The 57,671-nt window shown below is 41.7% G+C and carries 44 protein-coding genes and 1 riboswitch (1 of these 45 running past the window's edge); of the genes, 16 read left to right on the top strand and 28 right to left on the bottom strand.

The window, feature by feature from the left end:
• Nucleotides 1–579: 579 nt before the first annotated feature.
• The 8 genes from fusA to ylqF all read right to left on the bottom strand — a co-directional run bounded on the left by fusA (nt 580) and on the right by ylqF (nt 10,999).
• Nucleotides 580–2,664, bottom strand: a complete 2,085-nt coding sequence (gene fusA, locus CWC17_RS10865; RefSeq protein ID WP_138541451.1) for an elongation factor G — start codon at nt 2,662–2,664, stop codon at nt 580–582.
• A gap of 204 nt (nt 2,665–2,868) precedes the next feature.
• Complete coding sequence (locus CWC17_RS10870) at nt 2,869–3,594, bottom strand: response regulator (RefSeq protein ID WP_138612871.1); 726 nt, start codon at nt 3,592–3,594, stop codon at nt 2,869–2,871.
• A gap of 15 nt (nt 3,595–3,609) precedes the next feature.
• Nucleotides 3,610–5,232, bottom strand: a complete 1,623-nt coding sequence (locus CWC17_RS10875) for an ATP-binding protein (protein ID WP_138612872.1) — start codon at nt 5,230–5,232, stop codon at nt 3,610–3,612.
• 8 nt (nt 5,233–5,240) lie between these two features.
• A complete protein-coding gene (locus tag CWC17_RS10880; protein WP_138612873.1) occupies nt 5,241–6,785 on the bottom strand; it encodes a tripartite tricarboxylate transporter permease in 1,545 nt (514 codons plus the stop codon).
• Nucleotides 6,786–6,788: 3 nt separating this feature from the next.
• Entirely contained in the window at nt 6,789–7,256 is a 468-nt protein-coding gene (locus CWC17_RS10885; protein WP_089348972.1) for a tripartite tricarboxylate transporter TctB family protein, read from the bottom strand.
• A gap of 11 nt (nt 7,257–7,267) precedes the next feature.
• The gene (locus CWC17_RS10890; RefSeq protein ID WP_138541455.1) at nt 7,268–8,239 is read right to left on the bottom strand and encodes a Bug family tripartite tricarboxylate transporter substrate binding protein; all 972 of its coding nucleotides are present in this window, start codon (nt 8,237–8,239) and stop codon (nt 7,268–7,270) included.
• A gap of 11 nt (nt 8,240–8,250) precedes the next feature.
• Nucleotides 8,251–9,492 (bottom strand): OprO/OprP family phosphate-selective porin, encoded by a 1,242-nt coding sequence (locus tag CWC17_RS10895; RefSeq protein ID WP_138612874.1) that lies wholly within the window; start codon nt 9,490–9,492, stop codon nt 8,251–8,253.
• A gap of 562 nt (nt 9,493–10,054) precedes the next feature.
• Entirely contained in the window at nt 10,055–10,999 is a 945-nt protein-coding gene (ylqF, locus tag CWC17_RS10900; RefSeq protein ID WP_138612875.1) for a ribosome biogenesis GTPase YlqF, read from the bottom strand.
• A gap of 91 nt (nt 11,000–11,090) precedes the next feature.
• Between ylqF and CWC17_RS10905 the strand changes: the two genes are divergently transcribed.
• Nucleotides 11,091–11,627 carry a YaeQ family protein gene (locus CWC17_RS10905; protein WP_024033976.1) on the top strand — a complete coding sequence of 179 codons (537 nt, stop codon included), beginning with the start codon at nt 11,091–11,093 and terminating at the stop codon, nt 11,625–11,627.
• Between the two features lie 17 nt (nt 11,628–11,644).
• Nucleotides 11,645–12,250 (top strand): PGAP1-like alpha/beta domain-containing protein, encoded by a 606-nt coding sequence (locus CWC17_RS10910; protein ID WP_138612876.1) that lies wholly within the window; start codon nt 11,645–11,647, stop codon nt 12,248–12,250.
• Here CWC17_RS10910 and CWC17_RS10915 read toward each other — a convergent pair.
• Nucleotides 12,247–12,456 carry a hypothetical protein gene (locus CWC17_RS10915; RefSeq protein ID WP_055015542.1) on the bottom strand — a complete coding sequence of 70 codons (210 nt, stop codon included), beginning with the start codon at nt 12,454–12,456 and terminating at the stop codon, nt 12,247–12,249. The two genes, CWC17_RS10910 and CWC17_RS10915, sit on opposite strands and share 4 nt — an antisense overlap.
• Nucleotides 12,457–12,802: 346 nt before the next feature.
• On the opposite strand from CWC17_RS10915, the gene CWC17_RS10920 reads away from it, so the two are divergent.
• A complete protein-coding gene (locus tag CWC17_RS10920; protein WP_004585992.1) occupies nt 12,803–13,276 on the top strand; it encodes a Dps family protein in 474 nt (157 codons plus the stop codon).
• Between the two features lie 236 nt (nt 13,277–13,512).
• Here the strand turns inward: CWC17_RS10920 and CWC17_RS10925 are convergent, their stop codons facing one another.
• Nucleotides 13,513–16,455, bottom strand: a complete 2,943-nt coding sequence (locus tag CWC17_RS10925) for a TonB-dependent receptor domain-containing protein (protein WP_055015541.1) — start codon at nt 16,453–16,455, stop codon at nt 13,513–13,515.
• Between the two features lie 242 nt (nt 16,456–16,697).
• On the opposite strand from CWC17_RS10925, the gene CWC17_RS10930 reads away from it, so the two are divergent.
• Nucleotides 16,698–17,453 carry a LytR/AlgR family response regulator transcription factor gene (locus CWC17_RS10930; protein WP_055015540.1) on the top strand — a complete coding sequence of 252 codons (756 nt, stop codon included), beginning with the start codon at nt 16,698–16,700 and terminating at the stop codon, nt 17,451–17,453.
• A 16-nt stretch (nt 17,454–17,469) separates the two neighbouring features.
• On the opposite strand, the gene CWC17_RS10935 is transcribed toward CWC17_RS10930, so the two are convergent.
• The 5 genes from CWC17_RS10935 to CWC17_RS10955 form a co-directional block, all read right to left on the bottom strand.
• Nucleotides 17,470–17,868 (bottom strand): hypothetical protein, encoded by a 399-nt coding sequence (locus tag CWC17_RS10935; protein WP_055015539.1) that lies wholly within the window; start codon nt 17,866–17,868, stop codon nt 17,470–17,472.
• Between the two features lie 60 nt (nt 17,869–17,928).
• Entirely contained in the window at nt 17,929–20,046 is a 2,118-nt protein-coding gene (locus CWC17_RS10940; RefSeq protein WP_502704912.1) for a S9 family peptidase, read from the bottom strand.
• A 119-nt stretch (nt 20,047–20,165) separates the two neighbouring features.
• A complete protein-coding gene (locus CWC17_RS10945; protein WP_138612878.1) occupies nt 20,166–20,732 on the bottom strand; it encodes a chitin-binding protein in 567 nt (188 codons plus the stop codon).
• Between the two features lie 94 nt (nt 20,733–20,826).
• Nucleotides 20,827–20,909: riboswitch (cyclic di-GMP riboswitch) on the bottom strand.
• Between the two features lie 109 nt (nt 20,910–21,018).
• Nucleotides 21,019–24,159 (bottom strand): efflux RND transporter permease subunit, encoded by a 3,141-nt coding sequence (locus CWC17_RS10950; RefSeq protein WP_138612879.1) that lies wholly within the window; start codon nt 24,157–24,159, stop codon nt 21,019–21,021.
• Between the two features lie 11 nt (nt 24,160–24,170).
• Entirely contained in the window at nt 24,171–25,355 is a 1,185-nt protein-coding gene (locus CWC17_RS10955) for an efflux RND transporter periplasmic adaptor subunit (RefSeq protein ID WP_138612880.1), read from the bottom strand.
• Between the two features lie 290 nt (nt 25,356–25,645).
• Here CWC17_RS10955 and CWC17_RS10960 point away from each other — a divergent pair, with 290 nt between their 5' ends.
• Nucleotides 25,646–28,156 (top strand): zinc-dependent metalloprotease, encoded by a 2,511-nt coding sequence (locus CWC17_RS10960; RefSeq protein WP_138612881.1) that lies wholly within the window; start codon nt 25,646–25,648, stop codon nt 28,154–28,156.
• A 49-nt stretch (nt 28,157–28,205) separates the two neighbouring features.
• On the opposite strand, the gene CWC17_RS10965 is transcribed toward CWC17_RS10960, so the two are convergent.
• From CWC17_RS10965 to CWC17_RS10980, 4 genes are all read right to left on the bottom strand, one after another.
• Entirely contained in the window at nt 28,206–28,994 is a 789-nt protein-coding gene (locus CWC17_RS10965; protein ID WP_138540464.1) for a PhzF family phenazine biosynthesis protein, read from the bottom strand.
• A gap of 19 nt (nt 28,995–29,013) precedes the next feature.
• The gene (locus CWC17_RS10970; RefSeq protein ID WP_138612882.1) at nt 29,014–29,487 is read right to left on the bottom strand and encodes a pilin; all 474 of its coding nucleotides are present in this window, start codon (nt 29,485–29,487) and stop codon (nt 29,014–29,016) included.
• The gene (locus CWC17_RS10975) at nt 29,484–30,308 is read right to left on the bottom strand and encodes a hypothetical protein (protein ID WP_138612883.1); all 825 of its coding nucleotides are present in this window, start codon (nt 30,306–30,308) and stop codon (nt 29,484–29,486) included. The genes CWC17_RS10970 and CWC17_RS10975 overlap by 4 nt, the downstream gene beginning before the upstream one ends.
• A gap of 71 nt (nt 30,309–30,379) precedes the next feature.
• A complete protein-coding gene (locus tag CWC17_RS10980; RefSeq protein ID WP_138540465.1) occupies nt 30,380–30,994 on the bottom strand; it encodes a PQ-loop domain-containing transporter in 615 nt (204 codons plus the stop codon).
• A 330-nt stretch (nt 30,995–31,324) separates the two neighbouring features.
• On the opposite strand from CWC17_RS10980, the gene CWC17_RS10985 reads away from it, so the two are divergent.
• Nucleotides 31,325–32,458, top strand: coding sequence for a PepSY-associated TM helix domain-containing protein (locus CWC17_RS10985; protein ID WP_138612884.1), 1,134 nt, complete (start codon nt 31,325–31,327; stop codon nt 32,456–32,458).
• 48 nt (nt 32,459–32,506) lie between these two features.
• Complete coding sequence (locus CWC17_RS10990; protein ID WP_138612885.1) at nt 32,507–33,652, top strand: tetratricopeptide repeat protein; 1,146 nt, start codon at nt 32,507–32,509, stop codon at nt 33,650–33,652.
• Nucleotides 33,653–33,736: 84 nt separating this feature from the next.
• On the opposite strand, the gene CWC17_RS10995 is transcribed toward CWC17_RS10990, so the two are convergent.
• The 4 genes from CWC17_RS10995 to CWC17_RS11010 all read right to left on the bottom strand — a co-directional run bounded on the left by CWC17_RS10995 (nt 33,737) and on the right by CWC17_RS11010 (nt 39,731).
• Entirely contained in the window at nt 33,737–36,556 is a 2,820-nt protein-coding gene (locus CWC17_RS10995) for a TolB family protein (RefSeq protein WP_138612886.1), read from the bottom strand.
• Nucleotides 36,557–36,779: 223 nt separating this feature from the next.
• Nucleotides 36,780–38,324, bottom strand: a complete 1,545-nt coding sequence (locus CWC17_RS11000) for a PH domain-containing protein (protein ID WP_138612887.1) — start codon at nt 38,322–38,324, stop codon at nt 36,780–36,782.
• The gene (locus CWC17_RS11005) at nt 38,317–38,850 is read right to left on the bottom strand and encodes a PH domain-containing protein (protein WP_055015529.1); all 534 of its coding nucleotides are present in this window, start codon (nt 38,848–38,850) and stop codon (nt 38,317–38,319) included. The genes CWC17_RS11000 and CWC17_RS11005 overlap by 8 nt, the downstream gene beginning before the upstream one ends.
• 29 nt (nt 38,851–38,879) lie before the next feature.
• Nucleotides 38,880–39,731 (bottom strand): D-hexose-6-phosphate mutarotase, encoded by an 852-nt coding sequence (locus CWC17_RS11010; protein WP_138612888.1) that lies wholly within the window; start codon nt 39,729–39,731, stop codon nt 38,880–38,882.
• Nucleotides 39,732–40,168: 437 nt separating this feature from the next.
• On the opposite strand from CWC17_RS11010, the gene CWC17_RS11015 reads away from it, so the two are divergent.
• The 9 genes from CWC17_RS11015 (at nt 40,169) to CWC17_RS11055 (ending at nt 50,635) form a co-directional block, all read left to right on the top strand.
• Nucleotides 40,169–40,651 carry a MarR family winged helix-turn-helix transcriptional regulator gene (locus CWC17_RS11015; protein ID WP_004586011.1) on the top strand — a complete coding sequence of 161 codons (483 nt, stop codon included), beginning with the start codon at nt 40,169–40,171 and terminating at the stop codon, nt 40,649–40,651.
• Nucleotides 40,652–40,752: 101 nt separating this feature from the next.
• On the top strand, nt 40,753–42,072 hold the full coding sequence (locus tag CWC17_RS11020; RefSeq protein ID WP_138612889.1) for a porin family protein: 1,320 nt from the start codon (nt 40,753–40,755) through the stop codon (nt 42,070–42,072).
• Nucleotides 42,073–42,200: 128 nt separating this feature from the next.
• Complete coding sequence (locus tag CWC17_RS11025; protein WP_138612890.1) at nt 42,201–42,599, top strand: YbaN family protein; 399 nt, start codon at nt 42,201–42,203, stop codon at nt 42,597–42,599.
• Nucleotides 42,600–42,720: 121 nt separating this feature from the next.
• The gene (locus CWC17_RS11030) at nt 42,721–43,353 is read left to right on the top strand and encodes a PepSY-associated TM helix domain-containing protein (RefSeq protein ID WP_138540474.1); all 633 of its coding nucleotides are present in this window, start codon (nt 42,721–42,723) and stop codon (nt 43,351–43,353) included.
• Nucleotides 43,353–43,862, top strand: a complete 510-nt coding sequence (locus CWC17_RS11035) for a DUF2271 domain-containing protein (protein ID WP_055015524.1) — start codon at nt 43,353–43,355, stop codon at nt 43,860–43,862. The genes CWC17_RS11030 and CWC17_RS11035 overlap by 1 nt, the downstream gene beginning before the upstream one ends.
• A 34-nt stretch (nt 43,863–43,896) precedes the next feature.
• The gene (locus tag CWC17_RS11040; RefSeq protein WP_138612891.1) at nt 43,897–44,742 is read left to right on the top strand and encodes a DUF4198 domain-containing protein; all 846 of its coding nucleotides are present in this window, start codon (nt 43,897–43,899) and stop codon (nt 44,740–44,742) included.
• A gap of 281 nt (nt 44,743–45,023) precedes the next feature.
• Nucleotides 45,024–47,552 carry a TonB-dependent receptor plug domain-containing protein gene (locus tag CWC17_RS11045; RefSeq protein WP_502704913.1) on the top strand — a complete coding sequence of 843 codons (2,529 nt, stop codon included), beginning with the start codon at nt 45,024–45,026 and terminating at the stop codon, nt 47,550–47,552.
• 204 nt (nt 47,553–47,756) lie between these two features.
• Nucleotides 47,757–48,650 carry a DUF4097 family beta strand repeat-containing protein gene (locus tag CWC17_RS11050; protein WP_138612893.1) on the top strand — a complete coding sequence of 298 codons (894 nt, stop codon included), beginning with the start codon at nt 47,757–47,759 and terminating at the stop codon, nt 48,648–48,650.
• Nucleotides 48,651–48,745: 95 nt separating this feature from the next.
• Nucleotides 48,746–50,635: a monovalent cation:proton antiporter-2 (CPA2) family protein gene (locus CWC17_RS11055; protein WP_138612894.1), complete on the top strand. Its 1,890-nt coding sequence runs from the start codon at nt 48,746–48,748 to the stop codon at nt 50,633–50,635.
• Between the two features lie 125 nt (nt 50,636–50,760).
• Here CWC17_RS11055 and CWC17_RS11060 read toward each other — a convergent pair whose 3' ends face one another.
• The 5 genes from CWC17_RS11060 to CWC17_RS11080 form a co-directional block, all read right to left on the bottom strand.
• Nucleotides 50,761–51,042 carry a hypothetical protein gene (locus CWC17_RS11060; RefSeq protein ID WP_138612918.1) on the bottom strand — a complete coding sequence of 94 codons (282 nt, stop codon included), beginning with the start codon at nt 51,040–51,042 and terminating at the stop codon, nt 50,761–50,763.
• A 266-nt stretch (nt 51,043–51,308) separates the two neighbouring features.
• Nucleotides 51,309–52,022, bottom strand: coding sequence for a hypothetical protein (locus CWC17_RS11065; protein ID WP_138612895.1), 714 nt, complete (start codon nt 52,020–52,022; stop codon nt 51,309–51,311).
• A gap of 162 nt (nt 52,023–52,184) precedes the next feature.
• Nucleotides 52,185–53,972 carry an alkaline phosphatase gene (locus tag CWC17_RS11070; RefSeq protein WP_138612896.1) on the bottom strand — a complete coding sequence of 596 codons (1,788 nt, stop codon included), beginning with the start codon at nt 53,970–53,972 and terminating at the stop codon, nt 52,185–52,187.
• Nucleotides 53,973–53,983: 11 nt separating this feature from the next.
• The gene (locus CWC17_RS11075) at nt 53,984–55,567 is read right to left on the bottom strand and encodes an alkaline phosphatase (RefSeq protein WP_138612897.1); all 1,584 of its coding nucleotides are present in this window, start codon (nt 55,565–55,567) and stop codon (nt 53,984–53,986) included.
• A 211-nt stretch (nt 55,568–55,778) separates the two neighbouring features.
• On the bottom strand, nt 55,779–57,671 hold the 3' portion of the coding sequence (locus CWC17_RS11080) for a TonB-dependent receptor (RefSeq protein WP_055017899.1). 534 nt of this gene lie beyond the right edge of the window; 1,893 of the gene's 2,427 nt are visible here — the last part of the coding sequence; the start codon falls outside the window, past its right edge; the stop codon is at nt 55,779–55,781.

The following is a 57,671-nucleotide window of genomic DNA, read 5'->3' on the forward strand; positions in this document are numbered from 1 at the left end:
ATACCAACCCGCATAAGTAAGTGATCTCTTTTGAGGATGGAAAAACGTTTTGATAGTAAGGCAAAAAATTCGCTATTTAGTTGTTCTAAATGAGAATTTTTTAACGCAGATAGCGACACGTTTAGCCCCGCAAAATGATTATATATTATTGCGAATTGGTATTATAACTGCGCATAACTAATCCACGTATAATTTACTGCATCAAGTAGCCGCTCTTGCGCACTCTTTGCGAAACTAAGCCGCTAGCACTGCAGCTTTAATTAGGCCATTTAAAGCGCATTATTTTAAACAACCCTTTATTTAAACTGTCATTATAAATATTACTGCTATAGAAATCGCCAACACCAGCCCGCTTAATTAAGTGATCTATTTTGAAGATAGATAAATGAGTGGATAGCTAGGCAAAAAACCCGCTATTTAGTTGTTCTAAAGGAGAATGTTCTAACGCAGGTAGCGACACTTTTAGTCCCTAAATGATTAAATATTATTGCAGATTGGTATAACTCAGTGAGTAATTAAATCGCAGGCAATAAAAAACCCGCAACATGTGCGGGTTTTTTTAAAGAGTTACAGAACTAATTACTTAGCTGCTTTTTTCTCTTTTTCTGCAGCGATTACAGTGTCAGCAACGTTTTGTGGACAAGCTGCGTAGTGTGAGAACTCCATAGAGAACTGACCACGACCAGATGTCATTGTACGTAGTGAACCGATGTAACCGAACATTTCTGATAACGGAACGTCTGCTTTAATACGAACGCCTGTTAAACCAGCTTCTTGGTCGCTTAGCATACCACGACGACGGTTAAGGTCACCGATTACGTCACCAACGTGATCTTCCGGAGTGAACACGTCAACTTTCATGATTGGCTCAAGAAGTTGTGCGCCGGCTTTAGGGATCGATTGACGGAAAGCGCCTTTAGCAGCGATTTCGAATGCGATTGCAGATGAATCCACCGCGTGGAAGCCACCGTCGAAAAGCTCAACTTCAACGTCAAGTACTGGGAAGCCAGCTAGAACACCTTCGTCCATCATTGACTTAAAGCCTTTCTCAACTGCAGGCCAGAATTCTTTAGGTACGTTACCACCAACAACTGATGAAGTGAACGTGAAGCCTGAATTCGCTTCGCCTGGCTTGATGCGGTAATCAATTTTACCGAACTGACCAGAACCACCAGATTGTTTCTTATGCGTGTAGCTATCTTCGATTTCACGAGTGATAGTTTCACGGTAAGCAACCTGTGGTTGACCAACAACAAGGTCTACGCCGTAAGTACGCTTAAGGATATCTACTTTGATATCTAAGTGAAGCTCACCCATACCTTTAAGGATAGTTTCGCCTGAATCTTCATCAGTCTCAACTTGGAAAGACGGATCTTCTGCAACCATTTTACCGATAGCAATACCCATTTTCTCATTACCGCCTTTATCTTTAGGCTGTACAGCAATCGAGATTACTGGCGTTGGGAATACCATTGGCTCTAGTGTTACTTTGTCTTTCGGATCACATAGCGTATGACCAGTTTGTACGTTTTTCATGCCTACGATTGCAATGATGTCACCAGCTTGCGCTGAAGTTAACTCTTTACGCTCATCTGCTTGCATCTCAACCATACGGCCAACACGCTCTGTTTTACCAGTAAACGAGTTAAGGATAGTGTCACCCTTGTTAAGTTTACCTGAGTAAATACGTACGAATGTTAATGCACCAAAACGGTCATCCATAATCTTAAATGCTAACGCTTTAAACGTTTCATCAGCAGATACGATTGCGTGATTACCTGTTTCTACGCCTTCTTCATCCATAAGAGGTTGAGGATCAACTTCTGTAGGAGACGGTAAGTAATCAACAACAGCGTCAAGTACTAGTTGCATACCTTTGTTTTTGAATGCAGAACCACAGAATGTAGGGAAGAAAGCAAGGTCACGAGTACCTTTACGGATACAACGTTTGATATCTTCTAAAGAAGGTACTTCACCTTCCATGTACGCTTCCATTAGATCATCGTCTTGCTCTACAGCAGTTTCGATAAGCATTTCATGGTATTCATCTGTTTTTTCTACCATGTCTGCAGGAACGTCTGTGATTTCGTAGTTTTCAGGAAGACCAGTCTCATCCCAGATGTATGCTTTTTTAGTAAGCACGTCTACAACACCCACGAAATCGTCTTCAATACCGATTGGTAAAGTCATGATTAGTGGTACAGCACCAAGTACTTTACGTACTTGCTCAGTTACACGGTAAAAATCAGCGCCCATACGGTCTAATTTGTTTACGAAGATAATACGTGCAACTTCTGATTCGTTAGCGTAACGCCAGTTAGTTTCTGATTGTGGCTCAACACCACCAGAACCACAGAATACACCAACACCGCCGTCTAATACTTTAAGTGAACGGTAAACTTCAACGGTGAAGTCAACGTGTCCAGGAGTATCGATAACGTTGAAACGGTGATCTTTCCAGAAACAGCTTACTGCCGCAGACTGGATAGTAATACCGCGCTCAGCTTCTTGATCCATGAAGTCAGTAGTAGATTCACCATCATGAACCTCACCTGTTTTATGGATAGTACCTGTAAGCTTCAGGATACGCTCAGTAGTAGTGGTTTTACCCGCATCAACGTGCGCGAAAATACCAATGTTTCTGTACTTCGATAAATCTGCCATTATTTTACTCTTAATAAAGTCGATAAATTATTCGGCGGGAGTATAGCATTACTTAAAGCGAACATCACCATACAAGTCGCTTAAAATGCAATCAATTCAATAAAATTTTTCTAGATTTACATTCAGCACTGGTTAAATAGCACTGATTATTAAATAAACCACTAAAACTATTATGTTTTATTCCTGTAATCTTGATTTAGAAAGTTACTTAATTATTTTGTAGCAACGCTCCGGTCGACCAATACTGCCGTAGCTTTGATCAGCACTTAGCTTATCAGACTCTAGTAAAAACTCTAAATAGCGCCTAGCAGTTGAACGACTCACCCCAACTAAATCGCCCATTTGTTGAGCAGTAAAGGCACTGGCGTCATGTTGTACAAATGCATCATGAATTTTCTGTAAGGTAAGCTGATCAACCCCTTTTGGTAACCTAACTGTTGGTTTATTTTGCTCTTTAGAGCCAAACAAAGAGTCGACCATAGACTGGGTTACTTCGTTCGCATCAGAAAAACATTGCTGGCGCGTTTCAAAACGCGCTAACGCTTGATCTAAGCGGTTTAACATTAACGGTTTAACTAAAAAGTCGCAGGCACCTAGCTGCATTGCTTTTTCAAGCGTTTCGACTTCTTTAGCCGCCGTTAGCAGCATTACTTCACTTTTAATTTCACGGCGGCGTAAATCCGATAGTAAATCCAGTCCGTTACCATCAGGCAGGTGTATGTCGAGCAAAATAAGATCAGCCTCTATGGCTTGTAACAAGGCTGTTGCAGTACTTAAATTACCTGCAATACCAACCACCTGATACTGTGCTTGGCGCAAGCTCTGCTTTGCAATTTGACTTCCCGCAGCACCGCCTGGCAGCAATAAATACTGCGCAATAAGCTGCGCTACTTCAACTTCGTCTTCAATTATAATTACAGAATAGGTCATGCTTATTTACTCTTATTATTTTGGAATATAAACACTTAAGCGCGCCCCTAGTAAATCAGACTCACCTATTTCTAAACTACCACGGCACGAGTCTAAATTGGTTTTAACCAAATACAAACCAATACCATGTTGCGCCCCAGATTTAGAGCTAAATTGTGGCGTAAAAATAACCTCATGGTCTGAACCTAAGCCAAACCCGGTATCTTCTACATCAAACAATAAAGTCTGACTGGTTTCATCCACGGTCACTCTTACCACCGGGTCGCGAGTATCTGAAGCTCTAATCGCTGCTTCAATGGCGTTATCTATTAAGTTGCCTAAAATGGAGACTACCCTTTCGAGCATATCTTTGCGCGCTATAACGCCTAGCAGGCTATCAGGGTTTAGCGCTAATGTAACATTAAGCTCTCGTGCTTTATGGTATTTACCTACTAGCAAACCGGCTAGTACAGGGTCTTGAATTCGTTCAAGTAAGTTATGAATTTGCGCTTGAGAGCCTTGGCTCTCTTGGCCTATAAGTTCAATTGCTTGCTCATTTTTACCCATTTGCACCAAAGCCCCAATCAGGTTTAGTTTATTTGAGTAATCATGGGTTTGCACTCGTAGTAGTTCAGCAAATGCTTGTACTTTTGTTAGCTGCTGGCTTAAATATTCTAGCTCATCAGATGGGCGCATACTGAGTAAAATACCATCGGCCTGCCCCTGAACTTGTAAAGAAAAGCGCGACAAAATAATCCGTTTATCAGCTGCAAATAGCTCAAACCCAACAATTTTACGGCTTTGATTTCGCAGTAAAAATTCAGCATGTTCTGGTAGTAGGTCTTCAAGGGTGATGCTTTGATTAATTGTAGATGTTGGTTTATCAAGAATTTCGCAGGCACGTTGGTTTAACTTTCGGACTTTTCCATCGGGTTCAAGTGCAATAATACCGCTACGAACCGTATTTAAAATAGCATCCTGCTCTGAAAATAACCTTCCTATTTCATCAGGTTGTAAACCAAATATTGCGTTACGTACTCGCTGCCCAATATAAACAGCCGCTACAATACTCAAGCCAACAAGCAGCAGTCCCCAAATAAGTATTTCAGCACTGCGTGATAAAATAAGCGGATTAATTGATTGCACTAAAAAGCCAACAGACACTAAGCCTATAATTTCATTCTTAGCATTATATACGGGCACTTTTCCACGAATAGACTCCCCCATACTGCCATGCGCAACCGATATATAGCGCTCGCCATTAAGGGCGTTTTTGCTATCCCCCCCAACCATAGGTTTGCCAATTTTGTGCTCATCAGGGTGTATAATGCGCAGCGCATTAATATCGCCAACTACAATAAAGTCAGCACCGGTGAGCTCTGTAAGAGTCTCTATTTGCGAGTTAAGCACTGATAAGTCATCTTTTACCTCTAACGCATTTATTACATCTATACGTGTTGCAATACTATTAGCTACAGCCAGTGCTTTATCACCTATGTGGTTATGTAAGCTTTGCGCTGTAAGCTGATACACCAACGCCCCAAACAATATTGCTTGTAAAACACATAGCCCTGTTACCCAAATAATTAAACGTGTTTCTAATCGTTTAGGTTTTTTGACCATGCTTTGCAAAGGGTTTAGCTTGTTGGTGTTGATCATTTATCTCTCTATTGAGCTTGCTCTTGCTGTAACTTAGACGCTGTTTTATCTGCACGGCGCTGCTTTAAGTAATCCTTTAAAGGAAACAACAGCACTAAAATAGACAGTATAAAAATACCTAACGTGAGTGGTCTGTCCCATAAAAAGCTTAAAGAGCCATCAGAAATCATCATTGAGCGACGAAAGTTACGCTCAATCATGTCTCCTAAAATAAAGCCCAGTAACAACGGTGCCATTGGAAAGGCCAATAGGCGCAATACTAACGCAACCAAAGCAACGCCAACCATCATAAATAAGTCGAATGTGTTAAACGACACCAAGTACACACCAATTAAGCTAAAGAACAAAATCATAATGGTTAATACCGACTTTGGCATTGCCAATACTTTTGCGAAATAAGGAATGAGTGGCAGGTTTAAAATTAATAAAACAATATTGCCAAAATACATGCTTACAATTACAGACCAAAACACACTAGGGTTTTCTTGCATAAGCATAGGGCCTGGCTGAATGCCGTAAGCGATTAGTGCTCCAAGCATAATAGCCGTAGTTCCAGAGCCTGGAATACCTAAAGTTAGCAAAGGAACAAACGAGCCTGTACACGCAGCATTATTTGCAGATTCAGGAGCGGCTAAGCCACGCAAAGAGCCCTTACCAAATTTTTCTTTTAGGCCTTTAGGTGCCAAATTTCGCTCAGTCGCATACGCCATAAAGCTAGCAATAGTGGCGCCGGCGCCAGGTAAAACACCAACAATAAACCCTAAGAATGACGAACGGCCTACAACCGGTGCCATATCTTTAACTTCGTCTTTTGTTAATTTAGTTGAGCCAATTTGTGGAGTGTCTGAATCATTAAGGCTTTTGGCATCTTTTTTCTCTGGCTTAACAACATTAATTAATGCCTCGGCAAGGGCAAACGTTGCCATTGCAATTAATAAAAAGCTAATGCCATCAAGTAAGTCGGCTTGGCCAAAGGTAAAGCGCTCAGTGCCCGATGAAGGGTCTATACCTACCGTTGCCAGCATTAAACCAAATACGGTCATCATCATTGCTTTTAAAAACTGGCCTTTATTTGAAAATGCAGCAATGGCCGTTAAACCTAAAAACATAAGTACAACATAATCAGGAGACTGAAAACTCAACGACACCTTTGCTAATAAAGGCGCGGCAACCATAAGTAATATTGCGCCTATTGTTCCGCCTATAAAGGAAGAATAAGCAGCAATAGCCAAAGCTTTACCTGCATGACCTTGCTTTGCTAGTGGGTAGCCGTCAAAAGATGAAGCCACCGTACCCGCCACCCCCGGCGCATTAATTAAAATAGATGATGTAGAGCCGCCAAAAATTGCGCCATAATAAACACCGGCCATTAAAATCATACCCGAATCAGCGCCTATGCTATAAGTAATAGGGATCATCAGAGCAATTGCAGTTATAGGCCCAAGCCCAGGTAACATACCAATAAACGTACCCACCAAACAGCCAGCTATCACGTACATTAAATTATTAAAGTCGAGCACGGTCGACAAACCAAGCATAATTCCATCAAACATAACTTAACTCCACAAATCGCCCGGAACCAAGTAAATACCTAATACTTGAGTCATCAAAAACCAAAACACCACAGCAACAGGAATAGAGGCAAATAATAAAATTTTCTTGCGCCTTTCACCCATTACAAAAAAACCTGCTAATAAAAAAGCGCTTGTAGATATTAAAAAGCCCACAGGCTCTAACATCGCACTATAAATCACCATTAAAACTAATAGGCCTAAAGTGCGTACAACATGCGACTTTTCTAATGGCTGGTTTTCTGCTGCTTTTTCGTTTGGCTTAAGTAAAGTGGAACCAATAGAAAGCAAGCACACCACAATACCAAACGCAGCGTACACTTTTGGTAACGTAGCAGAAGTAACCGTTTCGTATTCTTCAAATGGCAATAGTGGAATTTGCCACGCCACCACGGCGTAAAGAGTAAATAGCGCCAAGAATAAACTTGGCCCTAGTAGTTCACGATTCATCATAAAAACCTCGATTAATCCGCTTTACGAATAAAGCCAAGCTCTTGCATAACCACTTTAAGCTGCGCTTCTTGTTTTTCGAGAGACTTAATAAACTCATCTTTTGCCTGAAAAAGATTTAACCAGCCATTTCGTGCACGAACGGTTTCCCACTCAGGGGTTGATTGTAATTTACGAAGTTTTTCAGTGTATTGAGCTAATTTATCGGCAGGTAAGTTAGGGGCTGCAAAAAAACCACGCCAATTAACAAATTCCATATCGTAACCCATCGACTTTAACGTTGGTATTTGTGGGTAATCAGTTAAAGCCTCTGGCGATGTAACGGCCAACACACGAGCCTGTCCGCCATTGGCAACTTCTAATGCTTCGCTTAAACCAGTCGAAAGCAAGTTAACCTCACCAGAGAGTAGGCCTGCTTTTGCTTTGCCACCGCCATCATATGGAATATAACGAATTCTGCGACCGTCAACACCGCCCGCTTTAGCCGCTTGTGCAGCAACTAAATGATCCATGCTGCCACGAGCTGAGCCACCAGCTACTTTAATAGAGCTTGGGTCTTCTTTAAGTGCTTTAATGACATCTTGCCATGTTTTATAAGGCGAATCGTTACGTACTACAAATGCACCAAAATCAGCAATCATACTTGCCACTGGCGTTAAATCTCGGTAACTGTAAGGAATCTTTCCGGTTAAGGCTCGCAACACTATAGGCGTTGAATTAACCATTAAAATATCGCCTTTTTTAGTACCTGATTCTATTAAGTAGGCAATTGCTCGCCCACCGCCGCCACCAGACATATTTTGAAAAGACGCATTGTTGTCGATGCCTGCCTTTACTAAACCTTCACCTACTCCACGTGCTGTTGTATCCCAACCGCCTCCAGGGCCTGCTGGTACTAAAAAGTGGATATCAGCCATTGCCATGGGGCTGCTTAGTACTAATGATGCCGCTAGTAATGTTGTTTTAACTGACTTAAATAATTTCATTATGTGTCTCCTTAAAATAAATACTGCATACGTGCACTAAAGCCCATACCAGAGTCTTCATCACCTACAAGCGCAGCGGTGCCTGGGCCCTCTACATCGCTGTAGATAAGGTTGCCCATAAATTTAATGTCGCTACTGACGTAATAACTTGTTCCTAGTGTGAAAGTGGTTACTTCACTGCCTTGGTTTTTACTCGTTGCATCCATCTGTGAAACACGCGCAACAAGCTCCCATGCATTTTTTATATTTTTAGGTTGTACAAACAGAGCTGAACCTGCTTTGTACTGTCGTTGCTCCCCCCCTAAAAAGTAACTTGCTGAGACATGAAAGCCGTCAAAACGCTCTGCATCTAAATCATCGCTACTATCAAGTGCATCTAATGCGCGGCTTGCGTACTCGGCCTCTAATGTTAAAGAGTCAGCCTGAAAAGCAAATTCAAGCCCCGACTGCGATAAGCTATCCAGTGCGACTGTTGCCCCGCCTGCAGCATAATTAACTAGGCGTACATTAGTTTCACGTACTTCACCACGGGCAAAACGCGCTCCCAGTTCATTGCCGCCCATATCGCGGTACGAATGCCACGCACCTAAATGAATTACGTCGCCAGGTGCTGTACTCGACCACGTAGCACGCCCTGTAATAGCAAGCGTTAGGCGGTCGTTTTCATCATTACCCGTTGCACCAAAGGCATCATTTTTATAAACCCCAATGGCATAACGAAAGCCTGAGTCTTTAAAGTATTGATAAGCAGATACGCCCCAACGAAAAAAAGGCGAGAAAGTATTGGCAACAGCACTACGCTCAATAGTATTAATATGTTTTGAGCTAGTAAGTGCGTTTAGCGACATGTCTTCGCGGATTTTACCGGCTTTAATTTTAAGGCCGTTTTCAAATGCATAACGTACACGTGCAAGTACAATTTCGGCATCACCTTCGCCAAATTCTAAAAGTAATTTGTGATCCCAGTTACCATGCTCACTCTCTACGTAGGTACGAATACGGCGAGGGAAAAAATCGCTCCCGCCTGAGCCATCATTATCTGCGTTATAGGCACCTTCAAAATAGTTGTAATCAAGCTGTACTCGCCCTCCAAACTCCAAATTAAAGCTACTTGATGTTTTTAAAGCGTTAACTTCTTTTTGCAATGCATCTAATTGCGCTTGTAGTTTTTGAGTATCGTTATCGGCTAAAGCAGATGTGCTAACTAATGCTGCTGTAATTGCCAAAGCGAGCTGTGTGTTACTTGCTTTCATTATTTTCTCCACGCTGTGTTTGTGTATTTATTGTCAGGTAGATATGCGACGACAAACTGCTATCTAACGCGCAGCTTATTGTTAACGGGAAATTAACGAAATATTTTGAGGGAAAGGTGCATTGATGATCGTTAAGTGCTTTTTGCTCATTAAAACCATGAACAAAATGAACAAAAATAAAAAACTAGCCTGCGTTAACCACTCGCTCAGAACCTGAATAAAAAACGCACGAAATAAAATAAGAATTATTTGCATTTGGGTGTTGACAGTTTATTAGATCTAACTGATAATCAATATCAACAAGGCGGGAATGCATACCCTCTTGTGACGGAATGAACTAATTTGTTTCTCGACCCTGAAACAACGTGTGGCGCACGTAAACAGCTATGGTTACTTGTTATGAACCGCAACGCCCCTTGATGTTGATGATGAGTAACCGCCCTACTATTTTACTTGCTACATTGCTCATATCGGTGACGGTAGATATGAAACTAAAAAAGCCCTTACGGGCTTTTTTTATGTCTGTAATTTAGTGAGCAACATGCTCACATAAATTAATCCATTAACGGCGGTTTTTGCGTGCACGTGCACGGCGCTGTTTTTTCTCTTCTTCTTTAGCGGCTTTTTTAGCTTCTGCCGCGGCGCGAAGACCGGCAACCATTGTTTCTTCTTCTTCACGCATGGCAGGGGTTTCCATGGTGATGCGGCCAATAATGCCATCACGAAGTTCATTTATGAGTATTTCAGACATTTTGTAAGTGTCTATTTGGTTACCACCACGAATGCAGCCGCGTTTTTTACCCGCCATTTCAACAAATGCCCAATCACTTTCTGGCAATTCATCAATTTTGTAGCGTGCTTTTAAAAGTTCAGGATAGGCTTTCAATAAATATTCTGCCGTATAGCTTGCCACATCTTCGTATTCAAGCGCTGTATCACGTATTGCACCGGTGGCACCTAAACGATAACCCGAGTTCTCGTTTTCTACTTTTGGCCAAAGCATGCCTGGCGTATCGTAAAGCATAATGCCGTCTTCAAGCTTAATGCGCTGCTGCGCCTTGGTAACCGCAGGTTCATTCCCTGTTTTTGCCACTATACGGCCGGCTAATACATTAATTAATGTCGATTTACCTACATTTGGAATACCCATGATCATGGCTTTAATTTGCTTATCAGCACCTACTTTGTGTGGCACCAATTTTTTACACAGCTCATTAATGCGGTGCACCTCAGCGGCTTTATCATGACCAAACGCAATGGCTTTAACGCCACTTTCTTGCTCAAAATAGTCTTTCCACGCTTGGGTCATTTTAGGGTCGGCTAAATCAGCCTTATTTAAAATTTTGATGACCGGCTTGCCTTCACGAAGCGTGGTTACCATCGGGTTTTCACTACTGTAAGGAATGCGTGCATCAAGCACTTCAATGATCACATCCATTTGCGGCATTATTTCTTTAATCTCATTACGGGCTTTATTCATGTGCCCAGGGAACCACTGGATAGCCATTTTTAACTCCTAACGTATAATTTGACGCTATTTTAACTGGCAATTCATTTAATTGCGCTATACTGGCGCAAATTTTTTTAGATTAGATATTATGGCTCTTAAATCTACCATTATTAAAGCGCAATTATCGTTAAGCGATATGGACCGCCACGTGTACCAAGACTTTAATTTAACGTTGGCACAGCATCCCTCTGAAACCGAGCAACGCTTGATGATTCGCTTATTAGCCTATGCACTAAACAGTTGTGATGGCTTAGAATTTACCAAAGGCTTAAGTGCCGACGATGAACCTGAGCTGTGGCATGTAAACTACAGTGAAGAAATAGAGCTGTGGATTGAGCTGGGTTTGCCAGATGAAAAGCGCCTTAAAAAAGCCTGTAATAAAGCTAAAAAAGTAGTGCTTTATACCTATGGCGAAAACAACCAAGCTATTTGGTGGCAAAAACATCAACCTAAGTTGTACGATTTTAAAAACTTAAGTATTTTTAGCCTTGATTACGCCGCTACTCAGGCACTTGCAGATTTAGCAGACCGCAATATAAAACTTACCATTACCGTTCAAGATGGTGATGTGTGGGTTAGTTCTGATACGGCTAATATTGAAATAAAACCACAACAGTTAATGTAAATTGTAGGTAAGGGCGTATGAAAATAAACCACGTTATTGTATTACACGGCCTTTATATGTCGGGCTTTGTTATGCGCCCGCTGTGCTCTCGTCTTGAACAGTCTGGCGTTAAAGTACTTAATCTCACTTACAATACGCTCGACCCTAATTTAAGCACCATATTTAAACAAATTGATGAGTTTATTGGTGATGAGACTTCTGCATTGGTATGCCACTCTATGGGCGGTTTAATTGCGCGCGCTTATTTAGAGGCAGGCTCGCAAGCGAGCCAGTGCGTCACTAAAGTAATTACACTCGGCACGCCTCACCAAGGCAGCCACATAGCGAAAAAAATGAAGCAAAAAGGGTTTGAAACCTTTTTAAAAAACAGCGTTGAATTTTTACTCACCAAAAATGGTAATTGGCCGTTTAAGGCCAAGCTTTACAGTATTGCTGGCGATTTGCCCATTGGCTTAATGCCGTTAATTGTAAAAGGCAGCCAATCAGACGGCACTGTACTACTTGATGAAACCAAGCTTAAAGGCATGGCTGAGCATAAAGTATTTCATTTAAGCCACACCAGTATGATTTACTCTCGCCAAGTGCTTGAATACATTATTAAGTGCCTTAACGAAGCAGCCTAGCCTTCTCCCGCTTCTGCTATTTTATAACTGATTAAAAATATTACCCCTAAAATAAGTGGCATTGGCGCGGCAATGTAACCAAACGTGTCAGCATTAGCAAAGCTTGCGCCAGCCAAGTGCGCCACCAGCCCTAACACAAAGGCTATAACGGCTATACCTACCACTATTAATTCTGCTTTATTTTGTTTTACTGTTTTTGCATCCATAATTGCTCTCCAATAAATTTAAAATATTTATTTAGCTCAAGAGAATTATGCGCTACAGCCACAGGCATTTACTGATTTAGATCAATACATCAAATAGCCAATATTCAACCTTGTAGAAAACTTGTTTTAGATCATAATTTATCCATGTTTTGTCTTTATTTTATTGCTAAGGGGTAGAATTTTAATAAATTCGTCCCATCTATATTGTATGTGTCATTTGTTGTGCTTTACGTTACTAATAGTTAAAACCTATTACACCGAGTAGTTTAAACGATTTTACTAATTAACAGCACTAAGCAATAATGTTCATCAGTTCATAAATAAACGGTTCATCAAGGAGCAAGGTATGTCACAGGTAAATGCAATTGGTTTAAACAGCGCAAAAAGCGAAGATATTGTTAAGTCACTCAATACATTATTGAGCAGCTACCAAATTCAATACATGAATGCGCGCGGTTTTCATTGGAATATTAAAGGCCGTAACTTTTTTGAATTACATATTAAATTTGAAGAGATTTACAACCTTCTGCTTGAAAAAGTAGATGAAATTGCTGAACGTATTTTAACGTTAGACGGCGCACCATTACATGCGTTTTCAGATTACTTAGAAGTAAGTGAAATTAAAGAAGCTAAAAACATTAGCGATGGTACCGCAGCCGTAGAAAACCTATTAGCTGGCTACAGCACACTAATTAAAATGCAACGTGAAGTACTTACTCAAGCAGGTGATGCAGATGATGAAGGTACAGCGTCATTAATGGGTGATTATATTTCAGAGCAAGAAAAGCTAGTATGGATGTTAAAAGCGTACTTAGACTAGACCAAAAAAAAGCCCTCAAAAGGCGAGGGCTACAAATAGGGAGAATCGTAAATTTCTTTGCGATTCGAATACTATAGTAGCCTCCCCTACTGACTAAACAACGCCACTGTTACCAGTGGCGTTGCTTTTGGTTTAAGCGGTACGTAAACCATTTTAAAGTAATCCAGCCCACCCTTATCGCACTTGCATTAAAAAGCCCCAGCAATGGCTGAGGCTTTTGTTAACAGTATTAAAGGTTAAAATTTACTTCTAAAACCAATGTAGAAGGTTTGTCCGATTGGGTCATATGTGCCTGCGTCGGTTTCAGTACCTGTGCTTGAGCCACTTACACCTGACAGTATACGTGGAGGCTCCTTATCAAATAAGTTGTTAGCACCGGCGTATAGCTCTACCGCGTCACTTATATGGTAGCTTGCTTGTACATCGTGGTAGGTTACTGAGCCAATACCCACACCACCAGCAGGAATACCAAAGCCACTTAAGAATTGATCATCAAAGTCAGCAGCCCCTATGTAAGTCATGCTCCAGTTAAAGTCAAAGTCATCAAGCTTATAGCCTAGGTTCCAGTTAGCTTTGTGTTCAGATGCGCCAATTTCACCAGCAAATTCATCTTTATCTGCACCAGGTAACGGAATAGTGTAACCATCAATCAAGTAAGTGTATGCAAGGCGAGTTCTAAATGCGCCTGGGCCAATATCGGCAGAGTAAGTTAGTGTTAAATCCACACCCTCTGTACCTAAACCGCCACTATTTGATACACCGCTATCGATAAATTCAAGCGAGCCTGCACTGTTATTACCTGATGGACCGCTTCGACGAGTTATAAAGCTACAGAAACTATCATCGCCACCACCGTAACACTGGTCTAAAATAAACTGACGTGGTGTAGATACAATCGCATCCGTGATTTCTATGTCAAAATAATCTAGGGTAACGTCAAGGCCTGAAATTAACTCCTCTGGAGTAAATACCACACCCACAGTCACTGAGTCACCAACCTCTTCTTTTAAGTCTGGGTTACCACGGTTAAAACCACTAATGCCCTGTAAATCCGATTGATTAAGGGTAAACTCCCCGTTTGATGCAATATTATTTGCAACACCCACATCGGCACGACATGCATCACCAACAGCGCCACCGCCGCTGTTTGTAACACCTATACATGGATCATTTAAACCACTTGGAAAGGTTTGCGAAGGCGGTGAAAATAACTCATCAATATTAGGCGCACGTGTAGAGCGGGCGCGGGTAGCACGAAGGCGTAAGCTATCCATTACTTCCCAATCAACACCTACGTTCCAGCTTTCTGTATTACCCACTGTTGAGTAGTCTGATAAACGCACTGCTGCGTTCATCGTTACGGCATCTAACACTGGGATATTCGCCTCAACATAGTATTCAGTTACATCAAAAGAGCCTTCGGTTGCAGGGATTGCATTACCGGCATTTAAGCCTGCCTGCTGTAGAGCATCAAATTCACTGCGAGAAAACTCTTCGCGGTACTCAAAACCAGCTGCTATACCTACCATACCTGCAGGCAGCTCAAATAAATCACCTGAAACGTTACCGCCAATAATTTCTTGTTCTACCGATGTAGAAAGCGTGCTTGGTGCACTTACAAAATCAATTGCACCTTGCGATAGTGAATTAAATCCGTAAATGTTCACTGGCGCACAATTAAAGCCACGCGCTGTTGCATCAATACAAATCGCTTCGTCGGTAATGCCGTCACCATCTAAGTCTTGGCTATCAATGACTGCCTCTAAACCTTGGCGAAAGCTTTGTACATTTACTAAGCCACCAGAGACTTGCGACTCTTTCGTTTTACCGTACACATAATAGGTATCGTAAAACCAGCTGTCGTTAATTTCACCCTGAAAGCCCACCGCTAAGCGGAATGTATCACGCTCTGCACGAGCACCACGGTTACCTACATCACTTAAACGTTTTGCAAAGAAGATATCACGCGCACCATCACCATCAGTGTCTGTTGCTGCATTGTAAATATCATCTGGTACAAAAGCGTTTCTGAGCATTTCACCATTTACATCAAATTCAATAGGCACACGACCATTAGCATAAATGTCATCTGAGGCGAACGGGAAAGGCTCTAATTCTGAAATAGTGGTACTAGAAGCGTACGTCCCTTCAAAAAAGAAACTGTGTTTATCAGTAAGCTCATAACTACCATTTGAGGCGAACAGGTAGCGCTCTGTAGGTATAGCGATAGTACGTACACCACTTCGGTTAAAGCCGTTAGCATCTATACCGTCACCGCCATTGGTGCTAAACGAGTCTTGCAAGTTGTTGTTTGGGTCATAAGTAAAGCGTGTATCGCCTGCATCAAAACGCCCTTGCGGAGGAAATGATGAGAAAAACGGATTTACAGCTTCAAAAATAGAACCTGGGTTTGCCGCCGGATCGTCTTCAAAATAAATACCTGAAAACTGGTCTACTGCAGAGCGCTCACGGTCGCGTGAAAACACAGCGCCTTGGTCTGAGTAGCCTAAGTGGAACATGGCTTGACCTTTGCCATCACCTGTAGTTAAACCCGAAGTAAAAGAAAACTGGCGCGATTCATCATCGCCCTCGCTTGATTCGCCGTACTGGCCTTCAAACTCTACGCCTTCAAAGTCATCTTTGAGTACAAAGTTAACTACACCCGCGACCGCATCAGAACCATATACTGATGAGGCACCACCAGTCATAATTTCCACACGCTCAATAAATTGGCTAGGTATAGTATTTAAATCAACTGCCGAGCTACCTGGCACACCCGATACGTAACGGCGACCATTAACAAGTACTAAAGTACGATTTGAACCTAAGTTACGCAAATCAACAGTAGCTACACCCGCGCTTGCCGTTGAAAAGTTAGAGTTAGTACGGCTAATAGCCGGAGAGCCAAATGCCGGGTTTTCTAGCAACAGGTTTTGAATATTTAAAGAGCCTGATGCATCAATTGCCTCGCCACTTACAACCTGTATAGGTGCTGATGACATTGCCTCTGCTGAACGAATACGAGAACCCGTTACTTGCACGCGTTCTATTTTTTCAAGTTCGTCTTCTTCTGCAGCTACACCTTGAAAAGAGAAGCCAGCTAGCACTGTCGCACTAAGCGCTAAAGACAAAGAAGATCGTTTAAATGTACGACAACCTGAGTTATTTATTTTTTTCATACTATAATGTCCCTGAATTGTTATTTTTGTAACTAGCTAGTTACAAACAATTAAACATTAAGTGGAATAATTTTAAGACACTATGTGCATTATTTAACTGGCGTTTAGTTTGGTATAAGCAGCAGGATTTATGGGATGAAGGCATTTATCCCAGATTGTTATAGGTTAGATTGAATTTTTTTAACATTTTTTTATTAAATACACGGTCTTTATAACTACACACTTTAGAGATGGAATTTTCTATGATTACTTACTTTCATGCACTAATTAGAGTTAACACGAGCAAACTTGCAACATTCTTAGCTCAACAAGTACAAGCTCACCGCCATTTTGACTCGCAAACGCAACTGCCCGAGCAGCGTTTAGATCAAATAGATACCACTCGTTTTAATGTGCTTTTTTACGAATTATCTAATTTAAATGATCCCACTCAGATAGTGCACTTAACTGAACTGACTAAAACAATGAAAGTGGTCATAATTGCTAGGTCGGCTGAGTTTGCTAATTTTGCGTTTGAAGTCGGCGCAGTCGATTTTTTAACGACCGATGTAACCACCTCTAGGCTTGAAAAGTGTTTCGAGAAGCTTATTCACTTATGTCCATTAGCTACACAAGCAGAGCGCCTGTTAAAAACAGCACATGAAAACGAGCAACCTATTGCTGCACATATTGTTGTTAAAGATGTAGGAAAAGTACGTTTAATAGATATTAACGATATTGTATGGATAAACGGCGCGGGTAATTATGTAGAGCTACACTTTAATGGCAGCAGCGCCCCTGTTTTACATCGTGAAACAATGAAAAACATTGAACAACAGCTAGAGCCTGAAGGTTTTATACGCATTCACCGCTCCACGCTTGTTAGAAAACATGCCATTAAGGAGCTTATGCCAACAGATAGCGGCGACTATAAAGTTAAGCTTAAAAACAACATCTCATTAAATTTATCAAGAAGATACAAAAACTGCTTAGAGAGCATTATAAGCCCCGTTGCATAGAGCTTATAATGGCTTTTTACCAATAGTTTTTTATGTATTCATCGTCTGGGTGTTGTTGTAAGTAATTTTCTGAGTCTTTATAAAAATTTACCTCTACATCACTGCTGTTCCAGACTTTTTCAAACATGTTTTTAGCGATAATGTTTGCATACAAGTAATCTACGCGTTCGTAGCCACGCTCTTTAACGCTGGCAAAGTACGTCTCTAGCGAGTCCATACTATCTACCGTTATTAACTCAAACTCTTCTAAGTTAACTACAACAAACTTTACTGCGCCTTTAGGGTGCATACTTAATTCGTTAACCACACCATTGGTTAGTAAATTAATTCCTTCGTTATTAAAACTACCAAAGAGCTTTAAATACATAGTGGGTGGCTGAGAGCAAATCTGAAACTCTCCGTGTGCTCCAAACATAAATAACCTTATATTTATCAGTGCTTCATTAAAGCTTAATACATTTTGCGTATTTTGCAGCTAATTTATTAGTGCAATAAAAAAGGCCATTTCGAGCGCTTTTTCCTCTAAACTTTTAAAGCGGCCTGATGCGCCGCCATGACCGGCATCCATATCCGTTTTAAAAACCAATATGTTATTATCCGTTTTTAGCTCTCGCATTTTCGCCACCCATTTCATAGGCTCCCAATATTGTACTTGAGAGTCGTGCAGGCCTGTGGTCACTAAAATATGCGGGTAGTCTTTGGCGCTGATATTATCGTATGGTGAGTACTTAGCTATAACATCATAAAAATATTCATCGTTTGGGTTGCCCCATTCATCATACTCGTTAGTGGTAAGTGGAATACTTTCATCTAACATGGTGGTTAACACATCTAAAAATGGCACATGGCATCCTACACCCAAATAAAGCGCTGGCGCTTGGTTTAAAACAGCCCCCATCAATAAGCCTCCTGCACTGCCGCCAGAGGCAAACACTTTGTTTTTATCACCGTAGCCTTGCTCAACAAGAGCCTTTGTAATATCAATAAAGTCGTTAAAACTATTTTGTTTATGCTCTTTTTTACCTTGCTCGTACCAGTGGCGTCCTAGCATTTCGGAGCCTCTAACATGTGCAATTGCATACACAAATCCGCGGTCTAGCAAACTCAATGAAGTACTCGAGAAACTCGGATCTATCGTGTAACCATATGCACCATAGCCGTATTGAAACAGCGGGTTAGTGCCATCTTTGGTAAAGGTGTCTTTTCTATAAACTAACGAAACAGGTACTTGCACGCCATCGCGTGCTGTCACAAGTAAGCGCTCAGAGGCGTAAAGTGCACTATTAAACCCACCCAGTACTTGCTGCTGTTTAAGTAATGTTTTTTCACCCGAGGCTAAATCAACATTGTACAACGTTCCTGGCGTGGTGAGACTTGAATAATAAATACGTACCGAGCGCGCCTGGGGCTCGGGGTTCATCGCTACAGCGGCATAGTAGCACGGGTCACTAAATTCAAGCGCCATGCGTGCTTGGGCTTTATTAATCACAACAAAGCGAGCTTGGCCTTGTTCGCGCTCAGTTAATACTAAAAAGTCATCAAATATTTCTACGCCTTCCAACAACACATGCTCGCGGTGCGCGGTGTGCTCTTGCCACTGCGTTTTATCTGCGATTGTTTCGCTTGTTGCCGTCATCAGTCTAAAGTTTTTAGCTTGCCAGTTGGTTACTATATAGAAAGTGTCGCCATGTTTATCAATATCAAACTCATGTCCTTCCTCACGCGGCAGCAAGGGGTAAAACTCTCCTTGCGGGTTATTGGCATCAAGCACCCACGTATCATTTGTTTCGGTGGTGGCTAAATCAATAATAATTAAGCTCTCATCGCGGCTTTTACCCAAGCCCATAAAAAAGCTTTTATCGTGCTCTTCGTACACCATGACATCTTGGCTTTGCGCTGTGCCTAACTCGTGCCTAAACACCTGAAAACCCAGTAACGTTTGTAAGTCTTTTTTAACGTAAAATACGGTTTTATTGTCGTTAGCCCAAACAATTTGCCCTTCGGTATTTTCTAAAACATCGCTGAGCATTTCACCGGTTTGCAAGTTTTTAAAATGTACGCTGTAAATTCTACGCCCTTCGGTATCTTCACTGTAGGCCATTAATTGCTCGCATGGGCTTAGCGCTACTTCACCTAGTTCATAAAATTCATGGTTTTGGGCTAAAACATTTACATCAAGTAATAACTGCTTGTTATCAGTGTTAATGCTCGTACTTCTGTAATGGCGTGAATACTCATCATCGCCCCGAACCTCTGAGTGATACCAGTACTGACCATCTTTTACCGGTACCGTGTTGTCATCTTTTACGATGCGCCCTTTTAGTTCTTCAAAAATACTGTTTTGTAGCGGTTTTATCGCGGCTAGTTGCTCATCGCAATATGCATTTTCGGCTGCTAAATGGGCGAGTATTTCTTCGTTTTCGCGCTCATCATCACGCATCCAGTAGTAGTTATCGGTGCGCGTTTTATTGTGCATAGTTAATTGATGGGGCTGCTTTTTAGCAACAGGAAAACGAGCTAATGATTGAGAAGAAAATTCACTTAATGACACAACAAAACCGTATAAAAAATAACAATGCGGGCAGTTTATCATAAAAATAAAAAAGCCCACTCATAGTGAGTGGGCTTGAGGTATAAGTCCAAATTTTAAAATTACTGCAATTTTATTCTTGTCATTACACCCATGGGAAGTTGGTTTTTATTTTAAAAGCGCTAAGAAACCTTAGTCCACGCCATCGCCCAGCTTTTTCCCACACCAGGTTCAAAGCTTGGGTCTTTATCATTATTGGTTCTGCAAAACTGGCTAAATGGCCATGCCTTACACTGGTATATGTAACCTGTTTTAAGTTGTAGTACCTTAGTGCCCGCATTGTATTTTTCGCTACACTGAGGGTATACGTAATCATATTCTTGGTCGTTGTATTGTATTAAGTTGTCACACTTTGCTACACAATGAAACTCAACCTGTGCTTTATTAATACCGCTACTTTCTAAGGTAAATATTTCGTTATTTCGATAAGCTACAACCAAACCTTGCTTGGTCATTCTACCTGCACTTACTAAAGGGACATGCACGTTTATATATTCAGCAACTAACCGTGGCCAAGCATGAGGCTCACCTTGTTCCAAAGAGGTAATTTTATAATCAAACGATAAATCAACGAGCTCTCCTTGCATGTCTGAAAAGGTTACACTAATCACATCTCCAATGAATAATTGGGTATGATGATTTAAACAACCTATAGTTGACCATTTTCCACAGGCCAACGACGTATGCATAAACACAGTAACACCTTAAGAGTCACAAAATTTCATCCATTTCATATGGATACATAAAACGACACTGAGAGCAAGCGATACCGTACAATAATCACCCAGCAGCCCCGCTATCATAGTTTAAACCTTAGACCGGAAACTTTGCGTCTTAGCCTTTCGACTAATTTGCCAACAGAAAAATGATTATAAAACGGGCGCATGGTTTATTCAAACAAAAGAATGTAACCGAGATTTTTATGCAATCCTTAATAATTAAAAAGCCAACTCGCTAAAGTTGGCTTTAAGTGGTTTAAGATGTTTGATTTATAGGCGCTTTTCGCCTAAAAACTTTTCGAAAAACCATTTTAAACACGTTACCAATATCGCCTAAAATTATGTATAAACATGGCACCAATATAAGCGTAATAAGTGTTGCAAACATCACAGCAAAGCCAAGCGCTACAGCCATAGGGATTACAAACTTAGCTTGTAAGCTGGTTTCAAACATTATGGGCAACACACCTGCAAAGGTGGTAATTGAGGTGAGTAGTATTGCCCTAAAGCGTGCACAACCGGCTTCTATTACCGCGTTTTTAACGCTTACACCCTCACGGCGCACTTGGTTTACGTAGTCGGTCATTACCAGCGAGTCGTTTATTACTACGCCGGCCGCGGCGATTAAACCAAAGCCCGACATTAAGCTAATGTCTAAATCAAACCAAAAGTGACCCCAAATAGCCCCCGTTAAACTAAACGGAATAACCGACATAACAATAAGCGGCTGGGCGTAACTTTTAAGTGGTACGGCAAGTAATATATAAACTAAAATCATGCCGCCTACAAAAAACAGAAACTGCTCATTAGCTTGCGCTTGTTGCTCTTCTATTGCACCACCTAACTCTGATTTAACGCTTGGGTATTCCTCTTTAAGTTGTGGCAATAAGTTTTCTTTTACTTGCGAAACCACTTCGCCTGGCTCTATAACTTCTTCATCAATACTGCCGTACACATACACTGTACGGTAACCGCCCTCACGGCGAATATAGCTAATCCCTGGCGTTTCGGTTAGCTCAACTACATCACCTAAAAGTACTTCACGCCCTTGCGGTGTAGTAACTACTGTGTGTTTTAGCGATGAAAACGCTTCGCGAGTCAGTTTAGGGTAACGTACCATTACTCTTACTTCTTCGCCGTTACGTATTACACGCTGCGCTTCGCCACCATAAAAACTGGCGCCTACCTGGTTTGCAATGTTAGCAAGGTCGAGCCCTAAATCGTAAGCGACAGGTTTTAAGCTCATTTGCACTTCTTTGCTAGCAGGATCAATGGTCGAGCTTATATCAAACAAGCCTTTTTGTTGCTGCAGTAGCTGAATAAAACGACGGCCTGCGGCATTAAGCGTATCTATATCAGAGCCAAATAGTAAATAACCAAATTCGCCTTCACCGGTGCCGCCACCGCCGCCAACATCATCTTCAATAGTGAGTGACTTAATGCCTGCAATGGTAGGCATGGCTTCTCGCCAGCGGCGCGAAAGTTCAAACGCGTTATAAGGGCGTAATTCTTCATCAACTAACGGCGCAAGTAACTGAGACTCGGTTCTGCCTTGATTAAACACCAGTACATCACGAATTATTTTTTGGCCAAATTCACGCTCTGTTTCTTCATCAACTCGCAACACCATGGCTTCTACTTCACGAATAGCTGCAATAGTTTGTAAGTCAGACACATTGTCGTTCATTTCTATATGAATTTGCGGAAAATCATGTGGCACTTTTGGCGTAGGTACAGTACGTACTTTATTTGATGTGATAAGCGCAATGCTTATAAAAAACATAGCAATAAAGCCAAACAATACCGTCCAGCGCCAGTCTACACAGCGGGATATAAAACGCTTATAAGGGCCATTTACAAAACCAAAAAAGCGCGTATTAAACCTATCGCGCCAGCCACCTTTTTTAATAGGTGAAAAGTGCGTGTGGGCAATATGCGCCGGTAAAATAAGTTTTGACTCAACTAAGCTAAATACTAAACACAGTATTACTACTACAGCAATCGCGTAAAAGAAGGCACTTTCTGGCCCACTCGATAGTGTAAATGGGGCAAACACCGCAATGGTTGTTAATACACCAAATGTGGCAGGGGTTGCTACACGGTTTGCACCACGAACGACGTTTTCAACTCCGCCCCCGCTTTTTTCTACCTCAGTATAAGCGGCTTCTCCTATTACTATGGCATCATCAACCACAATCCCGAGCACCATAATAAATGCAAACAACGAAATTATATTAATGCTTATACCAAATAACGGCATTAGCATCATTGCCCCTAAAAAGCACACCGGTAAGCCAATCATCACCCAAAGCGCTAATTTAAAGCGCAAGAATAACGAAAGCATAATAGCGACTAATATTGCCCCTTGAAACAAGTTAGCTTTCATCATATCAAGGCGCGCATTTAGGTAGTACGTCATGTCCATTAATGGCTCTAACCTAACACCCGGTGGTAGCTGGGTGTTCTTTTGCTCAATATATGCTTTAACCGACTCGGCAACCGGAATCATGTTTTGATCTTGCGTAGCCTTTACCGACATATACACTGCGTTTTCGCCGTTAAATTTAAAGTAGCGCTCGCCTTCGGTAAATTGGTCTTTGATAACGGCAACGTCTTGAAGCAACACTTTAGCGCCGTATTCGCCTATTTTTACCGGTATTTGCCTAAACTCATCACCAGAGTAATACTGGTTTTCAACCCGAACAGAAATAACCCCCGCATCGGTTGTTAGTTGCCCCGCCGAAAAGTTAGCAGAATAACTGCGCACCGCGTTCATTACATCGCTTAGGGTTAAATTGTATTGGCGTAACGTGTCAGGGTCGATTTCGATGGCAATTTCATCAAGCGGCACATCGTTTTCTACCAACGATACGTTAGATAGCTGTAATAGCTCATCTTCAATTTGATTAGCAATTGGTTTGAGTTCTGTCAGCGGCAAGTCGGCAACCAAGGTCATTCCTATAACATCTTGCCTAAACTCAATCTGACTTATGGTGACCGGTTCCATACCCGCAGGAAAGGTTGCAATACCATCAACACGCAGCTTTACCTTATCAAGTACATCGGTAAGCTCTGCATCGGTGTTAATTTCAAGGCTTGCTCTACCGCCATTTCTAAAGGCGCGGTACACGCCCTTTTTAATTTCGGTCACATCCTTTAGTGATTCTTCAATTTTTATAAGAATGCTTTCTTCAATTTCTTGTGGTGAGGCACCGGGGTAATTGGCCTCAACATTAATGTAGTTAATTTCTACATTAGGAAACATTTGGCGCTGAATAGTTAAGTAGCTAATAACCCCCATAATGATGATAAAAACCATCATTAGGTTGGCTGCAACAGAGTTTTTAGCGAAATAAGCTATTAACCCTGTTTGTTTTTTTCCAATTGATTCGTTCATTAATTTACACCTTACAACTGTTGCGCATCAGCGCTACTTTCGGTGTTTGTATTAGCATTACTTGGCTCGCTCATGCCAGCCACTTTAACCTGCATGCCTTTTTGTGGGTACTCAGGTAGCGTGGTAACCAACTTATCATCGGCATTAAGTCCGCTGCTAATATAAAAGTACTCGCCTTCTTCTCTCACTACGGTTACTTTGCGCGGTTCAAGCTCTTGGTTTTCGTTAACTATCCACACCGTTTGTTTATTCACTAATGATTGCGGCAAACGGTAAATATTATTAAGCATGGCGCCTGCAAAATTAACCTGCACGTAGCTGCCAAATTTAATAGCCGGTTGCTGTGTTTTTAAGCCGTATGGGTCTTCAATACGTACCACTAAGCTGCTCATGCGCGTCGCGTTATCTACAATACCTAGGTCACGGTCAATCACGCCTTCACGTGTAAAACTGTTTAACCCTTTTTGAATAATAGTGGCCTTAATGCCCTTAATTCGCTCCGGTAAAAATACGCTATCAAATCCAGCAATAGGAATAATAACCTCTGCTGTTTCTATATTATTTAAATCAGCCACCTGTGCGCCCATAGCCACAAACTGGCCAACGCCTACATTACGGCTCACTACTAACGCATCGTATGGGGCTTTTATATCGCAGTTTTCTAAATCGCGTTGTGCTCTTTTTAATGCGGCTTGCGCCGACTTAACCGCTGCTTGGGCGCTTAACACCTGCGGTTTGCGTAAAAATAAGTCGGTACGTGCTTTTCCCGGAAAACGTTTTGCTTCGTCTTCGGCTACTTTTGCCTGCGCTTGCTCTTCAATTAAAGCCGCTTTTGCACGCGCTAAATCGGCTTCGGCAACTAAAACGGCTGCTTCGTAGTTGTCTTTTTCAATGCTAATAAGTGTATCGCCACGAGAAACCACACCACCGGCTACAAAGTTAGGGTGCCAGCTAATTACTTCGCCCGACACTTGCGCCGCCAATTGTGTATTTTCTAATGGTTTTATTTCGCCATAGCTGTTTATTATTACTTGATGATTATTAGCTTCTACAGGCTCAACTTGCACGGTGGGGCGTGTATCTACTGCTGTTTTGTTTTGATCTTCTTGTGCAATAGCGTTTATTCCCTTAAAGCCCACTATACCAATGGCTAATGCTACAAATGGGAACACCCATCTCAGTGAATTTGATTGCATATCCTAATTACCTCATATTTCTACTAACACTATAATAACAGAGCGCAATAAAACATTAACCTGACATTTGTAAGCAACTGTTACAAATAAATTTAAAAACTCAGTTAAGGTACGTAGCCGTTTACAAATACCTGTAACTCATCGCATTTATTATATTTTGTTACAAATTTTTACTATTTAAAATCAGTGCATTACAAATTAGAGCTATGATTTCATCGAGAACATGTGCGAACAATTTTTAATTTACGTACAGTCACACTAAATAAATAACAGCGAAAAAGATTATAAAAATGAAATTAACAACCCTTGCGCTAACACTGAGTATAGCGCTAAGCGGTCACGCAGTGGCTGATGATAAAAAAGAAGACAAAAAATCAAAAACCCTGAGCGAAATGGTCGAAGGACAAACCGAATTTTCAGGTATTTTTAATTTATACCAAGACCAAAAAACCGGTGAACACTTAATGGTGATCACCGAATCGCAGCTTAATACCCCTTTTGTATACTTTGCCCATACAGTCGACGGTGTCACTGATGCCGGGCATTATCGCGGCGCCTATAGAGAAACCAAGCTCATTGAGTTTAGAAAATACTTTGACCGCATAGATATAGTGAGCAAAACACCTCGCTATAAATTTGATCAAAACAGCGCCATTGCCAAAGCAAGCAATGCCAATATTAGCGAAGCCGTTTTAGCCAGCATTAAAATAGAAAAAGAAGAAGAAGGTAAAATAGCCTTTAAGGTCAACAAGCTATTTTTAAGTGAAGCGCTACACAAGGTATCGCCAACGCCAAACCCAGCCGATAAAAACGCTAAAAAACGCTTTAAAGTAGGTAAATTAAATACTAAAAAGTCGCGTATTGTTAAGCAGCGCCCCTACCCAAACAACTTAGATATAGTCGTTGATTACGTATTTAGTAATGCCAGTCCCACCGTGCGTGGTACAAGTGCCGTAAGTGACCCGCGCAATATCTCTGTAAAGGTCCAGCACTCTTTTGTGGCATTACCTAAAAACGATTACCAACCACGTAAAGATGATGCGCGCATAGGTTATTTCACCAATCAATTTGATCTAATGACCTCAACCGACTGGGCGCCCTATGAGGATGTTATTAAGCGCTGGGATCTACAAAAGAAAAACCCTGATGCTGAGCTTTCTGAGCCGGTAAAACCAATTACCTGGTGGATAGAAAACACCACCCCTGTAGAGTGGCGCGACACAATACGTGATGCTGTGCTTACGTGGAATAGCTCGTTTGAAAAAGCCGGTTTCAAAAATGCACTCGAAGTAAAAATCCAGCCCGATGACGCAACGTGGGATGCCGGCGATATTAACTACAACGTACTGCGTTGGACTTCATCGCCAAAACCGCCATTTGGCGGCTACGGACCGGCTCTTGCCAACCCACTAACAGGTGAAATACTCGGCTCAGACATTATGCTTGAGTTTGTATTTATGAAAAACCGCTGGATTTACGACACGCTATACACCCAAGGCACAATGAGCCACGGCCAACACCTGCCTACACAGGGTGAGTTAAATTGCTCACTAGGCCATGAAATTCAACAAAACCTGCTGGTTGCTAAAGGCTTAGCAACAGGTGCCTCGATTGATGACAATGAAATGATTCGCCAAGGTTTAACCCAGTTAATTCTTCATGAAGTGGGTCATACATTAGGCTTAAACCACAATATGAAATCGTCTACTTTGTGGAATGAAAAAGAGGTTCATGACAAAAATAAAACTCAAGGCATAGTAACCGGTTCTGTGATGGATTATGCACCCGCTAACATCGCGCCAATCGGTGTGCAGCAAGGTGATATTTTTCAAACTAAGCCGGGTCCTTATGATGATTGGGCTATCAACTATGGCTATAGCAGCGCCTTAGAAGATAAAGCTGCCGAACAAGCACGACTTGAAAACATACTCGCTCGCTCAAGCGAACATGCCCTTGCCTTCGGTAATGATGCCGATGATATGCGTGCCCCGGGCCGCCACATAGACCCCCGTGTAATGATTGGCGACTTATCGTCAAATCCAGCAGCCTATGGCGCCGACCGCATGGCGCTAATTGATAAACTATTTACGGAGCTAAAAGATAAAGCCACAGTAAAAGGTGAGTCTTATCAACAGCTGGTTACCTCGGCTAATAGTTTGTTCGGTCAATACCGTAGACAAGCAGGTATTGTTTCTCGCCAAATAGGTGGCGTATATGTTGAACGTGCAGTAGTAGGTGATACAAATGCAAGTAAGCCGTTTATGCCAGTACCACTTGAGCGCCAAACACAAGCAATGAACATACTTGCTAAATATGTATTTGCACCTGATGTGCTAATCAGCATGCAGCCTTTATACAACTATTTACAGCAACAACGCCGTGGCTTTAACCATTATGGTAAAAATGAAGACCCTAAAGCGCACAAAATGATTTTAGGCATGCAAAAAACGGTACTTGCGCAATTGCTGCACCCGGCTGTTATGCTACGTATTTCAGACACCGCACTGTATGGTAATGAATATAGCCTAACGCAATTTATGGACGACCTAACGGCCAGTATTTTTGTTGATAGCAAAGAGAGCACGTCTATAAGCCGCAATCTACAAATAGAGTATGTAAATCAGCTTATTGCTATTGCAGGCCTAGGCAAAGCAAGTAAACACGATAATTTGGCAAAAACTGCCGCGCTGTACCAGCTAACACAAATAGCTGATACAAGCGTAGGATGGGGAGCCGATACAGCAACTAAAGCCCATAAAAAGTATATTGATCACTTAATTGCTAAAGCGTTAGAAGCTTAATTAACTCAATCAAAAAGGCCACGTAATACGTGGCCTTTTTAGTGCGAATTTATAAATAAATTGTACCTTTTAAATACCGTACAGCGTTACCAGTTAACCTGACCGTATCCTCGCCTACTTCGCATTGTATAAAACCACCACGGCTTGAAGCCTGATACGCGTTTAATTTATTTTTACCTAACTGCTGTGCCCAGTAAGGGGCAAGGCCAGTGTGAATAGAACCCGTAACAAAATCTTCTTCGCCGCCACTTGCAGGCCAAAAATAACGAGACACCATATCGTACTCAGCAGAACTTGATGTGGCGACCACATCAAGTGGGTATAAGGTTTTTAATAAATCAGGCTGAGTAGTTAAATCATGGATTTGTTGCGCATTTTCGTAAATAGCAAAATATGCTTGACGATTTTTTAGCACCTTTATTGGTTGTATAGACAACCCTTTTAACAGCGCTTCGGGTATAGTTTGCACTTCTACTGGCGCCTGTTTAGGAAAGGTCATAGTAAAACTACCATCGCTATTTTTATTTACAACAAGCTCCCCTACAGCCGTGGCGTTAAAGCGCACTTGGCTAAGGTTGTGTTGCTCGCATAAAACATACGCAGCAGCGAGCGTGGCGTGACCGCAAAAATCTATTTCCATTAATGGTGAAAACCAGCGTATTGCAAAACTGCCATCAGCCTGAGGGTAAGTAAACGCAGTTTCAGACACATTATTTTCAGCGCCTATATTAAGCATCAACTCATCGCTAAGCCACGCCTCTAGCGGGATCACAGCTGCGTAATTGCCTTTAAATAAAGAGCTTGTAAATGCATCAATTTGATGGATGGTGAGTTGCATAGGTTGCCCCCTAAATTAGTTATAAACAAGCCGAAGGTAATACATCTTTAGGTACTGTCGTTTTATTTTCACCCACAGCTTGCATCCCTACAACGGGTTCGTCAAAACCGCATAACCATGCAATAGGGCTCGTGGGGCTATTAGTAACGACTGCGGGTCTAAATGTTAAAACTGTATTTTGCAAAGGCTGCGAGGCTTTATTACCCAAGCTAATGTTAATTGCACCGTTTTTTATGGAAATACCTGTCACTCGATTCCCTATTAAATATTTACTTTCAGGCACATTTGCTTGTTTATTGTTTTTAGGAAACTCTCTGTTTTCAATATAATACGCTGTTACGTCTTCTCTAATTACTGCGGCCATAGCAAGTGGATCAACAAGTTCAGCTTTTTGCATATATTTACTGTACTGAGGTAAAGCAACGGCCGCCAAAATACCAATAATAGAAATTACGACCATCAATTCAATTAGCGTAAATCCTTTTGACTTCATAACACTTCTCCTAGCATAAAAATTGGTTGATAAGCCGCTTTAACAAATAAGTAAATTGACACAACAATAACTAATCCATACAGAATAACCAGCTTATTTATAAAGCCTTTAGCCTGCAAATTAAATTGTCGGAGCTGCTGCTCAAGTAACACTTTAAACTCTTCATGAGATTCTAAGCCTAGCGAAGCGCATTTGACCAAATGTTTAACTTCGGCTGTTGAAGCGTTTTCACCCTCTTTGAAATTTATCGCAAAGTTAAGCGTTATCATCAGTCGATCGTATTTCTTAATTAAACTACGGGGAAGTAAAGCTTTTGATAAACCAGTAAAAGGCTGTGAGTCGGTGAAAGCGCATGCATTTTTAATTTTAAAAATGACTATAAAAATAATACTTTGCAGTAAAACCAATAGAATAATTGGCACATACCAATAAGAAAAGTGATCACCTAAGGTGTGCGCAGCAGAAGCCATATGATTGCTATATATCTCTACAAATGCAGGAACAACGAAAGTCTGATATAAAAGCGAAGAAAAAATATAAATAAAAAAAACAGCAGTTAAATAGCTTAAAATGCCTTTGTGCTCAAATCTATATCCGCTAACTAGCTGCGGTACACATTGATAATGCATGGCTTGTTTTTGCAAAATATCGGCATCTTGCAGGGTAAATTTTGCTGCAAGGATATTGGCTAATTTACTGTCTGCGTATTTATTAGCATAAACGGTTAAATACGATTGTGTGGTTAACTCTTCTTTTTGTGCACCACTTAATTTTTTAGAACTATAGACACGGCAAATATAGCCAAACTGATTCCAATTCATACTTTATCCTTTTATTTGATAAAGTAACTTGCCACATATTTAGCACAATATAAATAGAAGAGGGTTGTTTTTTAAGCCATTGCGGGGCGCATTTTATAATATTGCATACACGCAAATTGCACAGCATTTGTAAGCAGCAGCATAACAAACATTAAAATATGTGAGGTGCTGGGCATAGCACTGCTTAGCTCTACAAACAAGCCACAGGTACCTGCTACAAACTGCAAGCTAAAGTAGCGGGCACTTAAATTGCTAATATTGCCACTGCGTAAGGTTTTATACGTTTGCGGCATTACCCGTACTGAGCTCATTACTAGCCCTACGTATGTAAGTGCGTTAAGTACCGATGCTGTTTCGAGGCTTTTATTTAACAGCAATAAAAAAGGTAATAACGAAAAGCCAAGCATAGCCACAAGCTGTATACGTTCAGCTTTTGCGGCGTTATAGCGGGCAAAGTAATATAAAATTAAGCCACTTAATGCCCCGGTTACAAAAAATGGTAAAGCAATAAAGTAGCGTTCAAAATAAATATTGTAAGTAATAAAGTAGAGGCTTTGCGCTAAACCAAAAGTCATCATTAATAGTGATAACCCCGACACACTGCGATTCTTTCTAATTTTGCTCAATAGCGGTAAAAAGCTAAAAACTAAAATAAAAGCCGACAAAATAGGTAGATAGTGCGCCAAAATAACCTCGCTCGTTACTTAAATGTTAATATAAAACTCGCTAGAAACAATAAATAAACATCTGTTTTTAAATGGGTTTTAAAGTGAGCGCGCATTGTAATGGTGAATATATTTTACTCAACAAATTAGCGTAACCCTATATTAGGCACTGGCAAGATAGCTGTACAAAAACCGTTACTTTAAGTGGACACCAAATCGTACTTGTATATCGGAGGCTGAACACTTTGCACCCTATCTTAAACAACGAGTGTGTATTTGTCGCACAACTATGAAATGGTACTGATAATTGTTATCATGCGCAGGTCTGTGGCAATTACACAATTATAAACTATGAGAAAAACACTTTTTAAAATTCACAGTTGGGTAGCCCTTATCGCGCTTGTCCCGCTGTTTGTTATTAGTATAACGGGTAGCGTTTTGGTATTTAAAAGCGAGATTGACGGCTTATTAATGCCAGACAGTCACTTTGTTGTACAACAACAAGCCAACCGCTTACCTATGGATGCGCTTATAACAAAAACGCAAAAAGCGTACCCTGAATATGTCGTAGGTAGCTGGGAAATATTTAACGATGATACTGCTGATCGGGTTTATTTAATAAAGCGTGGTACAGAAGACTGGTATAAATTTCATTTAGATCAATACACTGGCAATATTCTTTCAGAGCCAGTGGGAACCAGCCACTACTTTACCGACTGGTTTTTAGATTTACACTATACCTTTTTACTCAATGATTTAAAAAATTTACCAGGCCAAACTGGTACCGTTTTAGGCTTCTTTTTTTCGGTGTTTTTTTTAGTACTAGGTATTACAGGTCTTATTATTTATCGTAAGTTTTGGCAGCGTTTATTTAGCGTACGCTGGCGCGCCACACTGCAAATAGTGCTTAGTGACATCCATAAAATGACCGGTGTAATTGGCTCGCCCATTATTATAATTTTAGCCATCACTGGCGGCTACTTTAACGGCGCTGTGTGGTATCACGAAGTCATTGAACACGCAGAAGAAGAACACTTCGTACTTACTAAAAATTTATACAACGAAGAGATTTCTTTTCAACACGTCCTAGATGACAGCCAAAAGCAAATACCCACATTTAATGGCACATTTTTAGTCATGCCGCTCGAGCCAGACGAAAACATAACGCTATTTGGAGAAGTAGATACCAATAACCCACTTGCCAGCGAATATGCCAATACCGTTACTTACAACAAGCTAACGGGCGAGCATATGGCAAACTGGGACATCCGCGAAGTGGGTGTAGGTTGGCAAGTAATTGATAGCTTTAGAAAACTTCACTTTGGTTATTTTGCAGGGCTCATTAGTAAAATAATTTGGTGTGTTATTGGTTTAAGCCCTGTTTGGCTTGGTGGTACTGGCTTTTATTTATGGTTTACTCGCCGTAAGCGCAAAAAGCAGTCTCAAAAAAACCGCTTAAGTAAGCATCGCACTGCAAGTGCTTGATTTAAAAACCACCTCACTGTAATGTTAAAAATCACAGTGAGGTGATATATGAAATATCTAGTTTTTACTCTTAGCCTTTTTTTAACTGCCTGTAATAGCACGCCGCCTGCAACGCCCATTAAAAAGGTGCAGCTAACACACGTAATTAACCACTCTCTTTTCGAGCAAGTTAAAACACCTAACGAGCAGAGCATTTTTGAGCTGCCAAAACCCGAACAAGAAAAGTTTTTAACATACGCGCATAAACACTTAAATGAAGTTCGCGCTGATGAAATTATTTTTAACTACCTAGAAAGCCAACTTACCAACTTTAAGTATCACGGCGATACACTAACATCTAAACAAGTTATTGAACGCACACAAGGCAACTGTATTAGTTTAGCTGTATTAACCCAAAGCTACGCCACACTTTTAGGCCTCGATACCAGCTTTCAAGAAATGACTAGTGAACCTGTGTATGCCAAAGAAGGTAATTTAGTCTACATCGCCAATCACTTTAGAACCAAAGTGTATGCGCCAGAAGAAGAAATAGATGGTAACTATATTGTATTTATCCGCCCAGGCACGTTAATAGACTACTTTCCCACACGTGGCAGCTTTTATTCCGGTAGTGCGACGTATAACGATTTACTCAGTAAGTTTTATAGTAACTTAGCCGCCGCGGCATTAGCCGAAAACAATCTTAATAAGGCTTACTCTTTAATTATGCAAGCCAACCGCTTTACCCCAAACGATGCAGAGCTTTTTAATATAGCCGGCGTATTGCACCGCCGCGCAGGCGATCTAAAAAGCGCTCACATGATTTATCAAACCGCGCTTGATAGAAACGATATAAGTATAAATTTAATTAATAACTATCGAATATTAGCAAAAGAGCTAGGAGATAAAACACTAGAAAAACGCCTAACAAGCCAGCTTGTTGATAAAGAGAAAGACCCCTACGAGCTACTCGTGATTGCTAAAAATAACTTACATCAGGGCAAGGTCACCCAAGCTAAAAAGCAACTTGAACTCGCCATTGCAAAAGCTCCTTATATATCGGAGCTCTATTTAGAGCTGGCTAAAATTCGCTACCAGCAAGGTCACACAGCGCAAACACAAAGCTTGCTTGAAAAAGCCATCCAGTATGAGCGTAATAAAGAAAGACTAAACGTGTATCAAGCTAAGCTTGCATCGCTAAACAAGCCCAATTAACCACCAATACTTTAAATTAGTTTAAACGCAGCTTTTACTAATGCACTTATTACACAAGTGCATTAGTGTGTTATCGTAATTTACTTAAAGCGAGTAGTAAAAGCTAAACCAGCCGCGCATTTCATCCTCAAAGCTATCGCCTTCTACGCGCGATAACCCCATATTAAAGGTTAAATCGTTCACTCCGGCTGGGCCTAGTCCAAAGCTAAAATTGCCTTGATACTTTAAACCATAACTTTGTGCGTATACCGCATCATCTAACTGATGCTGTTTATAATAAAGCCACGGCATGCCTTCTTTAAAGCTAAAGCCACCGCCATAACCCATATAGCGCTCAGCAGTTGTGCTATAAAATGGCAGCTCTGATGACAGCACAAACTCACTATTTTGGTGCTCGCTAATTAGGTTTGAGCTAAATCCGCCTAGCGCTAAACTACTATTATCGCGCTGCTTTTGAGTAAAATTAATATAAAGCGGCACATCAAACGCTTTACCAAATACGTTGGCCGCTAAATCGTAGCCGTCCCAATTAATGTTTTTACTGCTGCCATCGTAATACTGGGCATTGACACTTTGCTCTATAGCAAATGCTTGGCGGTCGTACTGCCAGCTTTGGGTAATGCCTATGCGCGCCCATTTATTATAATCTTGCTTATAATCGGTATAGTTAAAGGCAAGCTCTGGCGTTAGGCTAAACGCCGCGTATTTAATTGGGTAACTTAAGGCTGCAAAACCACCTCGTGCAGGTACTTCTGCATTTTCGCTCGCTTGGTATTGTTTTGCGGTATTTAAATCATAATCAAATACACTCAATTTAAGCTTAACTGGCAGTGCATTGTATTTTGCTTGGGTGTACCCACCGTGCAAAGCATCATCATTTAAATCAACACTATATCCCGCTTGAAGGTCTAACTGTTTAAGTAAGTCACTGCTTTTAATATTAATATTTAAAGCACTTGTAGCGGCAGAGTAATACTGTGCGCCTAGCGCTAAACTCGCATGCTGATCAAGCACATCGTAGCTGCTTTGCTTACCTACATTGTCGTTATATATTTTTGCTTTAGGCAAAGTGTACTGATCCACCAAAAGCAGTGGCGCACTATTATCCTGTGCCAAATCAGTAATTATTTCGCTCTCTACTGTACTTGGTAATTGCTTTACATTAGGCCCATCAGCAGTAATGGATAAATAAAGTAATGCTCCGTTGCTTGTTTCTAGGGGGTGAGCAACGGCCTCTTGGCCCTGGGTAAGTTTAGTTAATGTATTACTTGCAATATGGTAGCTATAAATATCAGTTGAGCCTTTTAAACCGGCTACAAAGTAAATTTTTTCACCGTTTTTACTAAAGCTGGGCTGGCTTAGGTATTGATACCCATTGGGCATAGGTACGGCTTGACGTGTATTATTGGCAATATCTTGTATATACAATTGCCAATTCTCATTTAAATTGGCTGATACATAAGCTAATTGGGTTTCATTAGGGCTAAAAGTTGGATAGTCGTAGGCTGTTTTTAAGCTTTTTGAAAACAAAGGGGTAATGGTTTGCGTGGCTAAATCTACTTTTACTAACTCTGAGTAGCCACCGCGTACTTGCTCAGCGTAAAGGGTTTCGCCATTGTTTGTAACAGTAAAACGACGTAAGCCAGCTAGCTTAGTTAACTGCTCAACGTTTCCGGTTTCGGTGTTATAACTAAAAATATCAGACACCTTGTTATAAATACCCGTCTCTTCACGTGTATAAGCATTAAAGTAAAGTGTGTTGTTATTTACCCATTGTGGATTAGCAATACCCTCTCTGTTTATTTGATTTAATACGTGTTTTTGCTCACGCTTAAATACACTCGGGGGGTTATCGGGTATATCCAATGCATCATTTTCTAATATCGCTTTTTGTGCTTTTGTAAATGCTTCCTCTGCTTTTGTATTTTCCTGCGTGCTGTAAATAATAAGCTTGGTTTTTTTATCTTTATCGCGCTCAACAATCGCAAGTTTACTGCCATCTTTTGAAAGCGCAGGGTTGCTTGCATATAAGTTAAGCTTTAACCACAGCTCGCTGTTAAGCGCAGGCTCTAACTGCTCTTTTGCCATAGCTTTATAGGTATATTGTGCAATAAAGCGGCCATATAGCTTAGCGGCACTTTGGCCAAATATCCCAGTAAAAGCCTCATTAAAATCGCGCTTTTTAACAGCCTGCATGCGCGTCCAAACAGCATCAAGCATTTGCGCTGAATACGTTTGCTCTAGCCAATTTAAAAACCGGCTGCCCATTAAATACGCCATAGAGCCTGCCATAAAACCGCCCTCGGTGGCGCTTAGTTGACTATAGCTAGGCAGTGCCCCCTGCTGAGCAAACTCAATTAGCATTGACTCGGTGTAGTTATCAAATAGTCGCCCTCGGCCCGTCATTTTTGACTCAAGCAAGGTTGCATAACCTTCGGCTACCCAGCGCGGCATATCGCTATAAGTTAAGTCGTAAATATCCCACACGCCCCGTATTTTTTGTTGCCACGTGTTGCGTGTTGGCTGCGCTAAATGCACTAAGTGAATATATTCGTGCAATATAAGTAATTGCTGCCAGCCACTTATGTTAGAAACCACCGTGTCTGATTGTGGGGGCGTGGTAAAAAGGGCCATTAAGGGATTATTAGAAGTAGGTAAAGCAAAGCCGTTGGGCGCATTTAGGGGATCAAACACCACCACATCAACTACTTTATCGAGCGCTCGGTTTTGCTGCTCAAGCACTTTACTGCGCACTATTTCAAGTTCTACCGCTGTCGATTTAGCATAATCGGCATTTACGGTGCTGTAATGCACATTAAAGTGTTCGGTATGAATAGTTTGCCAATCAGCAGCTAAGGTAGGTGTGGCTAATAACAATGAGGCAGCGATGAGTGATTTTTTCATAATAATCCTTTAAATGATTGATACCACTTAGAGTATTATTAAACCAGCCAACGTTGCAGTAAAAAAATGTAACAAAGCTTATAAAAGTGTATATTTTATAAACTTTTAAATTAAGTAATAGCTTGTCCTAAATAGCGAATTTTTGGCCTTGCTATCAACACGTTTATCCACCCTCAAAATAGATCACTTAATTATGCGGATTAGTGTAAGTCGATTGGTATAACTACATCCAGCTACGCTGCGTTGATTCGGCCTGATAAAGTGTAAAATCAATTATATAATCAGCATCTTGCTGCTTTATATAGGGTATAAATGCAAATCCTGATGCAAGTTGTATATACAGGCTTTTAAGCCCCGCACGGCGCATAAAGTAGGTACTAATACTGCGTGCACTTTGTGCTTTGTACAACTCAAATACACGGTAATGCACACCTATCATCCCTTTGCGTACCACCATGTAAAAACGGCCGTTGTCTTCATGCAAATAATAGCCATAACGCTGATAAGCAAGCGTCACCAATCCCGCTAAAATAAGTAATACGCCCACGCTAAACCAAAGGTTAAAGTCACCTAAGTAGCACCCTAGCAGCACAATAGCGCTTGGAATTAACGCATAAAGGCTCAAGTTTTTATAAAGTAAGGCACGTTCTGCGCCGTTAAATTGCAGTTTTTTGCTATTAAACCACGGGTAAATCCATTGGCATACACTATCTACTTGCTCGCTATTTAATACTGGCAATACTAAGGTTTGTTTATTTTTTTTAGCAGCCACGCCCGCCGCTATACCGCCGCCACTTGCTTGTAAGCACTCAACGGTAAAACGCTTTAGTAACCGCCCCATTAGGTTTTGTTTTATAACAATCGATTGCACCTTATCCATGCTCATAGACAACTGATGGCGCTCTAATAAGCCAGCAATGCGTTTAAATTTTTGGCCTTTAAAGTAAAGCTCAAAATTATAAAAACGAATAAGCGACATACCTACCGACAGCATCACAGCAATTAAAACAAGCAAAGCAATAAGCGTGATCATGGCAAAGGTTGCTGCACTTGCCAGTAAACCAAGCTCTTGCTGATAAAACCCCTCAACCTTAGCAATAATTTGTTGCTCTAAAAAATCAACCAACACATTTATAAAAGGCGCAATAGCGGCCATGGCTAATATAGCCATGTTCGACATTAAGCCAAATTTAGCAATTTCTTTATTACTGATACGTAAGCTATTTTCTGCTTCAAAATGCTCACTTGAGGTGGTTTGCTCGTCGGGTTGCTGCTGCGCTTTAAAGGCAAAAATTTGTTTACGCATTTGCTGAGCATAGGCTTTGGTAACACCTGGCAATACCGCCTCTTGCGTTACGCTGCCTGCGGCATCAAAAATACAGTTAACTAAATTTACAGGAGTAAAATAAAAGGGCTCAGCAATATTTACATTTTGCACGCGCGAAAACTTGAGTGTTAGGCGCTCTTTTTTAAACACCCCTTTGTTAAGCAAAATTTCGTGATCGTCGCTAATGCAAAACTTAAAATTTATGTAATACAAAATTGAATAGATTAGCAGTGTTACTAATGCAGTAGCACCAGCTACTTGCGCCCAAAACAGCTTGTTTTCTACTTGTGTAACAAACACCACAAGCATAGGTAGTAGGTTTAAAAGCCCGTCTTTTACAAAGCGCATGCTAAAATACACCACAAAATACACGACCGCCCAAGGCGATACTTTTTGCCAATGTAGTGAGCTACTTTGCTCCTCGCTAATGGTATTACTCATTGGCTAATTCAACCTGCGCGGGTGTGTCGTCTTGGCGATAGTTTTGTACAAACTGGCGTATGTTTTTACACTGCTCGTGGGTTAATCCACTTATTTGTAAATCAGCGCTGACCCCGCCGGCACTAAATAACTTTAAACTGGCTAACTTTAGTTTTCGCTCAATAGGGCCTTGGTGAATTTCCATATGCTGTACACGCGCGAGAGGCAAAATAGTTATTTGCTGCCAAATAACCCCTTTTTTAAACGCAATATCGTGATTGCGCAGTGCAAAGCCCTGCAGTTTAATACTCACGGCGTTATAAAGCATTGAAAGCAAAATTAAAATGGGCACACCTATTAGCAAGTAGGTTTGTGCTTTGTTTGCAAACGCTTCGTTAAAGTAACAAACAGCAAACAATACCGCGCAAAAAGGAATGTAAAACGCCAGCCAATTAAGTTGCACGTGTAATAACGCTTTATCGGCTAAGGGGTTGAGCTGTATTTCACTGTGCTTTGGTAAATCTATTATTTGCTGATTATTAAACACGTTTATGTACCTTTCCTTTTTACTGACGGTTAAGCCCAGCTGATCGTAGTAACTAACGTATGGCTTTGCTTAGGCTCAAGTGTCACCTTATCTTCTAACACATTGGCGGCTTCTAAACACACCATGCTTAGGTATTCATCGTCAGCAAAATTAGATAAACGCTTAGACTTTTCTATCCATGGGTTCCACAGCACACACGAGCTTGAGTTTTCGCGGCTTACATTAATAATCCCATCTGGGGTATGAATGTGCTGCTGGACAGCAGCCTGTGTATACACCATATCGGTTTCGCGGGTAAAGTTAACTTGTTCGTTTTGAGCAAAAGGCCCTTCGCCAAATTCAATATATTGCGCGCCTTGCAAACCATCAACAACCGTATTTTTAATATCAGAGGTAGGAAAATAAGTATGCAGCGCTTGAGTATAACTAAACGCAGTATTGCTTAAGTTAGTTGTGGTTAAACGCACCTGTAACTGCTCGCTCAAAACAAACTCAACCTTTAACGCCGAGTGATGAGGCCAATACGTTGGGTTAACTAATTTCATGGGTAAGTTTAAGCTAATTGTAATGTACTCATCACTTTCGTGCACTTCGTCAGCTTGCCATAAACTGGTACGTGCAAAGCCATGCGCTGGCCAATCTTGGTTTTCATGGTTACCAAACCAAGGCCAACAAATAGGAATCCCACCGCGAATGCTTACCCCTTCTTGAAACGTCTCGTTGTTAGATACCCAAATAAGTGGCTTGTTATTTTTTGGGATAAACTCGGTAATTTGCCCACCTTGCAAAAATATTTTTGCATCACACTTTGAGCTCGCTACTTTTATAAACTCTAGACCGGTTTCGCTTTGTTCAATGCTAACTGATGGCGATAATTTCATGTTTTTCCCTACAATACTGATATTAAAGATTTTTAACATGTACATATAAACAATAATGCATGTGTAAAGTATACGCTATACTTACTAGGGCGTGTTGACCTTTGTGGATTGAAATTTGTTCATTGGCGATTAATACATACACAGCTAACTTACAAACAATTACTAATTAGCAACAGCTGTTATGAATAATACTAAAGTCTACACCATAAGACTTGCCAATTATTCTCAACATACGTAGTGTGCGCACCACAATGCAAACAATATGCTAATAACATTTAATAAGTTTTAAACAAAGTTATACTATTTTAGTTTCTGCTCAAACTAATAAAAACCAATGAACATGGGCTTAAGCTTAATTTATTATTTGAATTCAATTTATTTGATGTGTAACATTTCGCGATTACGGCACACCTTTGGCCCATCGACGAGATAAGCAAATGCAAAAATATGACGAATTATTAGTTTCTTTACGTAAAGTAATCCGTGCGATTGACTTACATTCTAAGCAGCTAAATAAAACATCAGGTTTAACAGGCCCACAATTGCTTATAATGCAAGAAGTAGCGCACACCGATGGAATAACCGCTAGCCGTATAGCTCAGAATGTTAATTTAAGCCCGGCTACTGTGACTAATATTCTTGATAGAATAGAAAGCAGAAACCTTGTAACACGCGTTCGTAGTCAAATGGATAAACGCCGAGTGAGCTTATACCTCACCGAGCAAGGGAAAGAGTTACTAGAAAAAGCGCCACAGCCACTGCAAGAACACTTTATTGAAAAGTTTTCTGCACTTGCAGAATGGGAGCAAAGTTTATTGCTTTCATCTATGCAACGCGTTGCAGCAATGATGGATGCTGATAAGTTAGACGCATCACCTCTGTTAGAGGTAGGCGCGTTAACTCAAACACCAAATAAATAAAAAATAAAAAAAATAAATTTAAATTAGTTCTTACATCATTCGTAAGGGGCTTTTGGGCCCCTTGAATTTTTTATTTTTTAAACACAATCTGAGCATCAACAATGACTAAACTCTCAAAATTAACACTAGCACTTATGCTTGGTGGTGCAGCAAGCACTTCTCACGCAGCCGAACTTGACACACTGCACAACCAATTAAAGCAACTTAAGCAACAAATGCAGTTGCTTGAACAGCAGCTCGCTGATGAAAAATCAAAGCAAAGCCAAATCAACAAGCAACACCAACAACAAGTTGCCGAAATCAGTAAAAAAGCCGACAACAAAGAAGTTGTTGTTGCACAAGCTGCGCCTGAGCAAGAAGACGAAGGCATTAAAATTGGCGGTGCCGTACGCTTTAACTACAGCACTAATTCATACGATGAAGACACACAAGACCGTGGCGGCGATTTAGACTTTGAAGTATTTCGCATTAACTTATCAGGCGAAATTAGCGATATTTCTGTAAATGGTGATTTTCGTTTTTACGATTACATGACCATTGTTAAGTATGCATACTTAGGTTACGAATTTACAGATGGCTGGGAAGCGCAAGCCGGTATTGCACCTGTACCGTTTGGTAACGGCCCATACAACTCACACAGCTACTTTTTTAGCACTAACTACTACGTTGGCCTAGAAGACGACTTCGATTTAGGTGTAACAGTAAACCGCAAACTTAAAGACAATTGGAAACTAGATCTGGGCTTTTTCAAAAATGATGAAGTAGGCGGTGTTGATGGCAGCTCTGAAGTTAACGAACGTTACTCTTTCGATATTGTAGGTAGCCGTGCAACAACCGAAGGCACATACGATGCCCCTGGTTCTCGCCTTGGTGAATACAACACCTTTGCTGGTCGTACAGTGTATCAAATTGAGCATGGCGAAAACGCTAAAACAGATGTGGGTATATCACTTTTAAGTGGTGGCCTACATGATGGTAACGACCGCGCTGGTAACTACGGTGCATGGGCGTTCCACGTAAACAGCCAAATTAATAACTGGAATATTCAATTTCAGCACGGCGAATACGACTACGACCTAGACGACAACAGCAACCGTTTTGTAGTTGGCGCATTTGATTACTACGATACCGTATCAAGCGAAGCAACGATGACTAACTTCAACGTAGCATACGACCTATCACTTGATTGGGGCCCAGTAACTGGCGTGCAATTTTATAACGACTACGGCATTATTTACGACAAATCTGACGACAGCGCAAATACGTGGATGAACGTAACCGGTATGAGTGTATCGGCAGGTCCGTTATTTACCTACTTTGACTTTATTCAAGCGCGTAACCAGCCATTCATTGGCGGAACAATTATTGGTGATGGCGACACAGAACGTCGCTTTAACATCAACGTAGGTTACTACTTCTAAATAAGTAAAACATATTTGGTATTTTAAAAGGGCAAACTTAGTTTGCCCTTTTTTGCATTTATAGGGTTAGATTTTACAACGATTTGGCCTACAATCCTAACTAACAACCCTTACTTAAAAGAGCCTAAGTGAATATAAAAGCAGTATTTATTTGTTATAAAAACTTATGGCTTAAAGCGCTTGGTTTATTACTTGTTGCGCTTGGCATTATTGGTATTGTGCTGCCCGTTATGCCTACTACCATTTTTTTTATTCTTGCGCTTACCTGCTTTACTCGCTCATCGCCGGCGCTTGAACATTGGCTGCTTAACCACCCTCGTTACGGCGTTACCTTACAACAATGGCAAACGCATAAAGTAGTGCCAGTTAAAGCAAAATGCTACGCCGCAATTGGTATGTTAATTGGCTTTGTGTTTTTGCTTTACTCAAGCGCCCCTGTTTGGGTTATTTACCTTGTTGGCGTAATTGAAATAGCTGTAATGATTTACCTAATTTTAAGGCCCTCGCACCCGCCTAGCGCTAAATAGTCACCCCTTTTGTTTGCACACATCGTTTAGCCAAAAATTTAATGTAAAGTTAAGTAAGTAAATTTGTAATAGTTAATGCAAATGATTATCATGTTGTAACTTTAACTTAATTACTGTTTTTATGGCGTTTATTAATAAGCGTACTTTGTACAGCACAAGCCGTGCACTGCATATTTATATTTCTACAGCTTTGTTTTTTTTGCTTATTTTATTTTGTGTTAGCGGCATTGTGCTTAACCATGTTGATTGGCTTAAAAACGATAAAAATAATGGGCAAGTAACTGCGACTATTCCAGCAAAATTAGTCACAAAAGCGAATGCACAACTAGATTCCCTGCCAACGCTTTATCCAGACATAGAAACGTTTCTTGCTGAGCAATACTCTTTAACCAACGTTAAAAGTATTGAGTGGGAAAAAGAAGACGCGCTGGTTATGCTCGATTACCCACTACCCGCAGGTTTTGCTTACGCAGAGCTTGATTTTACAACCGGCGAGCTAAATTTAGATTACCAAACAGGTGGTTTTTTAAGCCTAATTGGCGACTTACATAAAGGTCGCTACACCGGTGAAGTATGGAGCTGGGTTATTGATATTTCAGCAGTATTGATGATTATTTTTTCAATCACTGGGATGATTATTTTATTTCAAAACAGAAAAAAACGCTTAGCAGGAATATGGATAACCGTTTTAGGCATTGCAACGCCTTTGGTTATTTACCTATGTTGGGTGCCACAAATTAAAGGAGTGTCTTAATGTTAAAAGCAAGTACGGTACTAAGCGCAGCATTATTAATGGTTGCCGCATTGTTTCAAGCAACTGCGCAGGCGCAAACGCCACAGTTAGAGATTGAACTCACCCTACCCGATTTAGATGTACAACCTTACCACCGCCCTTACGTAGCTGTTTGGCTAGAAACGCCAAAGCGTAAACACGTAACTACGCTTGCGCTATGGGTACAAAAAGCAGAATGGTTTAAAGATTTACGCCAATGGTGGCGTAAAGCGGGTAAAACCGACATTAACTTTGACGGTATAAGCGGTGCAACTAAGCGTGCTGGTACTTACACCATTGACTGGCAAGGTAAAGATTTAGACGGCAATGCCGTAAAACCTGGCAAATACCTTTTAAACATTGAAGTTGTACGCGAAGAAGGCGGCCGTGATTACAGCCGTATAGAACTTGATTTATCACAAGCTGGCAAAGTGACCATTGAAGGTAAAAAAGAATTTTCAACCAGTTTTGTCACCGTAAGCACTAAGTAGCTGCTGCTTAATCATTTGAATTTAAGGAAATACAATGAAAATTAATTTATTAAAAACGGCTTTAATTGGCGCACTTAGCTTATCGGCGCTGGTATCTACATCGGCAAACGCGCATAGCCGCTGGTTACTACCATCTCACACGTCACTTTCTGGTGATAAAGCACATTACGTAATGATTGACGCGAGTATTTCTAACGAAATATTTGCACCCGACAAAGCCTATAAGCCAAAAGAAAAAGGCGCAGAGTACGACGACACACTACTAATGGCCCTTGCACCAAACGGTGAAAAAGTATCTGACACCATTCGTGCTTATTACCTAAAGCGTAAAAGCTCAGCAGCGGTAAGCCTAAAAGAAGAAGGCACTTACCACATTGCCATGACGCAAAAACCAATGTACATGACCTTTTACAAAAACGAAGAAGGTAAGCGCAAGCGCGTATTTGGTAAAAAGTCAGATGCTAAATTACCAAGCAACGCAAAAGATGTAACCACAACTAAGGTTATTTCTACAGTAGATACATTTGTAAGCCGTAACGGTACTTCTAAGCCTGCACAACTAGGTTTAGGCCTTGAGCTTAGCGGCCCAACACATCCAAACGATTTATTTGTTGGCGAGCAAGCACGTTTTCAGTTACTACAAGATGGTAAGCCTGCAGGCTCTGGCATTGAAGTAAGCATTTTAAAAGGCGATACACGCTACCGTAACGAACGTGGCGAAGTAAAAGTAACAACCGACAAAAACGGCATGTTTAGCACAACATGGAAAGAGCCAGGCCTATACCTAATCGAAACCTCTAACAAAGTTAAAGTAAACGAAGAAGGTGTAGACGCAGGTCGTTATGCTTTATTTACAACACTTGAAGTTGCGCCTGAATAATTTTATTCACGTAGGTTAGCACCTTATAAAGGCTGAGCACTTGCTTGGCCTTTTTACTTATCCCCAAATTTTCCTCACAATTACCTTGAATTTGCAGCCATTCGACACAAGATTGCAACTGCAGCGATCTAAACATCTTTAACACACGTAAACAGTGACCTTATATGTTAACAACTTAGAATAACTTAGACAGTTTTTATCTTTGCACACAAGTAGCGCCTTCTATATTATGCGCTCCTTTTAAAAATCAATAGTCAGCAGCCCTTAAGGGAATCAACATCATGTTAAAGCAATTATCAGCTAAAAAAGTAGCACTTAGTCTGGCCGTTACCTCTGCGCTTGGCGCGTCTTATTCTCCTGCAATTGCCGCAGAACAAGATACTCAAGCACAAGAAAGTATTGAAGTGATTTCGGTTACCGGTACCCGCAGAAGCCTGCGTAGTATTGCCGAAAGTACCGTACCTGTAGATATTATTACCAGCGGCGATATGCAAAGTACGGGTCAGCTAGAAATAAGCCAAGTATTAGCAAACCAAGTGCCTAGTTTTAACTACCCAAGTGCAACACTTGCAGATGGCACCGACCACGCAAAACCTGCTGTACTACGTGGTTTAGCACCCGATCACACTTTAGTACTTATTAATGGTAAACGCCGTCACTCAGGCGCCTTATTAAACCTAGGTGGCACAGTAGGTCGTGGTTCTACAGCGGTTGATTTAAACATGATCCCAACATCAGCCATTAAACGCGTAGAAGTACTGCGTGATGGCGCAGCAGCGCAATACGGTTCTGATGCTATTGCCGGTGTAATTAACATTGTACTTAAAGATGCCACCGAAGGCGGCAGCGTAAGCGTAACCTACGGTGAATACGACACGCAAATGGCAGGTGTACCTAACCTAGAAAACACCTACGCCGACGCCGATGGCAACCTTGCTTTTAATACCGGTGCCGACCGCGAAGTAAACGACGGCGCAAGCCGTACAATTAGCGCAAACTCGGGTTTTGAGCTTTTAGATAACGGCTTTGTAAACGTATCTATTGAGTACCGCGATAACGACTCAACACAGCGCTCTGGCTTTGACCCGCGCGAGCAATACGATCGCCTAGAAGATGGCAGCCTAGACCCACGCGAATTTACCATCGACCGATACAATCACCGTTTTGGTAAAGCAGACCTTGAAGACTACGCACTGTTTTACAACATGGGTTACGACTTTGATAACGGCTATAACCTGTACTCGTTTGGTAGCTACTCAAAACGTGAAGGCAACTCAGGTGGTTTTTACCGCCGTGCAAAAGACAGCCGCAACGTGTTAGAAGTGTACCCAGACGGCTTTTTACCGCAAATTGAAACCGACGTACAAGATTACTCATTTGCCTTAGGTCTACAAGGCGAAACAGGCGAATGGACATGGGATGTAAGTACCAACTACGGCCGTAACGACTTTGGTTTTGGCGTTGTAAATAGTATAAATACATCGCTAGGTGCCGACAGCCCAACCGAATTTGACAACGGCGCACTGGTTTATGACCAATTTTTAGTTAACACCACAGCAAATACCACCTTTGATTTTGGCTTACTTGACGACGTATTTTTTACAGTAGGTGCAGAGTACCGCCACGAAAGCTACAAAATTGAGCAAGGCGAAGAAGCCTCTTACATTACTGCGCTTGATAGCGACGGCAACCCAATCGCAGCCGGTGGCGCACAAGTACTTGCAGGTTTTAGCCCACAAAGCGTTACTGATAGAAGCCGCCATAATGTCGCTTTATTTGTAGAATTTGATACTTACCTAACAGAAGATTGGAACGTAGTTTTAGCCGGGCGTTACGAAGACTACACCGACTTTGGCGATACGTTTACCTCTAAACTTGCGTCGCGTTACAGCATTAACGAAAACCTATCGCTGCGCGGTGCAATCAGTACAGGTTTCCGTGCACCATCACTTGCACAAAGCTCGTACCAACAAATATCTACCGTACTTGAGAACAACCAACCGTTTGAAGTTGGTTTATTCCCAACCGATTCAACAGCAGCGCAAGCACTTGGTGCAGAGCAGTTAGATGCTGAAGAATCAGTCAACGTAACGGCTGGCTTTATGTACACGCAAGGCAGCTTTAGCCTAACTGTAGATGCATACCGCATAGATATTGATGACCGTATTGTATTGTCTGAAAACCTAGAGGGCGATGCTGTAGTAGAAATACTGCAAAATGCCGGTGAGCTAAATACAGAAAGTGTACGTTACTTTACTAACGCCATCGACTCGCGCACGCAAGGTGTTGATATTGTTGCTACCTACAACTTAGATTTAAGCGATTTAGGTGACTTACGCTTAAACGTAGCCGCTAACTTTAACGATACCGAAGTAACACACGTAGACGACAACCCAAGCGAGCTAAACTCACTCGGCGACGACTACGTGGTATTTGCACGCCGTGAAGTAGGCCGCTTTGAAGAAGGCACACCAGATAGCAAATGGAATCTATCAGCAGTGTGGAACTTTAACGAATGGCAAACCACCCTTCGTGCAACGCGCTACGGTGAAGTGGCTGATATTTCAACTACCGCCGATCGCGATGAGTACATAGACCCTAAATGGATCACCGACCTAGAAGTGGCCTACCGCCCAGACGAATACTGGAAATTTGCAGTAGGTGCAAACAACTTGTTCGATCAGTACCCGCAAGCCACGGTAGATAACATTGGTTACTCTGACTTTGGCCAAATATTCCCGTACACGCCATATGCACCGTACGGATTAGACGGGCGCTTCCTATACGGTAATATTACTTACAGCTTTTAATAATTAACCTAAAAGCAAACACTTAAAAAGGATGCCATGTGCATCCTTTTTGCTAACATTTAGTGTTTTTAACCAACCATTAGTAAACCTGCTTTTTAAACACTCCTGACACATCAATAAAATCAATAACTTATAGTTGGTCTCGTTTTTGCTCTACTATGCTTATACAAAACAAGCATAAATAACAAACACAAAGGACTAAACATGAGCTCATCAACTGTATCTAACATTACAAAACCACTTTCACTTATTGGCGGCATTTTATTATTAAGCGGCTGTGTGTTTCATATATCGCCAAGCGTTGCCTCAGTAAAGCAAACTCAACAGCTTTCACTGCCAAGCAATAATTTAGAATACTTAAATGTGTTAAGCGGTGCAGGCTTACTTGAAATTAAAGGCTCACCCAATGTCACCAGCATAAGTGTTGATGCCACAATTTATACAGCCGATATTGACGACGAATACGAGCTAACCCTTGAGCAAAACGGTAAACAGGCAAACCTTGTTGCCCAAAATAAAACCCAAAATGGTATTAACTTTTATAATGGCCAATCGCCACATATAGATGTAGTTGTAACCGTGCCAAGCAAGCTAAACCTAGATATTGATGATGGCTCTGGCGATATTGTTATAAGCGCCATGCAAAATAACATTAATGTAGAAGACGGCTCTGGCAGCTTATCTATAAACAGCGCTAAAAACCTCACCATTGAAGATGGCTCAGGCGATATAACCCTTGAAAACATCACGGGCAACTTAGCACTTACCGACGGCTCTGGCAGCCTAAATATTAATAACGTAAACGGCAATGCAGTTGTTGATGATGGCTCGGGCGATATGCGCATTAGCAATGTACGCGGCACCTTAACTGTTGAAGACGGCTCAGGCAGCATGGCCATTAATAACATTAATGGTGCCGTAGATGTAGACGACAACTCTGGCGATTTAGTTATCGAATACGTGCAAGCAAGCGTCACTATTGAAGATGGCTCGGGCAATATTCGTGTAAACCACGCTAAGGGGCTTACTATTACCGAATCGGGCTCAGGCGATGTAAGTATTGATAACATTAGCGGCCCTGTAAAAGTAGCGGATTAATTATGACTAAATGCTCCATTTTCAGCCACATGACCCATTGTATTTTTAAAGCCACTAAGCCATGCTAAAAACCTTGATGTTATTAGGATATACGCGTGTTAGAAATAGCTTTAATTTACTTAGCGGCGGCCATTGTGGCTGTACCTATTGCCAAGCGTGTTGGGCTTGGCTCGGTACTTGGTTATTTAATTGCGGGCATACTTATTGGCCCCTATGCCTTAGGTGTGGTGGGCGATCAAACTGATGTAATGCATTTTGCCGAATTTGGCGTAGTGATGATGCTATTTTTGGTCGGCCTTGAACTACAACCCGCCCGTTTATGGAAGCTTCGCCATTCAATATTAGGACTTGGCGGCTTACAAGTGGTACTAACCGCTGCAGCTATTTTTGCATTTTGTTATTGGTTTTTTACCATGCACTGGCAAACAGCCCTCGCAATAGGTTTAATGCTGGCGCTGTCATCAACCGCTATTGTGCTGCAAAGCCTTGAAGAAAAAGGCTGGCTAAAACAAGAAGCCGGACAAAATGCATTCTCGGTTTTATTATTTCAAGATATCGCCATTATTCCTATTTTAGCACTCCTACCACTACTGGCTTTTGCACCGCAAAGTAGCTCAAAAGAAATTAGCGACTCCATTATTGCAAGCTGGCCGGTATGGCAGCAAGTAGGCGTATCGGTAGCGGTTATTGCCGCTATTATTGCTGGCGGTAAATATGTATCGGCGCCGCTATTTAGATACATTGCACAAACCCACATGCGCGAAATATTTACTATTTTTGCACTGTTTTTAGTAGTGGCCATAGCGCTAGTGATGCAAAGCATTGGTTTATCTCCGGCGCTCGGTACATTTTTAGCCGGTGTAGTGCTTGCCGAAAGCGAATTTAGACACGAGCTAGAAGTCGATATAGAACCCTTTAAAGGCCTACTTTTAGGGTTGTTTTTTATCACCGTGGGCGCATCAATCAACTTTGAATTACTAGCGGATGAATTTACAACCGTTATTGCACTCGTTGCGCTGCTTATTGTAGTAAAAGCCTGCATTTTATTTGCCCTTGCCATCACCTTTAATATTAGTAAAAAGCAGCGTTTACTGTTTTCTTTAGCGCTGGCACAAGGCGGCGAATTTGCCTTTGTACTGCTAAGCGTAACCACCACATTAAGCATTTTAACGCCAGAGCAAACAGGATTAGTGACCTTGGTGGTGGCTGTTTCAATGTTGGTTGCGCCACTGTTATTAATGGTTTATGAGCAGCTACAAAAACGCACCAGTAACAGCGCGCCTGAGTTCGACAAGCCCGAGCAAATTAGCACAGCTAAACACGTTATAATTGCAGGCTACGGGCGCTTTGGGCAAATTATGGGCCGTTTACTGCACGCGCAAGGCTACGACATTACTGTACTTGATCACAGCCCAAGCCAAATAGAACTCCTTCGCCGCTTTGGTAATACCGTATTTTATGGTGATGCTGCCCGCCAAGAGCTGCTTGAAGCCGCAGGCGCACACACCGCACAAATGCTGGTAGTCGCCATAGACGATGCAGATAAAACCCTCGAAATTATTAAACTTGCGCATAAAAACTACCCGCAGCTTAAAATTGTTGCCCGCGCCATCGACCGCCGCCATGCGTATCAAATGCTTAACTTAAAAGTAGATGCCTTTAATCGCGAAACGGTCGACTCAGCCATTAACCTTGCAGTAGAGGCGCTTGAACTGTTAGGTAACAATAAAGAAGATGCCGAGCGCGCCGGAAAACTATTTAGAGACCATGACCGCGCTGCGGTTGTGCAACTTGCCGAGCTGTGGGGCGACGACGCCAGCTACGGCGTAGCCGTGCGCCAACGTATGGAAGATTTAAAACAAGTACTGCAACAAGACAAGCAGGCACAAAGTGATTTAAATACCTGCGACAGCGGCGACTGTGAAGACGGCCTAACAGAGCTAGCTGATAGGCCTAAAAAGCCTGATGATTCTCATCTTGAGTAGTGTCAGGCGGTTGAGTTTGAATTATTAGTTGTAAGATCCAAATAATAGGCGGCTACGAAGTAGCCGTCTGTGATTTGTTAGACTTAGTTTTCTTGAATAATTTTGCCCTACTCGAAATAAAACCGTTATACGCATGTACTCTTAATTAATGAATTTTGTTTATGGATTTCTTTAGAGTCTTCATTAGTTTTTGCGATAGCCAGATCAACTTTAGCTTTTTTACATTTATCAGATAATTCTTTACTCATAAGGTGGCTTTGGTCTTTTTGATACTGAGTCATACCTTCCGCACCGCTATATTGATCTCTATTTTCAGGTGCTCTGTCTTTTTGGTATGAGGGTGAGTGAGTTGCACCGCATGCTGATAATAAAACTATTAATGAAATTGGAATTAATTTATTAAACAATGCTAATACTCCTTGTGCATATAACAGCTCTACTAAAGGAAATTTACTTATTTTCACTAAACGTCCAGATAGTGTGAACTTCTATTAATAACAAATTGTATAAATTTTTACCAATTATAAATGTGCTTTGGTGGAAGGGTTAGTTGATAAGTAAAAGGAAAGCTGCCTGATAGTATTTTGATTGTTCTGACTGTATTAACTCGTGAAGTAACTCATAACCGATCATCCTTTCAGCTATGAGCTACTACATTTAAAAACGCTAAAACCTAATGATGGTGCCTACCTTGAATCGCTTTACCTTGCTGATTATAAAACCCCGTTGCGCCGTGTTCTATAAAGCCTAGGTTGAGCATTTTTGCTAAAAACGGGTCGTTTTCATTATCGCCAATGTCAGCATAATCGATGGTTTGAAAGCGATCCCATTTGGCAAACTGTGCGGTTATTTCTGCTTTATTGCTGTTTACCTCGTTAAGGCTTAGCAAAGTATGTGTATCGCTTTTTTTATTGGTTACGCTAAAGCTTTTAACCAAGTTTGATTTAGTAAATAAAGCGAGTTTAAATTGGTTGTCGCCCTCAGAAAGTGTGTAGTTTTTTACTTCATCGCAGCCGTTGCCTTGGGTGTTAACTAGGGTCATTTTTTCAATTAAATGCGTATCTACCAGCTGATTTTTAGCGCTCCAACTTTGTACACCGCGTACCTCAGATGGCTGATACTCAATACCCCGTTGCTGGGCATTAAAATAACGAATTGGGCGAATTTGCTTGTTAGCTAAGTGCTGCCAAAGCTCTGTAATAACCTCACGTTGGTGCGCTACTTGCGAGTTATTACGCCAAAGCGTTAGTGACTGTGTGCTTTGCTCATGGTTATGAGTATTCGTAATTTTATAGTTGGCTTTTAACTGTGCGCTATCAATATCACATTGCTGCGCTAACGTGCTGGTACTGGCAAGCGTTGCCATTAAAAATAATGCGAGTTTCATTAAATTATCTCTTTTTAAACATCACTGTAATAGCCATACAATAACGACTTACAATGGCATTTTTATGACATAAAAAAACAACTCGCACAGGGTACGAGTTGTTTTTAAATACACATGCTATGTGCGCACTTTATATATTTAAAAAGTGCGCTTTTATGTATGTTACGGCGTTACTTTTTCATCAGCTGTTTTAACTAAGTCAGCCGCAAAGTCCATTACATGGAATAAAAAGCTTTGCTCATTTGTGCCTGTTACTAAATGAGCGCCTGGGCCCATTGCGTATACACCCACATCTTCACCTGCGTGAGTTTCTGAGCCAAGTGGTACAAGTGCCTCTTGGTGAAAGCCCGGCGTGGTTGTATCAACGTCTGATAAATCTACACGCCCTGTCACCGGTGCGGCTAAGTAAGAGGCATCGGCATCGGTTTCATCGCCTAAATCCCTAAAGCCGCCACCGTTGGTGTAGCCCACTGTGGTGTATGGCATATCGTCGGCAGCAAGACTTGGCTCGGTTTCGCCCACGGCCACTACTTTACCTAATATTGGGTTACCACGTTTAGGGTAACCTGCAATGGTAAATACGTGGCTGTGATCGGCAGTGACTACTATTAGCGTTTCTTCAGGGTTGGTGTTTTCCATTGCCACTTGCACAGCTTTTGCAAACTCTACTGTATCGTTTAGAGCATTGTAGGCATTACCCGCATGGTGAGCGTGGTCAATACGCCCTGCTTCTACCGATAAGAAAAAACCATTGTCGTTGTTATCAAGCACGTTAATTGCTTTTTCGGTCATTTCGCTAAGCGAAGGCTCACCCGCTACATCGTTTGCGCGGTCGGCTTCGTATTGCATGTGCGACTCGTTAAATAAACCAAATACTTTAGTGGCATCGTCGCTGATTGCATCAAAACCAGTTTGGTCCATAACGTAAGTGCCACTTGGGTAAGTTGTTTGCCACTCGGTTACTAGGTTGCGGCCATCAGTACGATCGCCTTCTACTGCGCTTACTGCATCGGCTGAGTTCGCTGCGGCATCTTTTGGTAAAAAGTGACGACGACCGCCGCCCATTACTACGTCTATGCCATCTACATCAATACCAGCAAAGCGCGCTTCTAGGTTGGCTTCAAAGTTAACCAGTTGCGATGCAATATCTTCACAGGCTTCTGTGCCCTCTGGCATATCTGAGTTATCTTCCCAGTTACGGTCAGCCGATTTAGCATACGTTGCTGCAGGGGTTGCGTGAGTAATACGCGCCGTTGAAATAAGGCCCGTTGCTTTACCGGCAATTTCTGCAAGTTCTAGCGAGGTCACTAGCTCATTACCTTGGGCTGTTGAACACACACCGCGTTCAATGTCTTCATCTACACCGATTACGCCCACATCGGTTTTAACACCTGATACCATTGCCGTCATAGTGCCTGCTGAGTCTGGCGTTTGTGCATCTACATTGTAGGTTTTTACAAAACCTGAATACGGCATTTTTTCAAAGCTTAGCTGGTAGTCTTCACCTAAGCCGCCTTCAAGCTGGCCAGCTAAAATACGTGCAGCCGTTACGGTAGAAATACCCATACCATCGCCGACAAATAAAATAACGTTTTTAGCTTTACCTGACTCGGTAACCACACTTGCATTTGCTTGCTGTGTTTTTTCAAGCTGTGCTTGTGCACCGCTAAACCATGCATTGCTTGTTAGTGATGCAAGTTGCTCGCTGGTAAGTGATGTAGCAGGTGCGTTACACACTAAGTTAGAAGAGGTCACTTCGTCGCTATCTAGCACACCGTTGCCGTTTGTATCTACGCCAGTTTGAGTTTCTACTCCGCCGTTAACGCATTGCTCAGAGCCTACGGCAATGGTGTTATCTACCGCGAGAATATTATTCTCGTCTTTGTCGTCGTCACTGCAACCTGCAAGCGCGACCATTACTGCTAAAGAAAGTACTGTTAATTTGTTCATGTTAGCCGCCATTATTGCTGAGTTAGTTCAAGAGCTTGATCAATTAAGTGAAATACTACATTTTGCTCAATTACGCCTTGAGCTAGCTGTGCACCAGGGCCCTTTGCATGCAGCGAAATATCTTCACCGGCATGGGTTTCTGAGCCAAGGGGTACTGTGGTTTCTTGGTGAAAGCCAGGTGTAGTAGTATCAACGCCTGTAAGCTCAACACGTCCAGTAACTGGGCCAGTTAAATAAGCGGCATCGGCATCTGTTTCATCAACTAAGTTTCTAAACCCTAAGCCATTTGCATAACCTACTGTGGTGTAAGGCATGTCGTCGGCAGCAAGGCTTGGGGTGGTTTCGCCTACAGCAACTACTTGACCTAAAATTGGGTTACCGCGTTTAGGGTAGCCAGCAATTGTAAATACGTGGCTGTGATCGGCGGTGACTAAAATAAGGGTTTCTTCTGGGTTGGTGTTATCTACGGCAGCTTGTACTGCTTTTGCAAATTCTATGGTGTCGTTAAGTGCGTTGTAGGCATTACCTGCGTGGTGTGCATGGTCAATACGGCCCGACTCAACAGTTAAGAAAAAACCCTTTTCGTTTTTGCCTAATACGTCAATCGCTTTGCTGGTCATTTCGCTTAATGAAGGCTCACCCGCTATATCGTTTGCGCGGTCTGCTTCGTATTGCATGTGCGATTCGTTAAATAAGCCAAACACTTTAGTGGCATCATCAGCAATAGCATCAAAGCCTGCTTGGTCCATAACATACGTACCTTGAGGGTATTGAGTTTGCCACTCAGTCACTAGGTTACGCTCATCTGTACGATCCCCTTCTACCTCACTTACTGCATCCGCTGAGTTAGCGGCAGCATCTTTTGGTAAAAAGTGACGACGCCCGCCACCCATTACAACGTCAAGGCCGTCAACATCGGTCCCTACAAAACGGGCTTCTAGGTTTTTTTCAAAATTTACCAGCTGCGAGGCAATATCTTCACAGGCAGTTTCGGTTTCTGGCATGTCTGAGATATCTTCCCAGTTACGGTCTGCCGATTTAGCATAGGTTGCCGCAGGTGTTGCATGAGTAATGCGCGCCGTTGAAACAATACCCGTTGCTAGGCCTTTAATTTCAGCAAGCTCAGTGGCCGTTAAAAGCTCATTGCCCGCAACTGTTGAACACACACCGCGCTCTATGTCTTCGTCTACACCAATTACGCCTACATCGGTTTTAACCCCTGAGATCATCGCGGTCATGGTGCCTGCAGAATCGGGGGTTTGCGCATCTACGTTATATGTTTTTACCTGTGCCGAGTACGGAAACTCTTCAAAGCTTAAATAACCTTCTTCACCTAGCTCACCCGCGCGCTGACCTTGTAAAATACGTGCTGCGGTAAGGGTAGATATACCCATGCCGTCGCCTACAAACAAAATAACGTTTTTAGCTTTTGTTGTGTTTTCATTTTGTGCTTGAGCCGTTTTAGCAGCTAACGTGGTTTGGGCATTGGTATACCAGCTACTACCTGTTTGGCTTTGTGGTAATACATTGGCATGGCTTGCTGTACTTAACATAAGCGTTAAGCCAACTGCCGCAGCAATTTTTTTAATTTTCATCCTTTATTATTCCCATAGTGTAGTGGTTGTTTTTGCTTGAAGCGTCTGCCTCAAATTAGTAACCGCAGCACTATAGAAAATAGATGTGACCTCTAAGCGTACTTTTAATGAAAAAAACATGACTAAAGCATTACAAAAATAAGACACAAAAAAGCGCAGCGTTTAAAAACGCTGCGCTTAGCACAATTTACACAGGGATAAATTTATAACATTAAAAACGCGCCTTAAACGATACGCCAAAGTAGCGCTCGGCATCACGCGGAATTTGGTAACGGAAGTTATCGCCACTGTAGGTTGTTGCGTAACTTTCGTCGGTTAAGTTTTTAGCAATAAGCGATACTCTAAATGCATCATCTTTAAACGATAAGCCAACACTGGCATTTAAAATACCGTAATCAGGTAGTAACGCCGCGGGGTTAAACTCGCCTACATTATTTGGTAGGTCTGAATATTGCTCGTCGGTGTAAATGTAAGAGCCGTTAATGTGAATATTAAAGTCGTGCTCTGTTTCAATAAAGTAATCAGCACTTAGTGAGTATTTTAAATCTGGCGAAAAAGGCACATCTAAGCCAGAGCGATCAGTACATGAACCCTCAGCTACTTCTGCCGGACAATTAAATTCGTCAATTTCAGCCTGAATGTACGCAATCCCCCCGGTTAAAGTAAGTGAGTCGGTAGCCGCCCACATAAAATCAACCTCAGCACCTTGCGTGCTTACATCACCGGCATTAGTTAAGCGGGTAATACAGGTACCGTCCGAACAGTCAAAGTTATTGGCTTGAAAGCCTTCAATTTCGGTTCTAAATACAGCAAAGTTAAATACAAAGTCGCGGCTTGCGTATTTATAGCCAAGCTCGTACGCATCTGACTCCTCTGGTGCAATTTCGCGGCTATCGTTATCAGGGTTAAAGTTATAGTACACGTTAAACCCAGGGCCTTTGTAGCCTTGCGAGTAAGTACCGTAAACCATTTGGCCATCGCCTAAATCGTATTGCATACCTAAACGACCCGACACGTTGGTTTCTTCTGCACTGCCTGATTCATCAGTATTTAGTGCAGCTGAGCGTACACCTACACCGGTGCGACCAAATTCGTCATTGCTTACGCGACGGTGTGTGTACGACACTTCATCGTCGGTGTAGCGAATACCAAACAGTACGCGTAAATCTTCAGATAAATCGTAAGTACCATCAGCAAAGGCTGCCCAGTTGTTAAACTCGGTGCTCATATACGCGGTGGCCGATACAATATCGTTAGCATTACAGCTTACACCTAGGCTTTGCGTGTAAGTGTCTAAATCGGCCAATGCAGCATCAAGCTCTGCACCGGTTAAGTTATTTTGTGCGTAATACGCCATGGCAGCGTCTAGCTGGCCTGCGTTATTTTGACAACTCGCGTCACGGGTAAAGTTACGCTGCGAGTCCATGTTCCAGTAAAATAAACCAGCCACATAGTTAAACGGGCCTGCTAGGTTAGAGGTCACTCTAAATTCTTGCGAAAACTGATCCCACTGCTGTGCACCTAAGTCGTGTAATTGAAAGGGCGCGCCAAATACTGGCTCGTTACTGTCGCCAGCAATCGAGGTAAAGTCACCTTCGCGGTATTCGGTGTTATCCCACGAGCGCTGTGCTGTAATTGACGTATACGTGTAGTCGCCAATGGTTTTATCAACCTGTACCGAAAACGCGCTGTGTTCGTCAATTGTGCGCGACTCATAGTCGTGATCCACTTTGCGCTGGTCTAGGTCTATATCGGCAACACCATCAACAATGCCATTGCTGTTAGGCGCAGCTTGCGAATCTGGGTTACGGCCACTTGGTAGGGCTTCTAAATCGGCACAACAGTCGTCGTCGGCGTTATAAAATTCGGCAATAAATTTAACGTTTAAATCATCGCTTGGCTCGTATTTAAATACAGCACGTGCACCTTCACGGTCGTAGCCGTTTACTTTTTCGTTGTTGTAAACGTTATCAATGTAGCCATCAAACTTACCTTTAAATACGGTTAGGCTTGCTGCTAAATCATCGGTTAAACCGCCACTTACCACGCCTTTAAAGCGGTATTCGTTATCTTGATAAAATGAAGTTTCTACGCTGCCGGTTGT

It is taken from the genome of Pseudoalteromonas sp. S3785 (assembly GCF_005887365.1).
Taxonomy (GTDB): Bacteria; Pseudomonadota; Gammaproteobacteria; order Enterobacterales; family Alteromonadaceae; genus Pseudoalteromonas.

Coding starts and splice junctions, on each gene's coding strand:
- CWC17_RS11075 (WP_138612897.1), bottom strand. CDS start 55,567: ATGAAAATTAAAAAAATTGCTGCGGCAGTTGGCTTAACGCTTATGTTA.
- CWC17_RS10955 (WP_138612880.1), bottom strand. CDS start 25,355: ATGCAATCAAATTCACTGAGATGGGTGTTCCCATTTGTAGCATTAGCC.
- CWC17_RS10965 (WP_138540464.1), bottom strand. CDS start 28,994: ATGCAACTCACCATCCATCAAATTGATGCATTTACAAGCTCTTTATTT.
- CWC17_RS11045 (WP_502704913.1), top strand. CDS start 45,024: ATGTTAAAGCAATTATCAGCTAAAAAAGTAGCACTTAGTCTGGCCGTT.
- CWC17_RS10935 (WP_055015539.1), bottom strand. CDS start 17,868: ATGTTTGGAGCACACGGAGAGTTTCAGATTTGCTCTCAGCCACCCACT.
- CWC17_RS10870 (WP_138612871.1), bottom strand. CDS start 3,594: ATGACCTATTCTGTAATTATAATTGAAGACGAAGTTGAAGTAGCGCAG.
- CWC17_RS10950 (WP_138612879.1), bottom strand. CDS start 24,159: ATGAACGAATCAATTGGAAAAAAACAAACAGGGTTAATAGCTTATTTC.
- CWC17_RS10930 (WP_055015540.1), top strand. CDS start 16,698: ATGATTACTTACTTTCATGCACTAATTAGAGTTAACACGAGCAAACTT.
- CWC17_RS10945 (WP_138612878.1), bottom strand. CDS start 20,732: ATGCATACGTCGTTGGCCTGTGGAAAATGGTCAACTATAGGTTGTTTA.
- CWC17_RS10940 (WP_502704912.1), bottom strand. CDS start 20,046: ATGATAAACTGCCCGCATTGTTATTTTTTATACGGTTTTGTTGTGTCA.
- fusA (WP_138541451.1), bottom strand. CDS start 2,664: ATGGCAGATTTATCGAAGTACAGAAACATTGGTATTTTCGCGCACGTT.
- CWC17_RS10995 (WP_138612886.1), bottom strand. CDS start 36,556: ATGAAAAAATCACTCATCGCTGCCTCATTGTTATTAGCCACACCTACC.
- CWC17_RS10910 (WP_138612876.1), top strand. CDS start 11,645: ATGAAAATAAACCACGTTATTGTATTACACGGCCTTTATATGTCGGGC.
- CWC17_RS10975 (WP_138612883.1), bottom strand. CDS start 30,308: ATGAATTGGAATCAGTTTGGCTATATTTGCCGTGTCTATAGTTCTAAA.
- CWC17_RS10915 (WP_055015542.1), bottom strand. CDS start 12,456: ATGGATGCAAAAACAGTAAAACAAAATAAAGCAGAATTAATAGTGGTA.
- CWC17_RS10890 (WP_138541455.1), bottom strand. CDS start 8,239: ATGAAATTATTTAAGTCAGTTAAAACAACATTACTAGCGGCATCATTA.
- CWC17_RS11020 (WP_138612889.1), top strand. CDS start 40,753: ATGACTAAACTCTCAAAATTAACACTAGCACTTATGCTTGGTGGTGCA.
- CWC17_RS10925 (WP_055015541.1), bottom strand. CDS start 16,455: ATGAAAAAAATAAATAACTCAGGTTGTCGTACATTTAAACGATCTTCT.
- CWC17_RS11010 (WP_138612888.1), bottom strand. CDS start 39,731: ATGAAATTATCGCCATCAGTTAGCATTGAACAAAGCGAAACCGGTCTA.
- CWC17_RS11050 (WP_138612893.1), top strand. CDS start 47,757: ATGAGCTCATCAACTGTATCTAACATTACAAAACCACTTTCACTTATT.
- CWC17_RS11065 (WP_138612895.1), bottom strand. CDS start 52,022: ATGAAACTCGCATTATTTTTAATGGCAACGCTTGCCAGTACCAGCACG.
- CWC17_RS10970 (WP_138612882.1), bottom strand. CDS start 29,487: ATGAAGTCAAAAGGATTTACGCTAATTGAATTGATGGTCGTAATTTCT.
- CWC17_RS11070 (WP_138612896.1), bottom strand. CDS start 53,972: ATGAACAAATTAACAGTACTTTCTTTAGCAGTAATGGTCGCGCTTGCA.
- CWC17_RS10990 (WP_138612885.1), top strand. CDS start 32,507: ATGAAATATCTAGTTTTTACTCTTAGCCTTTTTTTAACTGCCTGTAAT.
- CWC17_RS11030 (WP_138540474.1), top strand. CDS start 42,721: ATGGCGTTTATTAATAAGCGTACTTTGTACAGCACAAGCCGTGCACTG.
- CWC17_RS10920 (WP_004585992.1), top strand. CDS start 12,803: ATGTCACAGGTAAATGCAATTGGTTTAAACAGCGCAAAAAGCGAAGAT.
- CWC17_RS10875 (WP_138612872.1), bottom strand. CDS start 5,232: ATGATCAACACCAACAAGCTAAACCCTTTGCAAAGCATGGTCAAAAAA.
- CWC17_RS10895 (WP_138612874.1), bottom strand. CDS start 9,492: ATGAAAGCAAGTAACACACAGCTCGCTTTGGCAATTACAGCAGCATTA.
- CWC17_RS10985 (WP_138612884.1), top strand. CDS start 31,325: ATGAGAAAAACACTTTTTAAAATTCACAGTTGGGTAGCCCTTATCGCG.
- CWC17_RS11000 (WP_138612887.1), bottom strand. CDS start 38,324: ATGAGTAATACCATTAGCGAGGAGCAAAGTAGCTCACTACATTGGCAA.
- ylqF (WP_138612875.1), bottom strand. CDS start 10,999: ATGGCTATCCAGTGGTTCCCTGGGCACATGAATAAAGCCCGTAATGAG.
- CWC17_RS10960 (WP_138612881.1), top strand. CDS start 25,646: ATGAAATTAACAACCCTTGCGCTAACACTGAGTATAGCGCTAAGCGGT.
- CWC17_RS11015 (WP_004586011.1), top strand. CDS start 40,169: ATGCAAAAATATGACGAATTATTAGTTTCTTTACGTAAAGTAATCCGT.
- CWC17_RS10905 (WP_024033976.1), top strand. CDS start 11,091: ATGGCTCTTAAATCTACCATTATTAAAGCGCAATTATCGTTAAGCGAT.
- CWC17_RS11035 (WP_055015524.1), top strand. CDS start 43,353: ATGTTAAAAGCAAGTACGGTACTAAGCGCAGCATTATTAATGGTTGCC.
- CWC17_RS11040 (WP_138612891.1), top strand. CDS start 43,897: ATGAAAATTAATTTATTAAAAACGGCTTTAATTGGCGCACTTAGCTTA.
- CWC17_RS10880 (WP_138612873.1), bottom strand. CDS start 6,785: ATGTTTGATGGAATTATGCTTGGTTTGTCGACCGTGCTCGACTTTAAT.
- CWC17_RS10885 (WP_089348972.1), bottom strand. CDS start 7,256: ATGATGAATCGTGAACTACTAGGGCCAAGTTTATTCTTGGCGCTATTT.